Origin of the sequence: Acidovorax sp. SDU_ACID1, from assembly GCF_045291395.1 — a bacterium.
In the GTDB taxonomy this organism is placed as follows: Bacteria; Pseudomonadota; Gammaproteobacteria; order Burkholderiales; family Burkholderiaceae_C; genus MR-S7.
This window is the reverse complement of the sequence record NZ_CP152342.1, coordinates 4,202,273-4,256,266: the sequence shown is the minus strand read 5'-3', so window position 1 is coordinate 4,256,266 and position 53,994 is coordinate 4,202,273. Positions and strand designations below refer to the sequence as shown.

The following is a 53,994-nucleotide window of genomic DNA, read 5'->3' as shown; positions in this document are numbered from 1 at the left end:
CCTGTGGATCGAGCACCGCATCGAAGGCGACCGCAGCGCGCGCCTGCGCCTGGATGCGAGTGGCTGGACAGGGGAGAAACTCTGGAAGAAGACGGCCAAGCAGGGCGCGTGGATCGCCGTGTCGCTGTGGACGGGCTTCACCTTCGTGGGCTACTTCGTGCCCATCCGCGCGCTGGGCGGCGAGCTGCTCGCGCTGCAGGGTTCCTGGCAGATTTTCTGGGTGCTGTTCTACGGTCTGGCGACCTACGGCAATGCCGGTTTCCTGCGCGAGCAGGTGTGCCGCTACATGTGCCCCTATGCCCGCTTCCAGAGCGCGATGTTCGACAAGGACACGCTCATCGTCACCTACGACGCGCAGCGCGGCGAGCCGCGCGGTGCGCGCGGCAAGAACGCGGCAGAGCAGGGGCTGGGCGACTGCATCGACTGTACGCTGTGCGTGCAGGTCTGCCCGGCGGGCATCGACATCCGCGACGGCCTGCAGTACGAGTGCATCGGCTGCGGCCTGTGCATCGACGCGTGCAACGGCGTGATGAACAAGGTGGGGCTGCCGCGCGGCCTGATCCGCCTGGCGACGACCCACGGCCTGCAGGGCCGCTGGAGCTCCGCGCGCATGCTGCGCCGCGTGCTGCGCCCGCGCGTGCTGGGTTATGGTGCGGTGCTGCTGGGTCTGAGCGCCGCCATGGTCGCCAGCCTGTCGCTGCGCACGCCGCTCAAGGTGGACGTGGTGCGCGACCGCGCGGCGCTCTCGCGCATCGTGGCCGGCGGCCAGCTGGAGAACATCTACCGCCTGCAGATCATGAATGCCACCGAGGCGGTGCAAACCTACCGCATCGGCGCGCAGGGGATGGAGGGGATCGCGGTGGCGTCGGACACCTACGTCGAGGTGGGCCCGGCCGCATCGCGCTGGGTGGCCGTGCGCCTGCGCATTCCTTATGGGTCGGCAGGCGCGGGATCGCACCCCGTGCGGTTCGAGGTGGAGTCGCTCGGCGCGGCGCGCGCGCGGGTGGTCGAAAAATCTGTCTTTCTGGTGCCGCGATGACGACATGGCTGGATGAGGAACTGGGCGAGGTGGCCGATGCGCTGGACAGCGGGCCGCCCGCATTCGACCTGCTGGGCCGGCTGGCCGCCGAAGGGCTCACGCGCGTGGGCGTGCCCGCGGCGCTGGGCGGCGACGGCGGCGCGCCCTCCGACGTGGCCGCCGCCGTCGCGGCGGTGGCGCGGCATTCCGTGGCGGCGGCCTTCGTGCTCTGGAGCCAGCGCAGCTATGCCGAGCTCGTCGTGCAGAGCGACAACCCGGCGCTGCGCGCGCGGGAGCTGCCTGCGCTGCTGGAGGGCCGCTGGGCCGGCGGCGTGGGCCTGTCGAATGCGATGAAGTTCCTCGGCGGCATCGAGCCGCTGGAGCTGGCGGCGCGGCCCGATGGGGACCGCTGGCGCGTGGACGGCGTGCTGCCCTGGGTGACCAACCTGCGCGCGCAGGGCTTCAGCGTGGCCGCCGCCGTGCAGCCCGTGCCGGGCGGGCCGCTGCCGGTGGTTGCGCTGCGCTCGGACCAGCCGGGCGTGCGGCGCAGCCCCGACCTGCCCCTGATCGGGCTGCGCGGCTGCGACGTGGCCGCCGTGCGGCTGCAGGGCGCGCTGGCCGGCCCCGAGGACCGGCTGCATGCCGACCTGAACGCCTGGCTGCCGCAGGTGCGGCCGCTGTTCCTGGGCGCGCAGTGCGGCATGTCGATCGGCCTGGCGCGCGCCAGCCTGTTCGCCGCGCAAAAGCGCGTCGGCCGCCGCGAGGCGCTGCGCATGCGCCTGGCCGAGGCGGGCATGGGCCTGGAGGTAGACGTGGCGGAGCTGCTGCAGGGCCTGGACGACGGGCGCTTCGGCGCCGACCCGGCCGCGCTGTTCCGTCTGCGGCTGGCGCTAGCCCTGCACGTGCAGGAAGCGCTGGCGCAGGAGCTGCAGGCCTGGGGCGGCCAGGCCTATCTGGAGGGACAGGCGCCAGGGTTCGCACGGCGCTGGCGCGAGGCGGCCTTCATCCCCATCATCACGCCGAGCGTGGCGCAGCTGGAGATGCAGCTATTGAAAAAATAGCTGCTTGCGCTTGTCGTTTGCCGCTTTAAATATGAAATGGCATTGGAATGACCGATAGTAAAGCGCAGCCAGCTATTCTTTTGGAAGCAACGCTGCGTGCGCCAGCCGTCCCAGCGTGGCCAGTGCCGCTTCGCTGCGCGCGTTCCATTCGTGGCCGTAGTTCAGCCGCAGGCAGTGGGCGAAGCTGCGCGACGCCGAGAAGATCGGCCCCGGCGCGGTGCTGATGCCCTGCGCCAGCGCCTGCCGGTGCAGCCGCAGCGCGTCCACGCCCTCGGGCAGCTCCACCCACAGGAAATAGCCGCCCGCGGGCCGCGTGGCGCGCGTGCCGGGCGGGAAGTGCGCGCCCACGGCCTCGGCGAAGGCCGCCTGCCGTGACGCCAGGGTGTGGCGCAGCTTGCGCAGGTGCTTGTCGTAGCCGCCGCGCCGCAGGTAGTCGGCCAGCGCCATCTGCGCCGGCGCGCAGGTGCCCAGCGTGGTGGTGAGCTTCTGGCGCGCCACGGCCTGCGCGAAGCGGCCCGGCGCCGCCCAGCCCAGCCGGTAGCCGGGTGCGAGGCACTTGGAGAACGAGCCGCAGTGCAGCACCAGCCCCTCGCCGTCGAACGCCTTGGCGGGCAGGGGGCGCCGGTCGCCGAAGTACAGCTCGGCGTACACGTCGTCCTCGATCAGCGGCACACCGTGGCGCGCGAGCAGCGCCACCAGGGCCTGTTTCTTCGCCTCGGGCATCAGGCTGCCCAGCGGGTTCTGGAAGGTGGTCATGAGCCAGCAGGCCTTGGGGCCGTGGCGCGCGATGGCGTGCTCCAGCGCCGCCAGGTCGATGCCCTCGCCCGGGTGCGTGGGCACCTCGATGGCCTGCAGGCCCATGCGCTCCAGCGTCTGCAGGGCAGCGTAGAACGTGGGCGACTCGATCACCACGGCGTCGCCCGGCCGGGCGATGGCCGCCAGGCACAGGTTCAGCGCCTCCAGCGCGCCGTTGGTGACCACGATCTCGTCGGTGTGCACCTGCATGCCGTCGGCCAGGTAGCGCAGCGCGATCTGGCGGCGCAGCGCGGGATTGCCGGGCGAGAGGTCGTCCACCGTGCTCCATGGGTCCAGCGCCTGGGCGCTCGCGGCCATGGCCTGGCCCAGGCGCGCCAGCGGGAACAGCAGCGGGCTGGGGAAGGCCGAGCCGAAGGGCACCACGCCGCGCGCGGTGCCGGCCTGCAGCACCTCGAACACCAGCGCGCTCACGTCCACGGCGATCGAGGCGTCGCCCGGCTGCGACGCGCCGGTGGGCTCGGGCGGGCGCCGGGCCGCGCCCTCGCTCACGTAGTAGCCCGAGCGCTCGCGCGCACGCACCAGGCCGCGCGCCTCCAGCAGGTAGTAGGCCTGGAACACGGTGGAGGCGCTCACGCCGCGGCTCTCGCAGGTGTGGCGCACCGAGGGCAGGCGGTCGCCCGGGCGCAGCACGCCGGCGCGGATGGAGGCTTCGATGTCCGAGGCGAGGGCGGCGTAGCGTGTCATGGCGCAAGCATTGTCCCCTGCGGGGTACGGTACTTCCACATCGCGGGGCGGCGCGCTTCGGGGGACAATCCGCGCCCATGAACTGGCGCAAGATCCTCATTCCCATCGGCATCGTTTTCCTCGTCTTCGCGGCCTGGCGGGCCTACGGCCCGCAAGGCATCCTCACCGTGAGCGGCGGCCTCGTCATGTGGGCGCTGCTGCATTTCACACGCCTCATGAACGTGATGCAGAAGGCGCGCAACAGCCCGATCGGCTACGTGGGCAGCGCCGTGATGCTCAACGCCAAGCTCAAGCCCGGCGTGAACCTCATGCACGTGATCGCCATGACGCGCTCCCTGGGCGAGCAGCTGTCCGCCGAGGGCCAGGACCCCGAGCGCTACCGCTGGACGGACGGCACGCAGTCGCACGTCACCTGCGAGTTCGTGGGCGGGCGCCTGGCGCGCTGGGAGCTGGTGCGCCCCGCGCCGCAGGAGCCGCAAGCGGGGGTGCCGGCCGCCGAATCGTAAAATCGCCGGTTTATCCGAGTTTTCCTCCAAAGGACACCCCCATGAGCCCCGTTGTTCCCTCGATGGCCGACCGTGACGGCACGATCTGGATGGACGGCCAGATGGTGGACTGGCGCGACGCCAAGATCCACGTGCTGACCCACACGCTGCACTACGGCTGCGGCGCCTTCGAAGGCGTGCGCGCCTACAACACGGTGAACGGCACGGCCATCTTCCGCCTGCAGGAGCACACCGACCGCCTGTTCAACAGCGCCAAGATCCTGCGCATGGCCATCCCCTTCACCAAGGACGAGGTCAACGAGGCCCAGAAGGCCGTGGTGCGCGCCAACAACCTGGAATCGTGCTACCTGCGCCCGCTGACCTGGATCGGCTCGCAGAAGCTGGGCGTGTCTCCCAAGGGCAACCAGATCCACCTGATGGTAGCCGCCTGGGCCTGGGGCGCCTACCTGGGCGAGGAGGGCATGCAGCGCGGCATCCGCGTGAAGACCAGCAGCTACACGCGCCACCACGTCAACATCACGATGACGCAGGCCAAGGCGGTGAGCAACTACAGCAACTCCATCCTCGCCAACATGGAAGCGCTCGACGACGGCTACGACGAGGCCCTGCTGCTCGACGCCGCCGGCTTCGTGAGCGAGGGCGCGGGCGAGAACGTGTTCGTGGTGAAGGACGGCGTGGTCTACACGCCCGACCTGTCGGCCGGCGCGCTCAACGGCATCACGCGCAACACCGTGCTGCACATCTGCAAGGACCTCGGCATCGAACTCGTGCAAAAGCGCATCACGCGCGACGAGATCTACATCGCCGACGAGGCCTTCTTCAGCGGCACCGCCGCCGAGATCACGCCCATCCGCGAACTCGACCGCGTCGCCATCGGCGCGGGCAGCCGCGGCCCCGTCACCGAGAAGATCCAGAACGCGTTCTTCGACATCGTGAACGGCCGCAATCCCAAGTACGCCCACTGGCTCACCAAGGTCTGATGCATATGTCGCAAGCCGTCGTCGAACTGCTGGCCAAGGACCTCAACGCGCAGGGTGGTGTGTACTGCCCCAGCCCCAAGGCCGACATGAAGCTCTGGAACAGCCACCCCAAGGTGTACCTGGACGTGGCCCACACGGGCGAGGCCAAGTGCCCCTATTGCGGCACCGTGTACCGGCTCAAGGCGGGCGAAGTCGTCCGCGCAGGCCACTGATACGGGCTTGCCGTCACCTTCCCGCGCAGGCGCGTTGCCAGAGGCTGCCCGCCGCGGGGCCCCCATGCAGCTCGAAGAGTTCCGCGAAGTGCCGCCGCTCGCCGCCGCGCAGCTTGATGAGCGGCGCGGTGGGCTCCTGCGCGGCCGCCAGGCACAGGCGTGGGTAGAGCCAGTACCACTTCCAGCCCACGGCCTTCTGGTGGAAGAAGGCCGTGTCCTCGGCCTTGAAGAGGGCCAGCCGGAAGCCGTTGTCCCGGCGCAGCGCCTGCTGCGCCGCCACGTGGATCAGCAGGTACTGCGGATCGGCGATGCCCTGCAGCACCTGGGCCCCCTGGGGCGACGCCTGCAGGGCCTGCAGGTAGGTCGCGCTGCCCTGCTCGACCAGTGCGTGGTGGAACTCCTGCTGCCAGGCGCTGACGAAGGGCGTGTGCGCGGGCGCGCCGAAGATCCAGCTCTCCACCACCGGGTAGCGCGCGTCGTGCGTGAAGCCTTCCAGGAAGAAGCCCACGAACTCCGCGCCCTGCGCGCGCCGCGCGGTGTCCATCCAGTCCAGCGGCTGGGTGAGCAGCGTGGTCGCGTCCAGCCAGTAGCCGCCATGGTGGCGCACCAGGTACAGGCGCAGCCAGTCGGACTGCTTGGTGGGGTGCAGCTGCGCGAAGCCCTCGGGCAGGTGCTCCGGCGGCACGTGCGGGCCGAGGTCGGCGCCGTTCAGCACGTGGATCTCGTAGTCCGGGCATTGCGTGCGCCAGTTGGCGATGCACTGCGCCACCACCGCGTCGGGGGTCTGCGTGTTCCAGTAGCTCCAGATGCGGCGGGGAATGGCGCCCTGCCGGGCGGGCGGCTGCGTCGCGGCCTGCGGCCCCACGAAGGCCGTCGTCAGGGGCTGTCCCGGATAGGCCCGCGCGCTGCGGGGCTGCACGGCGGTCAGCAGCCGGTAGGCGGCGCGCAGGATGGGGGCGGGAATGCGTGAGGACATGGCAATAACAACAACGGCGGGCGTACTGCGCGTTCGCGCGACGGCCGGTATTCTGTCACCGGCGCACACGATTCCATGATGTTTGACTCTCTTGTCGGCCCTGCGCCCTGGCCCCGCCGGGTGGCGACCGCGGCGCTGTTCCTGGTGCCCGCGCTGGCCCTGGTGGTGCAGTCGGGCTACTCCTTCGGCGCGGCGCTGTTGCTGATCGGCGCCCTGTGTTCCATACACCGCTGGCCGCGTGGCACCCACAACCCCTGGACCTGGGCGCTGGCCGTGGTCCTGCTGGGCATGGGCGTGCTCTGGTACGTGCTGGCCGACCCGCAGGAGGCCTGGGGGCGGTGGGACCGGCCGGCCAAGTTCTTCCTCGGCACTGCCTGCCTGCTGTTCGTGAGCCGCGCCGCGCCCCGGCCCCGGGCGCAGTTCTGGGGCTTGCTCGCGGGCTGCCTGGGCGCGGGCGCCGTGGCGCTGTGGCAGGTGCACGTGGAAGGCGCGCCGCGCGCGTCGGGCTTCCCGTCGCGGCACACCAACGCCATCCAGTGGGGCAACATCGCGCTGCTCATGGGCACCATGCTCGCCATGCAGACGATCGCGCTGCGCCGGCAACTGGGTCGGGGCCGTGTGCTGGCTGCAGCCCTGGCCGTGCTGATGGCGCTCAACGCCTCGGTGCTCTCGCAGTCGCGCGGCGGGTGGCTGGCGCTGGCCATGGCCCTGCCCGTGGGGCTGTACCTGCTGTGGCGCTTCCACCGGCGCGACCTGTGGCGCGTGCTGGGCGGCCTGGCGGCGGTGCTGGCGGTGCTGGCGGCTGCGAACCATGACCTGCTCGACCAGCGCTGGGCGCTCATGGAAAAGGAGGTCCAGATCTACAGCAGCAGCCGCGAGGCCGACAACTCCGTGGGCCAGCGCCTGGAGCACTGGCGCTTCGCCTGGGAGGCCGGGCTGGAGCGTCCGCTGCTCGGCTGGGGCATGCGGGGCTACCTCGACGAAAAGGCCCGGCGCGTGGCGGCGGGGCAGTACGAGCCCTCCATCCTGGAATACATCTACACGCACAACGAGCCGCTGGACATGTTCGTCAAGGCGGGCCTCGTGGGCGTGCTCTGGCTGCTGCTGCTGTATGCCGTGCCGCTGGCCATGTTCTGGCCCACGCGCGCGCGCATGGCGGCCTATGCGCGGCAGCCCGAGGGTGTGCAGGCGCAGATGCTGGCGCTGCGCCTGGGCGGCGTGTGCATTCCGGTGCTGTACGCGGGCTTCGGCATGACGCAGGTGTTCTTCGCCCACAACAGCGGCATCATGTTCTACCTGTTCATGACCATGCTCACCTGGGCCGCGCTGCGCGGCATGGATGCCGAGCACGCCGACCATGGCCCTTCTTCCCGCTCTCCCCGCTGACCGCCGCCCGCGCGTACTGCACTTCGTGACCGGCGGCTTCTCCGGCGCCACGCAGGTCGCCGTGGACCTGGTGCGCGCGCACGCCGCATCGGGCCGCTGCGACGCGCTGCTGGCGCTGCGCCGCAAGCGCCATACGCCGCCGGAGCGCGTGCAGGCCCTGCGCGACGAGGGCCTGGCCGTGGAGCTGGTGCCCGGCTGGGCGCACGCGGCCACCGTCTGGCAGCTGGCCGCGCTGTGCCGTCGCTGGCGGCCCGACGTGCTGGTGGCCCACGGCTTCAGCGAGCACCTGTGGGGCCGCTACGCGGGCCTGATCGCTGGCGTGCCGCGCCTGGTGCACGTGGAGCACAACTCGCGCGAACGCTACAGCGCGTGGCGGCTGCGCCAGGCGCTGTGGCTGGCCGAACGCACCGAGGCCATCGTCGGCGTCTCCGAGGGAGTGCGCCAGAGCCTGCTGGCGCGCGGCTTTCCGCCCGAGAAAACCATCGCCATCCCCAACGGCATCCACCTCGCGCCCTACGAGCGCGCCGACGCGATGGCCTGGGCAGACCGCGTGCCTGGCATCGTCATGGCCGCGCGCTTCGCGCGCCAGAAGGACCACGCCACGCTGCTGCGCGCCGTGGCCTTGCTGCGCGATCGCGGCCTGGCGCCGCCCGTGAAGCTCGCAGGCGGCGGCAAGGCGAGTGCGCAGCGCGCGGCGCGCAAGCTCTGCGCCGAGTTGGGGCTGGACGGGCAGGTGGAATTCCTCGGCCACTGCGGCGACGTGCCCGGCCTGCTCATGCGCCACCGCATCTGCGTGCTCGCCACCCACTTCGAGGGCATGCCGCTCTCGCTCATCGAAGGCATGGCTGCGGGCTGCGCCGTGGCGGGCAGCCGCGTGGTGGGCGTTCAGGAGGTCATCGCCGACGGCCGCAACGGCCTGCTGGCGGCCCACGCCGACCCGGCCGCGCTGGCCGATGCGCTGCAGCGCCTGCTTACGCAGCACGAGGATGCCGAGCGCATGGCCCGCGCCGCGCGCGCCGACGCGCTGCGGCTCTACGGCATGGCCACCATGACGGCACGCTACGAAGACCTGCTGCTGCGCGGCCTGGAGGCGCCGCGATGACCGCGCCCTGGCTCAGCGTCCTCGTGCCCGTCTACAACGTGCAGGACTATCTGGAGGAGTGCCTGGCCTCGGTCATCGAACAAGCAGGCGAGGGCGTCGAGATCCTCGTGCTCGACGATGCCTCCACCGACGGCTCGCGCGCGCTCATGGATCGGCTCGCCGCGCGCTGGCCCGGACGCCTGCGCCTGCACCACCACGCGGCCAACCAGGGCCTGAGCGCGGCGCGCAACACGCTGATCGACGCCGCGCGCGGCGACTACCTCTGGTTTCTCGATTCCGACGACAAGCTGCTGCCCGGCGCCCTGGCGGGCCTGCAGGCCATCGTGCGCGAGCACGTGCCCGATGCGGTGCTGTGCGACTTCGCGGTCTGGCGCGAGAGGCCCCGTTGGAAGCACCGGCTGCGCGGCGAATCGCACCGCGCCACCTTCGCCGGCGCGGCGGGCGGCCCGTCCACCGACCGCGCGGCGCTGCTCGCCGGGCTGCTCATGACGGGGCAGCTGCACGCCTGGTCCAAGGTCACGCGGCGCGCGCTGTGGGGCGCGGACCTGCGCTTTCCGCCGGGCCGCTACTTCGAAGACATGGCCACCATGCCGCTGGCGCTGCTGCGCGCGCGCAGCCACTGCTACGCGCCGGTGCCCTGGGTGGCCTACCGCCAGCGCGGCAGCAGCATCCTGTCCACCATGACGCTGCCCAAGGCGCTGGACCAGTCGCGCGCGCTGACCGCCTTCGCCCAGGCGCTGGCGGCCGCCGAGGCGGCAGGGCGGCTGCCCGCCAGCCCTGGTCTGCATTTCGCATTGGCGCACCAGAGTGCGCGCTGCCTCGTGGGCGCCATGCGCTTCGTGCAGAACGCCGCGCTGCCCGAGGCCGAGCGCCGCGCCGCCGCCGAACAGGTGCGCGCCGACTTCGCCGCCCACTCTCCGCTGGGCGTGCACGCGCTGGCGCGCGCCTACGCACGGCGCGGCTGGTGGCTGCGCGCGGCCAAACTCCTGCGCGCCCACGGCGTGGCGGCCGCATGACCGCCACACGCCTGTCCTTCAAGAGCCGCAGCGAGCTGTGGCTGGCCCGCTGGCTGCGGCGCTGGTACGGCCTGTGTCCGCGCTGGCTGGAGGCCGCGCCCGCGCCCGCGCCCGCCTTCACGCCGTACGGCAGCGGCGCGCCCCTGGCCCGGGCCATCCCACCCATCGTCTGGGCCTACTGGCAGGGCGGCACGCCGCCGCTGGCCGTGCAGCGCTGCATCGACGGCTGGCGGCGCCTGCACCCGCATTTCGACATCCGCGTGCTCGACGACCGCAGCGTGCTCCAGCACCTGCCGGCCCTGCCCGCCGCGCTGCAGGATGCCTCGCCTGCCAAGCGGGCCGACTGGATCCGCCTGGAGCTGCTGCTGCGCCACGGCGGCATCTGGCTCGACGCCAGCACCATCCTCACCCAGCCGCTGGACTGGGTGCTGGCCGAGCAGGCGCGCACCGGCGCCGACTTCGTGGGCTACTACCTGGCGCTGTACACCAGCGTCCCCGAGCGCCCGGTGGTCGAGAACTGGTTCATGGCCGCGCCGCCCGCCAGCCCCTTCATCGCGGCGCTGCAGCGCGAGTTCACCGGCGAGGTCATCGCCCGCAGCGGCGAGGAATACATCGCCCACCTGCAGGCCCAGGGCCTCTACGAGCAGGCGCTGCAGCGCATCGACGCGCCCGCCTACCTCACCATGCACCTGGCCCTGCAGGCCGTGCTGCTGCGCGGCGGCGCCTACCGCCTCAGCCTGGCCCGGGCCGAGGACGGCCCCTACCTCTACCACGCGCTGGGCGGCTGGCGCCGCGCCCCGCTCAAGCTGCGCCTGCTGTTTTCGCGTATCCGCGGCCCGCTGCCGCCGCTCGTCAAGCTGCGCGCGCCCGACCGGCGGCGCCTCAGCGACTACCTGGCGCGCGGCCTGTACCTGCCGGACAGCGTGGCCGGCCGGTGGCTGGATCGCTCCTGATTCAGTAGCTGCTTGCGCTTTCTGGATAAGCGCTGGGGGCCAAAAACACCCTTATTCCTGAGCGCATGCCGTGGCGGCGCGCCATTCCTGTGCCAGCAGCGCCACCAGTTCGCCCGCAGGCATCACGCGCGCTGCGCCCACGCCCTGGCCGGCCCAGAGCGACAGGTAGTCCGCCCGGCCCTGCGCGCCGGCCGCGCGGCGCAGCGCGCCGGTGAGCGCGTTCTGGATGGGGTAGGGCGGGATGGCGGCCTCGTCGGGGGCCAGCCGCTCCATCATCGTGTTGACGATGCCGCGCGCCGGCCGGCCCGAATAGGCCCGCGTGATGCGCGTGTCGGTGCCCTGGGCGCGGGCCATGGCCGCACGCTGCGCGGGGGTGATGCCCGACTCGGGGCAGGCCAGGAAGGCCGTGCCCATCTGCACCGCCTGCGCGCCCAGCGCCTGGGCGGCGGCGATGCCGCGCCCGTCCATGATGCCGCCCGCGGCGATCACGGGAATGCGCAGCGCGTCCACGCACTGCGGGATCAGCGCCATGGTGCCAACCAGGCTCGCGTCGAAATCCCCGAGGAACGTTCCGCGATGGCCGCCCGCCTCCATGCCCGATGCACATACCGCATCCGCGCCCACCTCCTGCCAGGCCAGCGCCTCGGCCAGCGTGGTGGCGGTGCCGATGACCATGCAGCCCGCGCCGTGCAGCCGCTCGACCTGCGCGCCGTCGAGGATGCCGAAGGTGAAGCTCGCCACGGCCGGGCGCGCGGCGATGAGCGCCTCGAGCTGCGCCGCGAAGTCTTCGCACCAGCGCGCGGGCGCCTCGGGCGTCAGGCCGAACTCGGCATAGAGCGGGGCGAGGCGTGCCATCGCGGCCTGCACGGTGGCGGCGTCGGGCGCGGGCGTGTCCAGCACGAACAGGTTCATGCCGAAGGGCCTGTCCGTCGCGGCGCGCACGGCGGCGGCGGCCTGGGCCATGGCTTCGGGCGAGCGCATGCCGCAGCCCAGCATGCCCAGCCCACCGGCCTGGGACACGGCGGCGGCCAGCGGCGGGGTGTCGGAGCCCGTCATCGGGCCCTGGACGATGGGCAGGGGGATTCCCAGGCGTTGCAGCAGCGGGGTCATGGTGTGTCGTCTCCGTTGGAAAGAAGGGTGTCCTGCAGCGCCGCGAACGCCGGCGTGGCGTAGCCCGCGCGGTGCACGAGCACCGTGTCGCAGGTGCCCAGCGGCACCCATTGCAGCGCGGGTGGCGTGCGCAGCAGCTCCAGCACCGACTGCGGCACCACGCCCGCGCAGCGGCCGGCGGCCACGCAGGCCAGGATGGCGGGGTAGGAGGCCAGCTCCAGCACCCGCGGCGGCTCGCCGCCGGCCTGGCGCATCCAGTCCTCGCCCATGCGGCGGTAGGTGCAGCCGTGGGCGAAGGCGGCGAACTGGTCCAGGCGCAGGTCCGCAGGGCGGGCAACGGGCGGGTGGCTCGCCGGCAGGGCCAGCAGCAGGGTTTCGGTGAACACGGGAGTGCGCTCCACGGGCGCGTCCGGCTCCAGCCCCGGGGGCGGCCAGGCGACCAGGGCGCAGTCGAGCTGGTGGGCCAGCACCTGCTCGACCAGTTGGCGCGAGGGCGCGGTGCGCAGCTCCAGCACCAGCTGCGGCCACTGCGCATGCAGCCGCGCCAGCGGCCCGGGCAGGCGTGCGGCGGCGGTGCTTTCCATGGCGCCCAGGCGCAGCAGGCCCGTGGGCTGGCCGGGGCGCACGGCCTGGCGCGCTTCCTCGGCCAGGGCCAGCAGCCGGTCGGCATAGCCGCGCAGGATCTCGCCCGCGGGCGTGGGCTGCATGCGCTTGCCCTCGCGCAGGAAGAGCGGCACGCCCAGCTGTTCCTCGAGCTGCTGCACGCGCGTGGTCACGTTGGACTGGGCGCGCCCGAGCCGCTCGGCGGCGCGCGTCACGCTGCCTTCCGCTGCCACGGTGTGGAAGATTTCCAGCGCCACCAGGTCCATTTCATTCTGTTTGTGAGATGATTAATAAAGAAATTATCTCAAAACAGGATTGAAATGCAAGCCGATCCCGCCTGGACCGCGCAGCCGCGCGCCATCGCCTTCGCGGGCATGCTGGCGCTGGCCGTCGCCATGGGCGTGGGGCGCTTCGCATTCACGCCGCTGCTGCCCATGATGCTGGCGGACGGCGTGGTCACGCTGGCCGAGGGCAACTGGCTCGCCATGACCAACTACGTGGGCTACCTGGCCGGCGCGCTGGCCTGCATGGCGCTGCCGTGGGTGGCGCCCCGGCTCTACGAGCGCTGGCACCCGGCGGTGCTGGCGCGCGCGGGGCTGGTGGCGACGGTGCTGCTCACGCTGGCGATGGCGCTGCCGCTGCAGGGCGGCTGGCCGCTGCTGCGGTTCGCGGCGGGGGCGGCCAGCGCCGTGGTGCTGCTCAACGTGGCCGCGTGGTGCATGGTGCGCCTGGCGGCGCTGGGCCGGCCCGCGCTGGGCGGCCTGATCTTCTGCGGGCCTGGCCTGGGCATCGGGCTCACGGGCCTGGCGGCGGGCGCCATGGTGGCCGGCGGGTGGCGCGCGGCCGCGGGCTGGGTGGCGTTCGCGCTGCTGTCGGTGCTGCTGTGCGCGCTGGTCTGGCCCGTGGTGCAGGGGCGCGCGGCGCCGGGCGGCGGGGCGGCGCGCACCGCCCCGGCCGCGGTGCAGGGCGGCACGCCCGCCGCGCGCGCCGTGCATGCGCTGGCCTACGGGCTGGCGGGGCTGGGCTACATCGTCACGGCCACGTTCCTGCCGGTGATCGCGCGCGCGGCACTGCCGCAGGGCTCGCCCTGGCCCGACCTGTTCTGGCCGCTGTTCGGCGTGGGCGCGGTGGCGGGCACGGTGCTGGGCACGCGCGCGCCGGCGCGCTGGGACCGGCGCTGGCTGCTCGCGGCCTGCTACGCGCTGCAGGCGCTGGGCATCGCCCTGGGGTTGGCGTGGCCCACGCCCGCGGGCTTCGCGCTGGGCAGCGCGCTGCTGGGCCTGCCGTTCACGGCCATCACCTTCTTCGGCCTCCAGGAGGCGCGCCGCCTGTGGCCGCAGTCTGCCGACAGCTTCGCCAGCCTGGTGACGGCGCTCTATGCCCTGGGGCAGATCGCGGGGCCGCCCCTGGTGGCGTGGCTGCTCGTGCAGGGGGATGAGGCGCAGGGCTTCGCGCGCGCGCTGGCACTGGCGGCGCTGGCGCTGGCTGCGGGGGCGGCGATGTATGCGGCGTCGGCGCTGCGCTGGAAAAAGAGTTAAGCCCAATCGGCCTCCAGCGCTTGGCCATCAAGCGCCGGGAGCTCTCATTTCTGAAGCGGCAGAGCCAGCACGAAGCAGGCGCCGGGCGCGCCGTCCGGCCGTGCCTCGCAGTGCACGCTGCCGCCATGGCGCTGTGCGATGGAGCGCACCAGCGCCAGCCCCAGGCCCACGCCGCCCGCGCGTTCGCTGGCGCCGGGCAGGCGGTAGAAGGGCTCGAAGATGCGCTCGCGCTGCTCGGGCGGCACGCCGGGGCCGTGGTCGCACACGCGCAGCACGGCGTCGGCGCCTTCGCGGTCGATGTGCAGGGTGATTTCTCCCTGGCTGTAGCGGCGCGCGTTCTCCAGCAGGTTGCGCACGGCGCGGCGCAGCAGCTTGGAGACGCCGGGCACCTCGACCCCCCTCGGAGGTGACGGCGGTCTGCAGCTCGGCATCGACGCGTACGCATTCCTCCACGGCCAGGCCCACCAGGTCCACGGGTTCGATGGTGCCCACGTCGGCGGCGCCGGCGTCCAGGCGGCTGGCGAGCAGGATCTCGTCGACGAGCTGGTCCAGCTCGGCGATGTTGCGCTCGATCTCTGCGCGGAACGCGGGCGAGGGCGCGCCGTTGCCCATCAGCTCCAGCCCCATGCGGATGCGCGTGAGGGGCGAGCGCAGTTCATGCGAGGCGTTGGCCAGCAGCGACTTGTGCGACTGCACCAGCGTCTCGATGCGCTCGGCGGCGGCGTTGAACTGGCGCGCCAGGGCCGCCACCTCGTCGTGGCCCTGCTCGGCCACGCGCACGGACAGGTCGCCCTCGCCGAAGCGCTGCACGCTGCTCTGCAGCGTTTCCAGCCGCTGCAGCAGGCGGCGGATGATGGGGAACACGCCCACCGTGACCGCGATGCCCACGAGGCCCAGGATCCACAGGAAGCCGAAGGGCGGGCGGAACCACGCGGCCGGCCCGCGCTCGTCGGGGCGCACGTGCGGGGTGCGCGGCGACATGCGCATCTCGTAGACCTTGCCGTCGCTGGATTGGATGCGGTAGTGGATGCCCTCGCTCGGGTCCAGCCGCTGGCGCTCGCCCACGCCGTCCACCAGCGTGCGGCCCTGCGGGTCGGTGAGCACGATCTCGCGCGTGGGCGGCTGCTGCTGGGTCTGGTCGGCCGCCCAGCGCCAGGCGAAACCGACGGCGAACGCGAACACCAGCACGCCGCCGACCACCGCGAGCCAGATGCGCAGGTACAGGCGCCGGGAGAAGGGGCTGACCAGGGACATCAGTCTTGCTGCTTGGCGAACACGTAGCCCACGCCGCGCACGGTGAGGATGCGGCGCGGGTTCTTCGGGTCGGCCTCGATGGCCGCGCGGATGCGGCCCATGTGCACGTCGATGGAGCGGTCGAACGCCTCCAGCTCGCGGCCGCGCACGGCCTCCATGATCTGGTCGCGCGTGAGCACGCGGCCCGCGCGCTCGGCCATGGCGGCCAGCAGGTCGAACTGGTAGGAGGTGAGGTCCACCGCCTGGCCTGCCACGCTCACGGTGCGTGCGTCGCGGTCGATCTCCAGGCTGCCGAAGCGCAGCACGTTGGCCGTGGGCTGGGCGCCGGCCTCGCGCCGGCGCAGGATGGCACGGATGCGCGCGAGCAGCTCGCGCGGCTCGAAGGGCTTGGGCAGGTAGTCGTCGGCGCCGATCTCCAGGCCGATCACGCGGTCCATGGGGTCGCCCTTGGCGGTGAGCATCAGCACCGGCACCTTGGCGGCGGCGCCGGGCAGCGCGCGGATGCGGCGGCACACCTCCAGCCCGTCGGTGTCGGGCAGCATCAGGTCGAGGATCACCAGGTCGGGCAGCTGGCCGCCTTCGGGGTTCTGCAGGCGCGCCAGGCCGCTCGCGCCGTCGGCCATGTGCGTCACGTGCAGGCCGGACTGGCCCAGGTATTCGCCCACCATCTGCGCGAGGCGGTGGTCGTCTTCGATCATCAGGAGTTGCGCGCTCATGGGGGAATCCTGCGGGTTGGGTATCTCGGTACGTTGAAGTGTCTGTAAAGTTTTGGTAAACCGCTTCTGAATTAATAGCTGCTTGCGCTTGCCTGTCAAGCGCCAGGTGCCGATTTGACCCTTGAAGCCAGTGCCACCAGCACCAGCACCGGCAGCCCCAGCAGCGCCGTGCCGGTGAAGAACGCTGCGTAGCCGTGCGCATCGACGAACTGCCCGGAGAAGCCCGCGAGCCATTTGGGCAGCAGCAGCATCATCGAGCTGAACAGCGCGTACTGCGTGGCCGAGTACTGCACGTTCGTCAGGCTCGACAGGTAGGCGATGAATGCCGCCGAGGCGATGCCGCCCGCCAGGTTGTCGGCGCTGACCACCAGCACCAGCCCCGTCACGTCGTGCCCGCGCTGGCCTAGCCAGGCGAACAGCAGGTTGCTCAGGGCCGAGAGCACCGCGCCCAACATCAGCACGCGCATCACGCCCAGGCGCATCGAGAGCACGCCGCCCACGAAGGCGCCGGCCAGCGTCATCACCACGCCGAAGACCTTGGTCACGGCGGCCACCTCGTCCTTGGTGTAGCCCATGTCCACGTAGAACGGGTTGGCCATGATGCCCATGACCACGTCGCTGATGCGGTAGACGGCGATCAGCCCCAGGATCAGCGCCGCGTGCCAGCGGTGGCGGCGGATGAAGTCGGCGAACGGCTCCACCAGCGCGCCGCGCAGCCACTCGCCCAGGCCGCGCGTGGGCGGCAGCGGGCGGGGCGCGGGTTCGCGCGAGAGCAGCACGGTGAGAATGCCCGCGAGCATCGACGCGGCCATGGCCAGGTAGGCCGCGCGCCAGGCGCCGCTCTGGTAGCCCTCCACTCCCGGCACCTCGGCGCGCGCGGCCACCCAGAGCACGCCCGCGCCGGCCCAGATCATCGCCAGGCGGTAGCCCGTCTGGTAGGTGGCGGCCAGCGCGGCCTGGCGGTCGGCGTCGGCCGATTCGATGCGGAAAGCGTCCAGCGCGATGTCCTGCGTGGCCGAGCCGAAGGCCACCAGCAGCGCGCACCACACCAGGGTGCCCAACTGCGCGCGCGGGTCGATCAGCGCCATGCCGACCAGCCCGCCCATCACCACCGCCTGCGCCAGCAGCAGCCAGCCGCGCCGCCGCCCGAGCGCGCGCGTGAGCAGCGGCAGCGGCATGCGGTCCACCAGCGGCGCCCAGACCCACTTGAAGGCATACGCCAGGCCCACCCAGCTCAGGTAGCCGATGGTGGTGCGGTCGATGCCCGCCTCGCGCAGGCGAAACGAGAGCGTGCCCAGCACCAGCAGCAGCGGCAGGCCGGCGGAAAAGCCCAGCGCCAGCATGCGCAGGCTGGCGGGCTCCAGGTAGACGAGCCAGGCCTCGCGCCAGGAGCGGCGCGCGGGGAGGGGAGAGGAATCGGGCATGGGCGGGGATTATCCGCAGCTACCATCACGCCCATGCCACGCGCCGCGCTCGCCCACCCCGTCGCCTCGGTGCGCCGCTATGCCGGCGAGCACCAGTCGCACGCGCACGTGCACGCCCAGGTCCTCTACGCGCTCGAGGGCCGCATGGAGCTGGAGGTGGCGGGCCGCGCCGCGTTCGTGGACACGGCCTGCGGGCTGGTGGTGCCCGCGGGCACGGCGCACGGCTTCCTGGCGCGGCCGGGCACGCGCATCTTCGTGATCGACGCGCCGCCCCAGGCGGCGATCGACCGCGTGCGCCGCTTCGCCGTGCCGCCCGGCGCGCGCCACGCCTGCGATCCGGCCGCGCATCTGGCGCTGCTGCTGCAGGCGCCGCGCGTGCTGGCGCGCCGCGGGCTGGACCTGGCCGCGCTGCAGGCCGCCGTGGACGTCGCGCTGCACGAGGACTGGCCCACCGCGCGCATGGCCCGGCTGTTCCACCTGAGCGCGCCGCGCTTCCACGCCCGCCTGGCGGAGCTGACCGGCGCCACGCCCCAGGCCTGGCTGCGCGCGCGCCGGCTGGACGTGGCCGCGGCCGCACTGGCGCGCGGCCTGCCGCTGGAGGCCACCGCGCTGCGCACCGGCTACGCCAGCGCCAGCGCGCTGGCCTATGCGCTGCGGCGCGAACGCGGCACGGGTGCACGGGCGCTGCGTGGATTACAAGCCAAATAGCCCTCCAGCGCTTACCCAGAAAGCGCAAGCAGCTATCGATAGAGAAGCAAAAGCGCGCCGCACTTCGCGCGTCGCTCGACAGTCGCGGCGCCGCCCGCGCGCACCATGGGTGCATGAACACCGCATCCCTGCGCAGCATCGCCATGGTGCTGCTCGCCGCCATGCTCTGGGGCACCACCGGCACCGCGCAAAGCCTGGCGCCGCCCACGCTGTCGCCCTACTGGGTGGGCGCGCTGCGCCTGGGCGTGGCCAGCGCGTTCTTCGCCGTGCTGGCCTGGCCCGCGCTGCGGGCGCGGGGCTGGCGCGGCCTGCGCGGTGGCGTGCTGCCGCTGGCCGCGCTGTGCGTGGCGGCGTACAACCTGAGCTTCTTCGCGGGTGTGAAGGCCAGCGGCGTGGCGCTGGGCACGGCGCTGGCCATCGGCAGCGGGCCGGTCTGGGCCGGGCTGCTGCAGACCGTGGCGCAGCGGCGCTGGCCCGCCCCGGTGTGGTGGCTGGGCACGCTGCTGGGCGTGGCGGGCGGCGCGGCCATGGCGCTGGACGGGGGCGCCAGCGTGCGCGCGCCGCTCGGGGGCATCGCCCTGTGCCTGCTGGCCGGGCTGGCGTATGCGGGCTATGCGCTGCTGAACAAGCGCCTGGTGGCGCAGGCGGCGCCGGCCGTGGTGAACCTCGCGGTGTTCGGCGGCGCGGGCCTGCTGTCGCTGCCCGTGGCGCTGCTGCTCGGCGGGGTACCCGCGCCGTCGCCAGCCACCTGGGGCGTGGTGCTGTACCTGGGGCTGGCGGCCACGGGGCTGGCCTATCTGCTGTTCAGCGCGGCGCTGCGCCACATCAGCGGCGCCACCGGCGTGACGCTGGCCCTGGCCGAGCCGGTGACGGCCTTCGCGCTGGCCATCCTGGTCGTGGGCGAGCGGCCCTCGGCCATGGCCTTCTGGGGGCTGGGCGGCGTGCTGGCAGGCCTGCTGCTGGTGATCTGGGCGGAGTTGCGCGCGCAATCGTAGACTTCGCTCCATGACCCCTCCTGCCATCGACTTCCCTGGTCCGTCCGGCTGCCGCTGCTGCGCCGGCGGTGTCTGGAACGCGCGCCGCGCCTTCGTACTGGCCGCCGCCGGCGCGGCCGCGCTCCCCGCCGCCGCGCAGGTGGACGTGGGCAGCGCATCGGGCATGCGCAAGCTGGTGCCGGCCGAGCAGCTGGAAACCTCGGCCACCCAGCAGTACAGCCAGATGCTGGCGCAGGCCAAGGCCAAGGGCGCGCTGGCGCCCGATGGCCACCCGCAGCTGGTGAAGCTGCGCGCCATCGCGCAGCGCATCATCCCGTACGCCGCGCAGTGGAACAGCCGCGCGGGCTCCTGGCGCTGGGAGGTGAACCTGATCGGCAGCAAGCAGATCAACGCCTTCTGCATGCCCGGCGGCAAGATCGCGTTCTACACGGGCATCCTCGACCAGCTCAAGCTCACCGACGACGAGATCGCCATGGTCATGGGCCACGAGATGGCCCACGCGCTGCGTGAGCACGCGCGCTCGCGCATCGCCAAGAGCCAGGCCACCAGCATCGGCCTGTCGCTGGGCGCGCAGCTGCTGGGCCTGGGCGACCTGGGCAACGCGGCGGCCAACCTGGGCACGCAGCTGCTCACGCTCAAGTTCAGCCGCAGCGACGAGACCGAGGCCGACCTCGTCGGCCTGGAGCTGGCCGCCCGCGCGGGCTACGACCCGCAGGCCGCCGTGACCCTGTGGCGCAAGATGGGCGAGGCCACGGGCAGCAGCGGCATCGGGTTCCTGTCCACCCACCCCACGGGGCCGGACCGGATCCGCGAGCTGCAGGAGAACGTGCCGCGCGTGGAGGGGCTGTACCGGCAGGCGCGCTCCAGGTAGCCGTTCGCGGTGGTTCGCCGCCTTGTCGCCCGAAAGGGCGACAGACAGCGTGGCGCAGCGCCGATAGCCTCGCTGTTTTTCGGAGGCGAGGCATGTCCAAAATCTTCCCCTGCCTGGGCCTGGCGGCCCTGCTGTGGCAGCCCCCGGCGCCGCAGGCGTCTGGACTGCCGATACCCCCATGGCCACGGCGCGTGGGCAGCATGCCGGGGTGCTGCTGGACGATGGCTCGGTGGCTGTTTTCAACGGGGTCAATTCAGGCGGGTTCGTCGCCGGCGGCGAGCGCTACGCCGGCGGGGCCTGGGCGCCGATCGCCGCCAGCGGGTTGACGGGTAATGTGACCGAGGCGGTTACGCTGGGCACCGGGCAGGTGCTCGTGCGCTCTGACGGCAGCACGCAGGCGCGCTTGTTCGACCCGGTGGCCGACGCATGGCTTCCCGGTGGCACCCAGACCGCCGTGCGCACGTTGCCTTCGATGACGCTGCTGCCCGATGGCAAGGTGCTGGTGGCGGGCGGGATCGGAGGAGGAGGCGTCCGCTTGGTTTCGGCCGAGCTCTACGACCCGCAGACCCGCACGTGGGCGGCGACCGGCAGCATGGCCCAGGCCCGTAATGCGCACGCGGCGGTGCTGCTGGGCGATGGCCGGGTGCTGGTGGCCTCGGGATACTCTGGCAGTGGCGAGGTGCTTGGGGCGGAAATCTACAACCCGGCCACGGGAACGTGGAGCATCGTGGCGCCCCCGCTGGTGCCGCGCCACTATGCCAGCCTGAACCTGCTGCCCGACGGCCGGGCGCTGCTCGCGGGGGGCTGGACGGGCGCGGGCGTCACGGCGCACGCTGAAATCTACAGCCCCACGGACAACACCTGGACTGCCACAGGGGCGATGAACTTTCCGCGCAGCGGCGCCATGGGTTCGCCGCTGGCCCATGCCACGGTGCTGCCGTCTGGCCAGGTGCTGATGGTGGGCGGCTCCAATACTGCGCGAGTCGCCCACCCCGAAGCGGAGATCTACGACCACACGACGGGTGCGTGGACCCTTGACGGGTCGATGGGCGTGGGGCGTGAAAACGGTTCGGCCCACCTGCTTGCCGACGGCGACGTGCTGCTGACGGGGGGATTCCACTCATTGCCAGGGACGAGCTTCTACGCCTCGGTGGAGCGCTACACCCCCGACGTGCCCGCCGGGCCTGCGCCGGTGGTAAACCCCCTGCCCCTGCTGCAGCGCGCCGGGGTGCTGAACCTGACGGGAACGGGGTTCACGGGTGCGACGGGTGCCAGCACCCCGCAGCTTCATTTGCAGCACATGGTCAACGGTTTCATCCGGGTCTTGAGCCCGGTCAGCTTCACGGATACGGGATTGACCGCGAATTTTGGCGGTCTGCCGGCGGGGCTCTACATGGCGCGGGTGGTGGTGGACGGCGTTCCCTCGGCAGCGACGCTGGTCCGGTTCACCAACCCGGCAGGCACGCCGGGCGGCGCGCCGGGCAACGGCGAGGTGACGGTGAGCTGGACGCCCCCCGCCAGCACCGGCGGCAACCCGCCGGCAGGCTACGCCGTCACCGCCAGCCCCGGCGGCGCTGGCTGCACGGCCGTGGCGCCTGCCACCAGCTGCACGGTGACCGGGCTGGCGAACGGCACGCCGTATACCTTCACGGTGCGGGCGCAGCACCCCAACGGCGAGGGGCCGGTATCGGCGGTCTCCGCGCCGGTCACGCCGACGACGGTCGCCCCCGGCCCCGTGCCGGTGCCGGGGCTGTCGCAGGCCGCAGTGGCGTTGACGGCGCTGGCCGCCGCGGCATTGGCAGGCCTGGGCCGCAGGGGCGCCGGTCGCCGCCGCGGATGAAGCAGACCCGCATCAGCTATCCAATCGATAGCTGCCTGCGCTTGATACATAAGCGCTAGAGGTCGATTTGATTGTGAGCAATTCGCCGCCCACGCAGGGGCTGTGACTAGAGCGTGTTATGAACTTGATAGCGCGTGCGGTAGATTCGCCACATGGCAAGGCGCAAGCAGTACCCCACGGATGTCACGGATGAGGAGTGGGGCTTCGCGGCGCCGTACCTGGCACTGATCGACGAGAAGGCAGCGCAACGCCAGCACGAACTGCGCGAAGTGTTCAATGCCTTGCGCTGGATGGCCCGTGCGGGTGCGCCCTGGCGCATGCTGCCTGGGGACTTCCCGCTGTGGGAGGCGGTCTATCAGCAAACACGCCGCTGGTTGCAAGCAGGATGCTTTGAGGCAATGGCCAACGACCTTCGCTCGGTCATTCGCGTGGCGCAAGGACGCCAGGGCCAGCCCAGTGCGGCAGTCTTGGATGGACGCACCTTGCAATCGAGCTGTGAGAGTGGTCCGCGTGCTGGCTACGATGGTTACAAGCGGCGCAACGGCTCGAAAGTGCACATGGCCGTCGATACGCTGGGGCATTTGCTGGCCGTCCATATCACACCAGCCAATGAACAGGAGCGAGCGCAAGTGGCGCCGTTGTGCGAGGCGGTGCAGGAAGCGACAGGCGAGACGGTGAGACTGGCCTGGGCCGACCAGGGCTACACGGGCGAAGAGCCCAACCGGCAGGCCAGCGAGCACGGCATTGATCTGCAAATTGTCAAGCTGCCCGAGGCCAAGAAGGGCTTTGTGCTGCTGCCCAGGCGCTGGGTGGTCGAGCGCAGCTTTGGCTGGCTGGCGCGATTCAGAAGGCTCAGCCGCGACTATGAAAGATTGCCCGAAGTGCTCGCCGGATTGCATTTCCTGATCTTCGTGATCCTCATGCTGCCAAAGGCGTTGCCTGCCTTGGGCACGGGGGTGAGTTCATAACACGCTCTAGCTGGTTTTCAGCATGAGGAGCGGTTCCTGCTTCTCTTGTTCTAGTGCGTTGACATACTCTTTGCCGGTAATTCTTTGGGTACGCAAGTAGTCGATCAAATACGGCTTGCTTGCAGCGGAGTCGCTGATGTCCCGAAGCACTCGGACAGTATTCAGGCCGTTCTCGACGGAGCCATCAAAAGACATGGGCGTCAGCGGATTGAACAGGCCTTGGTATTCCGACGCCACCGCTTCAGCGATGCGCAGGGTGTGCCTGAGTTCATCGCTGCGTATTCCGCAATCGATGCGCACGTTATTGCAAAGCATCAGTGATTGCGCCAACTGCCAGAACAGGTCTGCGGGAATAGGGCCTTTGGCGGACAGGATGACAGAGATTTCGCCGTCGAAATAGGCGGCCTGATCTGCGAGCGCCGCAGCCACCTCTCGGTATTCGGACTGGGGGTTGGAGAACTCCTTGGCCTGCTCTGCGCGTCGAATCAGTCCCTTGATTCGAGACATCCGCGCGCGTAAATCATCCTTGCGCTGATTTTCAAATCCAGCATGGATGGCATTGATGACTTGGTCGAGTCGCTCGTCCAGGGCATTGAAGCGCTTGCGCATGTACACAAAACCCGCAACGCTGACGCCCACACCCACCAGGGATACGCCCAGCGTCGCCACCTGCAAGGTTTGCAGCGTCTCCATAAGGGCCTCGATCTGGCGTACCTGGACCGCTGTGTAGATGCCCGAGCCGGCGTTGATCACATTGGATACCAGAGAAAGCGGCGTGGGCACGCCGGAAACGATGGATGAGAGCATGGACTGCGCCATCCCGGTTTCCTGGAGGTGCGCAATGATCTGCCCAGTGCCTGCGCTTTTCAGGATGCCGCCATACCGCACCAACTCTCCCGTTGCCAACTGTGCCGCGAACTTGGCAGGAAGCTCGAAGGGGATGGTGCTCAGCATGCGTGCCTTTCTTGAATCATCTGGTTGGCTAGGTGCGTGGCTTGGTTGCAAAGGTCGGGGGCGATGCCATTGGTGCCCAGGAGCTTGGCGTGGAGTTTTTCGATCATCGCCTTGTGCGCCGATGGCTTGAAATCCAGCCCAGTCAGGCATGCGCAGCCAGTGGCCAACTCCACCGTCCGAAAGTGGACAAGGTTTTCTTGGCCGGAGGCCTCTTTCTCTGCAATGGCGTTCAATGCTGCTTCCTGGCGGCGCAGGCAGGCGCTCATGGGCGCTTGTATCTGTTGGGCAAATTCTGGTGCGAGGACTTCATCGGCCGGATCGGCAAACCATCCGCTGAATACGCCCATGTCGTCCAATTGGTAGTCGATGTAGCGTGTGAATTCCCGATGCAGCGCGACCATGGCGGACAGGATCTCGGCATGGGCGTTGTCGCGCCAGTCCAGCACTGTGCGCTGGAATGCCAGATAGGCTAGTCGCTCGGGTTTCAGTAGCGGTTCAACTGCAGGTTCGGCAGGGGCTGCACTGCGGGGCGTTTTCTCCTTCTCCGTTGAAGTTCCACCGTTGAAAAACGATGCCACGTCGCGGTTCAAAAAAGCGGCGATCCTGCTCAGAAAGCTGCTGGCTGGTGATGGATCGGGAGGGCGTTGATCGGTTGACACGTTACGGCCTACTCCCGAATTCTGGCTTTAGAAGCTGTTGAAAATTCGTGGTCTTCGGCATTGGCGGCCCTCGAAACATAGGCGCTCAACTCCCGCTCCAGATCAGTTTGCCACTGGGTCGGGCTGACGATACGGATATGCGGCAGCCAATAGCGAACGATGGGCAGGATTTGGTTGGGGTGCCCCACCAGCGTTGTCGCCAGCAAATCACCCTCTGCATTTTCCTGGGTGATCTGTTGGTGTGGCACCAAGGGCCTGCGCTTGAAATACGGCGCCACGGGTGCAGCAATGTGGAGCGTGACCGGGTGATCCGTATCGGAGTGCCAAGCGCCTTCCTGGCGCTCTATGTCCGCTTCGATTTCGGGAATCTTCTCGAAGGGTGTGTGGCTGGTGTTCACGCGCTGTAATTTTCCGATGCCAAAGGTTTTGTATCTGCCGTGGTGCATCGCTGCCAGGTACCAGATGCCCTTGATGTTCAGCAGGCGGTAGGGAGCCACGGCCTCATATCGCTTTGTCTTGCCTTCATGGTGGAGTTCAAGGCTGACCATCCAACTCTGGACAATGGCTTGCTCCAACTGTTGGAAGAGATGCTTGGCGTGGGACAGGTCTTCGTATGCATGGCTCTTGACCAGCCAGGCCGCCTGCATGCGGTCGTCAAAGATGTCCCTTAGAAAATCGTTGGACAGCGCGGGGAACAGTCCCTTGACTCCGGCAAGGGAGGCGAAGCGCTCAATGTCCTTGAAGCCGAGTTTGCCCAGAAATACCGACTCCAACTGGTACAAGCCATTGCGCCGCGTCAGGGGCAAGTAGGCCAGACGCACCTTCAGGTCGCGTTGGATGGTGCGCACATGGACCCCGAAATCTTCGGCCAGAGCGTCAGGCGCCAGCTTTTCGCCCTGGTTCAGCTTGATGAGAATTTGCGACAGTCGGTAGGCGATCGTGTCGTGTGTGCCTTGCGTCATTCCTCTCTTCTCAATTTCGTTGTTGGCGTCCACTTTCCTGGATTGTCGTCAGGGTTTGTGCCGAAACCATGCCCACACGCCAATCAAGCCCCCGATGACTGTCAAGACGAGCAGCAGTTTGAGCGCCAGCATCAGAAAACTCGCCGTGGCGGACATTGCTCCAAACTTGACCAGCATCCAGGACAAGCCCAGGCCCAAAACTGTGATCCAAAACATCGTCATTCCCCATTCACGTGTTGAGCCGTGAATGTGTGCGATTGCATGGACAGGTGGTGTCGTTTTCCCCTTCGGCATGACCGCATCGCTTGAAAGTAGCGAATCAGACCATGGAGCAGTTGTACCGCAAAGTAGTGGTGGGGATGGCGGTGTAGCTCAAAAACTATAGCTGTTAGAGAAGGCTGCATAAGCGCTACAAGCCATTCTTATCCCAAGATCTTGAAAGGCGTTCTAAGAATCCCGCTGCTCCGCCAACGGGTTCTTGTGCGAGAACAGCTTGATGTACTCGTCAATGCTGAAGTGCAGCGCGGCATTGTCGGCACGCATCCCGCAAGTTCCCCGCGGAAATTCGGTATGGCCTGTGCGTTCGTCGTAGCCTCGGGCGTGGATCATGGGGCGTCGTTGTCAAGGGAGATGGTTTCGTCGGCCAGCACCAGCGGATGGCCCAGCGAGCAGTGCTCGATGCGCGCGCGCACGCCGTAGGCGGTGTGCAGCAGCGCGGGCGTGAGCACGTCGGCGGGGCGGCCCGCCGCCAGCACGCGACCCTGGCCCAGGACCACGATGCGGTCGCAAAAGCGCAGCGCCAGGTTCAGGTCGTGCACGGCGATCAGGGCCAGCGTTTGGCCTTCGTCGACCAGCGCGCGCACGGCCTGCAGCACCTGCAGTTGCCAGCGCAGGTCGAGCGCGCTGGTGGGTTCGTCCAGCAGCAGCAGGCGCGGCGCGCGCACCAGCACCTGGGCCAGGCCGATCATCTGGCGCTGCCCGCCCGAGAGCTCGTTCAGGGGCCGCAGCGCCAGCGCGTCCAGCCCCAGCGTGGCGAAGGCGCGGGCGATGGCGGCCTCGGCCTGCGCGGTCCCCAGGTCGGGGCGGCTGGCGCGTAGCGCGCTCAGCATGGATTCATACGCCACCAGCGACGTTGCCTGGGGCAGCGCCTGCGGCAGGTAGCCCACGCGGCGCAGGCGCTCGCGCGGGGGCAGGGTGGCCAGGTCGGTGCCGTCCAGCAGCACCTGCCCGCGCACGGGGCGCAGCCCGGCGATGGCCTTGAGCAGCGTGGACTTGCCCACGGCGTTCGGCCCCACCAGCGCCACCAGCGTGCCGGGCGCGATGCGTTCCAAGTCCAGCCCTTGCAGCACGGGTCGGCGCGGGTAGCCGGCGCTCAGGCCGCGCAGCTCCAGTCCTTCGGTCATGCGCCACCCCTCCTGCGCGAGAGCACCAGGGCCATGAACATGGGCACACCCACCAGCGCGGTGATGATGCCGATGGGCAGCACCACGCCGGGCACCAGCGTCTTGCTGAGGATGGACGCGCCCGACAGCATGAGCGCGCCCGCGAGCGCGCTGCCCGGCAGGTAGTAGCGGTGGTCTTCGCCCAGCAGCAGCCGCGCGATGTGCGGCCCCACCAGGCCCACGAAGCCGATGGTGCCCACGAAGGCCAACGCCGTCGCCGCGAGCAGGCTCACGCGCAGCAGCGTGACGAGGCGCAGCCGCTCCACCGCGATGCCGAAGCTGCGTGCCTGGTCCTCGCCCGCGCGCAGGGCCGTGAGCGGCCAGGCGTTGCGGGCCGACCAGATGCCGCACAGCAGCAGCACGCAGCCCACCAGGCCGATCTTGTTCCAGGTGGCGCGCGAGAGGCTGCCCATGGTCCAGAACACGATCTGCTGCAGCGCGTTGCTGTCGGCGATGAACTGCATGAGCCACAGCAGCGCCTCGAAGGAGAACAGCAGCGCGATGCCGAAGAGCACCACGGTGTCCACCGTGGGGCCGTAGCGCCAGGCGAGCAGCTGGATCAGCAGCGTGGCCGCAGACGCGCAGACGAAGGCCGCGAGTGGCACCGCGAGGTTTTCACCAAAGGCCATCAGCGTGAAGCCGCTCACCACGGCGATGGAGGCGCCCACCGCCGCCGCCGCCGAAAGGCCCAGCGTGAAGGGGCTGGCCAGAGGGTTGTTCAGCGCCGTCTGCATCTCCGCGCCCGCGAGGCCCAGCGACGCGCCCACCAGCAGCGCCATTACCGCGTAGGGCAGGCGCACCTCCCAGAGGATCACGCGCTGTTCCAGCGGCATGCCGGAGGGCCGCAGCAGACCGGCCACCACGTCGGCGAACGGCAGGCCCGAGGGGCCGGTCGCCAGGTCGAGCACGAAGGTGGCGCAGAGCACCAGCGCCATCGCGGCCAGCAGCCACAGGCGCAGCGCGGCGAAGCGGCGGTAGCGCGCGGCCAGTGAGGTCATGTGCGGCCCCCGATGGCGAGGGCCAGCGCCTGCTGCGCGGCGGGCAGCATGGCGCCGCCGTGGTCGGCGCCGGGGAAGGTGGTGAAGCGCAGGTCCAGCGCGGGTGCGCCGCGCAGGCCGTCCAGCAGCGTGTGCAGGCGGTCGGTGCCGCGCCGCTCGCGTGCGATGGCGGCACGGGCGGGGTCGGCGGGCATTTGGGCCTCCAGTTCGCCTTGGGAGACCCACAGGCGCAGCGCGGGCGCATCGGCGCGCCGCTCTTCAAGAAAGCGTGCCTGCTCCTGCAGGATGAAGCCGTTACGCCACCAGACCGAGGGGCTCGCGGCCACATAGTTCTGGAAGGCGCCCGGCCGCGTGAACAGCGCGTGCAGCACGCACAGCCCGCCGTAGGAATGGCCGAACAGCGTCTGGCGCGCGGCGTCTACGCGCGCGGTGCGCTCCACCAGCGGGCGCACCGTGGCGTCGAGGAAGTCGAGGAAGGCATCGGCCCCGCCCTCGCGGCGGCCGCGCTCGTCCGTGGCGGGGCCGGGCGCGGGCGGCGTGTAGTCCCAGGTGCGCGCATCCAGGTTGAGCACTTGGGCGCCCGCGTAGCCCAGGCCCACCACCACCGCGCCTTGCGTGGGCACGCCCGGCCCGCGCGCGAAGCGGTTGCGCATGAGCTGCGCGGTGGGCGCGAACAGCAGGTTGCCGTCCAGCACGTAGAGCACGGGCCAGCCCTGCGCCGGCGGCGGCGCGGGCGGCACGGCGAGCATGATGCGATGGATGTGTCCGCCAGCGGCGATGTCGATCTGCCGCGTGTCCGGCAGGGCCACGGGGGGCGCGCCTTCCAGTGTGGGCCGCAGCGCGCAGCCGGGCAAGGCCAGTGCCGCGCCCAGGCCCAGCACGGCGCGGCGGGCCAACGTGCCCGTCATGGCTTGAGCGCCGTCCAGTAGACGCCTTCCAGCGCAATGGGCTGGAAGCGGTCGTACATCGTCTGCAGCGTGGCGCGCGGGTCGAGGTCGGCGAACAGCTCGGGATGAAGCCACTTCGCGAACACCTGCACGGCCACCACGTTGAATGGCGAGTTGTAGAAGTGGTGCCACATCGCATAGGCGCGCCCCTCTTTGACGGCCTGCAACTGCGCGATGCCCCGGCGCTGCACGGCGCGCGCCAGCGATGCCTGCGCGGCCTCGGGCGTGGCGTCGGCGCCGAGCACGACGCGCAGCGGCATCTGCTGCTGCGTCGCCAGCGCGCCGATGCCGGTGCCGATGTAGAAGCGCGGCTGGCGCGCGATCAGGAACTCGGGGTTCAGCGTGCCGAACTCGCCGGGGATCAGGTCCTTGGCCACGTTGCGCGAGCCCGCCGCGTCGAGCAGCTTGCCCACCAGGCCCACCATGGTGTCGCAGCAGCCGTCCGAGAGGCCCACGCGGTTTTCCAGGAACACCGTGGGCGCCTGGGGCCGGGCCTTGGCCAGCCGGTCGGTCACCACGGCGAGCTGCGCGCGCCAGTACGCGACGAACGCCTCGGCCTCGGCCTTTTTGCCCAGCACCTCGCCCAGCAGCAGCATGCTGCGCGGCGTGTTGACCAGCGGGTCGTGGCGCAGGTCGATGAACACCACGGCGGTGCCCGCGGCCTCCAGGCGCGCCAGGGTCTCGCGGTCGCGCTCGCTCGGGCCGTGGCCGCCCGCCAGGCCGAGGATGGCCAGCTGCGGCTTGAGCGTGATGGCCTGCTCGTCGCTGAAGCTGCCGCTGCTGGTGCGGCCCACGCGCGGCACCTTGTCGATCTGCGGAAAGCGGCGCGTCCACTGCGCATAGCCGGGCGCGTCGAGCTTTTCGAACTCGCCCATCATGGCGACGAGGCGGCGCGCGGGGTCGTCCTTGTCGAACACCGCGAGCAGCGGCAGCAGGCGGCCTTCGCCGAGCAGGATGCGCTCCACCTTGGCAGGCACGCGCACGGTGCGGCCCGCGAGGTCGGTGACGGTGGTCGTGGCGGCCGGCTGGGCCTGGGCCGTGGCGGCGAGGAGGAACAGCGCGCCGCTCAGCCAGCGGCGCACACGGTGCAGGAGAGGGGACATGGCGGGAGACGGTGTTGCAAATCGATCATTCTATTGAGAATGATTTTCATTGGCGCCATTCCTGGCCATTCAATACAAACCGAATTGGCTGCCAGCGCTTATGCAACAAGCGCGAGCAGCTATTTTTTTTGGTAGTGTGCGATCAGGTGCCGCCCACGTAGGGATTGCTGCGCCGCTCGCGTCCGAAGGTGCTCTCCGGCCCGTGGCCGGGGATGAACACCGTCTGGTCGCCCATGGGCCACAGGCGCTGGGTGATGCTGCCGATGAGCTGCTGGTGGTTGCCCTGCGGAAAGTCCGTGCGGCCAATGCTGCCGGCGAACAGCACGTCGCCCACGAAGGCGCGGTCGATCTGCGGCGCGTGGAACACCACGTGGCCCGGCGTGTGGCCCGGGCAATGGCGCACGTTCAAGGTCTCATGGCCGATGGTGACCGTGTCGCCGTCGTGCAGCCAGCGGGTGGGCGCGAACGGCAGCGCGGGCGGAAAGCCGAACATCGCGCTCTGTTGCGGCAGGCCGTCGATCCAGAACTGGTCGCCCTCCTGCGGGCCGACGATGGGCAACTGCAGGCGCTGCGCCAGCTCGCCTGCGCCGCCCGCGTGGTCGATGTGGGCGTGCGTGAGCCAGATGGCCTTCAGCTGCAGGCCCAGGCGCTTCGCTTCGGCCAGCAGCACGTCCAGGTCGCCGCCCGGGTCGATCACGGCGGCGTCCATGGTCTGGTCGCACCAGACGAGCGAGCAGTTCTGCTGGAACGCGGTGACGGGGATGGTGAGGTAGTGGAGCATGGGCGGCGATTGTCGCAGCCCCCTGCTGCTAGTTGATCACCGCTCCGGACTGCTGGACGATGCCTCGCCACTTGGCCGACTCGGCCCGCATGAAGGCGTCGAACTCGGCGGGCGTGTTGGAGACGACCTCGCCGCCGAGGTCGATCAGCCGCGCGCGCAGGTCGGGCTGGTCTACCACTGCGCGGATGTCCCGGCTGATGCGCTCGCGCAAGCCCTGCGGCAGCGCGGCGGGCGCGAGCACGCCGAACCACGTGGCGGCCTCGAAGTTTGGCAGCCCCGCTTCGGCGAAGGTGGGAATGGCAGGCACCTTCTCGATGCGGCTGCCGTTGGCCAGCGCGATGGCCTTGAGCTTGCCCGAGGCGATGTGCGGCAGCACCACGGTGAGCGTGGCGAACATCGCGTCCACCGAGCCGCCCAGCAGGTCGGTGATGGCGGGCGCGTCGCCCTTGTAGGGCACGTGCACCATGCGCGTTTTCATCGCGGCGTTGAACATCTCGCCCGTGAGGTGCTGGGCCGTGCCGTTGCCGGGCGAGGCGTAGGCGGCTTTGTCCGGGTTGGCGCGCGCGTAGCGGGTGAACTCGTCCAGCGTCGAGACCTCCAGGCTGGGCCGCACGACCAGCACCAGCGGCACCTTCGCGACCAGCGTGAGCGCGGCGAAGCTCGCCAGGGGGTCGTAGTCGAGCTTCTTGTACAGCGCGGCGCTGATGGTGTGCGCCGAGGTGGTCATGTAGAGCAGGTGGCCGTCGCCGGGCGCGCGCGCCACCTGCGCGGCGGCCAGCGTCGTGCCGGCGCCGGGCTTGTTGTCGATGACGACCGGCTTGCCCCAGCGCGGGCCCAGTTTGTCGGCCACCGCGCGGGCCACGATGTCGGTGGCGCCGCCCGCCGCGTAGGGCACGACGAGGTGGACGTTGCCGGAAGGGAAGGGCGCTTCCTGGGCGAAGGCCAGGCCGGGCGCGCATGCGGCGGCCAGGGCGCAGCGCAGCGCCCCGCGGCGGGTGATGGATGGCATGTGTTTCTCCTGCGCGCTTCAGCGCTGGCCGGCGATCAGCCGGCTGATGACGGGGTGGTACTTCTCGCCCAGGCCGCTGTCGATGGCCTGCTGGAACCATGCATCGACGACGGCCGCGCCGCGCGCATCCACGCCCGCGTCGCGCGCCAGTTGCAGCGCGTACTTCAGATCCTTGCGCGCGTAGAGCACGGAGAACGCGCGCTCGGGGAATTCGCCGGGCAGCACGGCCTTCATGCCGTGGTTGCGCAGCGCGAAGCTGTCGGCCGAGCCCTTCGAGAGCGTGTCGAACAGCACATTGGGATCGACCCCGGCCTTCTCGCCGATGGCCTTGGCCTCGCTCACGGCCACCACGGTCTCGAACAGCACCATGTTGTTGAGGATCTTGAGCACCTGGCCGCAGCCCACGGGCCCGCACAGCGCGATGTCGGAGGCGAAGGTGGCGATCAGCGGCTTGACGGCCTCGAACACCTCGGGCGCGGCGCCCACCATCACCGCGAGCGTGCCCGCTTCGGCGGCGGCGCGGGTGCGCGCCACGGGCGCGTCCACGAATTGCGTGCCCAGGGCCGCGAATTCACGGGCCAGTTCGCGGGTGGTGTCCACGGGCGACGTGCTCAGATCCACGATGGTCTGGCCCGCGCGTGCCGAGGCCAGCAGGCCGCCGTCCTGGCGGCACAACTGCGCGACGATTTCGCCCGAGGGCAGCGAGAGGAAGACGACGTCGGCCGCCTGCATCACGGCCGCGGCGCTGGGCGCGGCCTGCACGCCGTGCGCGGCCAGGCGCTGCAGCGGGGCCGCGTCGAGGTCGTGCGCGATCACGCGGGCGCCGGTCTTCACCGCGAGGTTGCGGCAGATGGGCTCGCCCATCACGCCCAGGCCGATGAAGCCGATCACTTGCTTGGTGGTGTTGTTCATGTGCTTTTCCTGTCGGCCGTTCATGCCATGCCGAAATAGATGCCCTTGGGCTGCTGGTACAGCCGCATGCCGGTGATGCCCTTCTCGCGCCCGATGCCGCTTTCCTTGAAGCCGCCGAAGGGCGTGGCGATGGACAGTTGCTTGTAGGTGTTGATCCAGACGGTGCCCGCTTCCAGCGCGCGCGCGACGCGCCAGGCGCGCTGGTAATCGGCCGTCCAGACGCCGGAGGCGAGGCCGAGGGTGCTGTCGTTGGCCTGGGCGATGAGGTCTTCCTCGTCGTCGAACGGCAGCACGCAGAGCACGGGGCCGAAGATTTCCTGCTGGGCGATGGCCGCGCGGTTGTCGATGCCGCCGATCACCGTGGGCAGGTAGTAGGCGCCGCGCGCCAGCGCTGCGGCGCCGGGCCGCGCGCCGCCCGCGAGGATCTGCGCGCCCGCGGCGCGCGCGTCCTCCACCATGCGCTCGACCTTGTCGCGGTGCGCGAAGGAGGCGAGCGGGCCCATCTCGGCGCCGGCCGCATCGGGCAGATCCACGCGCAGCGAGCGGGCGCGCTCCGTGAGCTTGCGCACCACTTCGGCCTGCACGGAGCGCTGCACGAACAGGCGCGAGCCGGCCACGCACGACTGGCCGCTGCCCTCGAAGATGCCGTCGGCCACGGCGGCCACGGCGGCGTCGATGTCGGCATCGGCAAAGACGATGTGGGGCGACTTGCCGCCCAGCTCCAGCGCCACGGGCATGAGCTTGCGCGCGGCCACCTCGGCAATGCGCCGGCCGCTCTCCGTGCCGCCCGTGAACGACACCATGCGCACCAGCGGGTGCGCGACCAGCGCCGCGCCCACGTCGTGCCCGGTGCCCGGCAGCACGTTCAGCAGCCCGGGCGGCAGGCCCGCCTCCAGCGCGATGCGGCCCACGGCCAGGCCGGTCGAGGGCGTGACCTCCGAGGGCTTGAGCACGACCGCGTTGCCCGCCGCCAGCGCCGGGGCGATCTTCTGCGCCTCCATCGTCAGCGGCGAATTCCACGGCGTGATGGCCGCCACCACGCCATAGGGCTCGTAGGCCGTCATGGACAGGTAGTTGCCACGCGCCGGCGTCACCTCCGAGCCCGTCGTCTCGCAGACCGCGCCGTAGTAGCGGAAGGTGGCGGCGGCGCTCTTGACCTGCTTGACGCACTCGCTCCACACCTTGCCGTTCTCGAGCATCTGCAGGCGCGCGAGCTGGTCGCTGTCGCGCTCCATGCGATCGGCGATGCCGAACAGGATGCGCGCGCGCTGCATCGGCAGCATCTGCGTCCAGGTACCGGCCTTGCTGGCCTGCGCAGCGTTGCGCACGGCCTCGTCCACGGTGCGCGGCCCCGCGGCGGCCACCTCGTGGTTGGTTTCGCCCGTTGCCGGGTTGACGGAGACCAGCGGGGCAATGCCTTGCTCGCCCGGTGCATCCTGTCCCGCGATCAGCATGGGCTTGTGTTCAAGCATCTGGAACCTTTCACGATTTTCAGAACAAAAATTCTATTTTTCGAATTTTCGTGGACAAGCCGAGTGCGTCTGCCTAGTGTTTCTACTGATGGAACAAAAGTTCTGAAAATTGAGGTGTGCCGCCCATGCACGCTGGTGCGCCCAGCGGCGCGGCGGTCAGCGGTACAGCAAGAAACGGAGGGGTCAGGTCAGGATGCGCTCGGCCATTTCCCGCCGAGGCTGTGCGTGGCGCGCTCGGCTGCGGCCAGGACGAGGGCCTTCATGCGCTGCACTGCGAGCTCGGAAAACCGCTCCAGCGGCCCCGATACCGAAATCGCGCCGAGCAGCGAGGCCGAGGGGCCGAACACCGGCGCCGCGATGGCGCCGCAGAGAGGATCGCGCTCGCCGAACGATGTGAAGACGAGATCGCCGGCGGCCGCGGCTTGCGCATGCGAGCCCTGCTCCAGGGTGGTGATCACCTTGCCCGCGGCGCCTTTGTGCAGGGGCAGCAGGTCTCCCGTGCGCACGCGATCCAGCGTCGAGTGGTTGGAGTCGATGCGCATGAGGCACAGCCGGTGGCTCTGGTCGTGGCGCACGTGGAACGACGGGCTCTCCGTGCCCTGTTCCACCAGCCACTGCAGGATGGGCTGGATGGCGCCCTGCAGGCCGTGCACCTGCTCGAAGGAGCGGCCGAACACGAAGGCCAGCGGCCCCAGCGCATACCGCTTGTCCGCGCGGTGCGTCACCAGCCCGGCACGCTCCAGAGAGGCGAGCAGGCGCAGCAGCGTGCTCTTGTACATGCCCGTGGCCTGCGAGAGCTCCGTGAGCGTGAGCGCCTGGGCCGAGTTCGCCAGCGAGGTGGCGATGTGCAGCGCGCGATCGACCGCGGCGACACCGTCGCTCTTTTCCGAAGGCTCCGTGGACGTCAGGGGGGGCATGCGCGCGTTGCGTGGTGGCTCGATGGCGAATTCTATCTTGGGCAACAGGGTATCCATTTTCAGGAGCGAAAGGGCGGGGAGGCGGGAGGTTTTTCAGGGGTTAACCCCTATCGGCAACGGGTTGACGGAAGGACGACTTTCTTGAAAACTGAAAAAAAGAGAACTTAAATTCTTTTCTATAGAACACTTTAAGTCAAGACAGGAGACCTCATGAACGCAAAACGCACCTTTCTGGCAGCCGCCGTGGCGGCGCTGGCAACTGGCATGGTCGCCATGCCTGCCACGGCCCAGGGCTACCCCAACAAGCCCATCCGCTTCGTGGTGGGCTTCAGCGCGGGCAACTCCATCGACTCGGTGGCCCGCATCATTGCGCAGCACCTGACCACCAAGCTCGGACAGCCCGTGGTGGTGGACAACAAGACGGGCGCCAACGGCATGCTCGCCGCCACCGAGGTTGCACGCTCGCAGCCCGATGGGTACACGGTGCTGATCAGCAACTCGAGCACGATCACCGTCAATCCGCTGCTCTACAAGAAGATGAGCTACGACCCGAAGAAGGACTTCGCGCCGGTGTCGCTCGTGGTGTCGGTGCCGTTCATCCTGACGGTCAATCCGCAGAAGGGCCCGCTCGGCACAGCCCCCACGCTGCAGGACATGCTGCACGCGGCCAAGGCCAAGCCGGGCGCCTACTCCTATGGATCGGCAGGCGTGGGCAACCTCACGCAGCTGAGCTTCGAGCTGCTCAACGGCATGGCCGGCGTGAACATGACGCACGTGGCCTACCGGGGCTCCGCCCCTGCCCAGGTGGCGCTGATGGGCGGCGAGGTGGACGCGGCGTTCGACAACCCCTCGGCAGTGCCGAAGATCAAGGCCGGGCAACTGCGCGCGCTGGCCGTCACGTCGGCCCAGCGCTGGCACGAGCTGCCCGACGTGCCGGCCATCGCGGAGGCCGGCTATCCAGGCTTCGATATCTCGTTCTGGGTCGGCGCCCTCGTGCCGGCGCAGACGCCCGCGCCCGTCGTGAACGCGCTGTCCGAGGCGATCGCATCTGCGCTCCAAGACCCGGCCGTGAAGGCGCGGCTGGAGCAGCAGGGGAACATCCGCATGTACGGCCCCCAGCGCTTCGCCGAGCAGATCGACAAGGAAACCGCGCAGTACGCGGAAATCATCCGCAAGGCGGACATCAAGCTGGACTGAACGGGAGCTCATCACGATGGCCTGGGACAAGGAACTCGCCGAGCTCGCGCAGCGCAAGGAGCTGGCGCAGCGCATGGGCGGTGCTGAGAAGGTGCAGCGGCACAGGGACAACGGGAAGATCCCCGTGCGCGAGCGCATCGCGCTGCTCGTGGACGAGGACTCGCTCGTCGAGGTGGGCGGCCTGGCCGGCTCGGGCCAGTACGACGACGAAGGCCGGCTGGCCGACTTCACGCCCGCGAACCTGGTGATGGGGCGTGCGCGCATCGGCGGGCGGCCCGCCGTGGTGATGGGCGACGACTTCACCGTGCGCGGCGGTGCCAACGACGGTGCCGTGGGCGACAAGATGATCGTGGCGGAGCAGATGGCGCACGACCTGCGCCTGCCGCTGGTGCGCCTAGTGGATGGCACGGGCGGCGGCGGCTCGGTGAAGAACATCGAACTCAAGGGGCACACGCTGCTGCCCAAGCTCAAGTCCTGGCCCTACATCGCGCGCAACCTGGCCACCGTTCCGGTCGTGGGGCTGGCGCTGGGGTCGGTAGCGGGGCTGGGCGCGGCGCGCGTGTCCGCCAGCCACTACTCGGTCATGGTGCGCGATACCGCGCAGCTCTTCGTGGCGGGCCCGCCCGTGGTGGCGCGCACGGGCCAGGTGCTGGGCAAGAACGAGCTGGGCGGCGCCCAGATCCACGCGCGCAACGGCGTGGTGGACGACGAGGTCGCCTCCGAGGCCGAAGCCTTCGCGCGCGCGCGCCGCTTCCTCTCGTACCTGCCTGCGTCCGTGCACGAGCTGCCCCCGCGCGCTGAAGGCGGGCGTGAAGCCTCGGCGAACCAGGCGGCGCTGCGCAGCGCCATTCCGGAGAACACGCGCTCGGTCTACAAGATCCGCACCATCGTGGAGACCCTGGTGGACAGCGGCTCGTTCATGGAGATCGGCCGCCATTGGGGCAAGGCCATCGCGGCGGGCCTGGCGCGCATCGACGGCTGGCCGGTCGTCGTCGTCGCGAGCGACCCCTACCACTACGGCGGCGCCTGGGATCGCCAGACGACCGAGAAGTACATGCGCATGGTCGATCTGGCCGAGCAGTTCCACCTGCCCGTGCTCAACCTCGTGGACGTGCCGGGCTTCCGCATCGGCCTGGAGGCCGAGAAGGAAGGCGTGATGCGCGCCGGCGTGCGCGCGCTCACCGCCGTGGCGCAGAGCACGGTGCCCTGGTGCACGGTGATCCTGCGCAAGGCCTTCGGCGTGGCCGGGGGCGGGCACCAGAACGCTGACCGCTTCAACTTCCGCTATGCATGGCCTTCGGCCCAATGGGGATCGCTGCCCATCGAAGGCGGGCTGGAGGTGGCCTACAAGGCCGAGATCGAGGCCGCCGGCGACCCCGAGGCGGCCCGTGCGCGCATCGAGGCCCGCGTGCGCAGCCTGACCTCGCCCTTCCGCAGCGCCGAGGCGTTCGTGGTGGAGGACATCATCGACCCGCAGGACACGCGCACCCTGCTGGTCGAGTTCGCCAACCTCGCCGCGCCGCTGCGCCAAGCCGGCCCGGTGCGCTTCGGGTTCCGTCCATGAGCCGCCCGGCCGTTCCGAAGGCTCATAGCACCGCAGCCCGTCAGGGCGAAGGTACGTCAGTGAGCGAGGCCAGGCCCGTGCGGGCGCCCCGTTCCATCCGCCGCATCCTGGTCGCCAACCGCGGCGCGGTGGCGGCCCGCGTGATCCGCGCGGCGAAGGCCCTGGGGATCGAGTCCGTCGCGGTGCATTCCACCGCCGACGAGCGGATGCCCTATGTGAAAGAGGCCGATGCCGCGGTCTGTATCGGCGACGCACCCGCCGCCGCGAGCTACCTGAACCAGGACGCCGTGCTGCGCGCGGCCCGGGAGAGCGGCGCTGATGCGGTGCATCCGGGCTACGGCTTCCTGTCCGAAAACGCGGCCTTCGCCGAGCGCGTGGAGGCCGAAGGACTGTGCTTCATCGGCCCCAGCCCGCGCTGGATCAAGACCCTGGGCCACAAGACGGCGGCGCGCGAATTGATGCAGGCGCACGGCATGCCCATGACGCGCAGCAGCGCGCTCCTGCCGGACGACCTCGACGAGGTGACCCGGGTCGCCTGCGGCATGGGTTTCCCCCTCATGCTCAAGCCCGCGAACGGCGGTGGCGGCATCGGCATGCTGCCGGTGCGTGGGGCACAGGAGATCGCCGCGGCCTGGCGGCAGGCGCAGTCCACCTCGGCCAAGGCGTTCGGCGCGTCGGAGCTGTACTTCGAGACGCTGATCGACATGCCACGGCACGTGGAATTCCAGTTCCTCGCGGATCGCCACGGGCAGGTGCGCTGCCTGTACGAGCGCGACTGCTCCGTACAGCGGCGCAACCAGAAGGTCGTCGAAGAGGCGCCCGCGCCGGGCATTCCCCGCGACGCCGTGCAGGCCATGGCCCGGCGGCTGGAGGCGATCCTGGCCGGCATCGGCTACGACGTCATCGGCACCGTGGAGATGCTCTACACACCCGCGACGGGCTTCACGTTCCTGGAGGTGAACACGCGGCTGCAGGTGGAGCACGCGGTGACGGAAGAAGTCACGGGCGTGGACATCGTCGCGGCGCAGATCCGGCTGGCCGCGGGCGAGCCGCTCGCTGCCGTGCTGCCCGCGCCCATCGCATGCAACGGCCACGCGGTGGAGGCGCGCATCTACGCGGAAGACCCCGTGCGCTTCTTCCCGTCCCCCGGCGAACTCGCCGTGTTCACGCCGCCGGCGGGCGAGGGCATTCGCGTGGAGACGGGCTATGCCGCCGGCACCCGTGTGTCGAGCCACTACGACCCGATGCTCGCCAAGGTCATCGCGCATGGTGCCGACAGGGCCGAAGCGGTCGCCCGGCTGGCCGGCGCGCTGGAGCACTTTCGCGTCGAAGGCGTGAAAACCAACATTCCCTACGTGCTGCGCGTCCTGCGTGACCCGGCGTTCGCGGCCAGCCAGCTGCACACCCAACTGGGCGCCGCGATCGCATCGCGCCCTCTTTGAAACAACGTCCATCCAGGAGATTTCCCATGCCCACTCTCTGCTCCCCGCTGGCGGGCCGCGTCGTCACCCACTGCACCGCTCCCGACGACAGCGTGTCGGCCGGTGATCCGCTCTTGATCGTCGAGTCCATGAAGATGGAGATCCCTGTGGAGGCGGAGGCCGGCGGCACCGTGGTGCGCTACCTGGTCGAGGTCGGTGCGGAAGTGGCCGAAGGCCAGCCCCTGGTGGAACTGCGATGAACAGCGGCTTCGAGCGCCACGGCCGGGTGGCCCTGATCCGATGGGCCAACCCGCCCGTCAACGGCCTGTCGTTCGCGTTGCGCCAGCACCTGTCAGCGGCGCTGGACGCGGCCGTGGCGGATGCGGCCATCGACGCCATCGTGCTCGCGGGCGAGGGCCGCATGTTCTCGGGTGGCGCGGACATCCGTGAGTTCAACACGCCGCGCGGCGTGGCCGAGCCGACCACGCCCCAGTTGATCCAGCGCATCGAGAACCTGGGCAAGCCCGTGGTGGCAGCTATCCACGGCTCTGCGCTCGGCGGCGGCCTGGAGCTGGCCCTGGGCTGCCACTGGCGCGTGGCCGATGCCCAGGCGTCGGTGGCCCTGCCCGAGGTGAAGCTGGGCCTGCTGCCCGGCGGCGGCGGCACGCAGCGCCTGCCCCGGCTCGTGGGCGTCGAGACGGCGCTGGACTGGATCGTCTCCGGGAGGACGGTGGGCGCGGCCAAGGCCCTGGAGGCGGGCCTGCTGGACGCGGTGTTCGAAGGCGACTGGCTGTCGCAGGCGATCGCGTTCGCGGCCGGGCTCGATCCCGCGCAGGCGCTGCGGCCCACGGGCGCGCGTGCCGTCACGCCGCCCGCCGACGCGGCCGCGCTGTTCGGCGCCGCGCGAGAGAAGGCGCGCAAGACGGCGCGCGGCCTGGAAGCGCCGCTGCAATGCATCGCCTGCGTGGAGAAGTCGCAGGGCGGCTCGCTGCAGGAAGGGCTGGCGTTCGAGCGGCAGCGCTTCGTCGAGCTCGTGAACGGCACGCAGTCCAAGGCGCTGCGCCACCTGTTCTTCGGCGAGCGCGAAGCCGCCAAGCCGCCGGCGGATGCGCAGGGCATGGCGTTGCGCTCCGTGCAGCGCGTGGGTGTGATCGGCGCGGGCACGATGGGCGGCGGCATCGCCATGGCCTTCGCCAACGCGGGCTACGCCGTGACGCTGGTCGAGGCCACCGACGCGGCCCTCGCCAAGGGCCTGGAGACGATCCGCCGCAACTACGCGGCCACGGTGGCCAAGGGCAAGCTGGACGAGGCGCAGATGCAGGCCCGCCTGGCGCGCATCCACGGCTCCACGGCCATGCAGGAACTCGCAGAGGCGGATCTGGTCATCGAGGCGGCCTTCGAGGACATCGCCGTCAAGCACGGCCTGTTCCAGCAACTGGACGCGATCGCCAAGCCTGGCGCCATCCTTGCGACCAACACCTCGCGGCTCGACATCAACGACATCGCCGCCGTGACGCGCCGCCCGCAGGACGTGATGGGACTGCACTTCTTCAGCCCCGCCCACGTCATGAAGCTGCTGGAAATCGTGCGCGGCCGGGCCACGGCGCCCGACGTGATCGCCACGGTGCTCGATGTGGCCAAGCGCATCGGCAAGGTGCCCGCCGTGGTGGGCGTGTGCGACGGCTTCGTGGGCAACCGCATGGTGAGCCCGTATACGCGCGAGGCGCACTTCCTGCTGGAGGAGGGCGCGAGCCCCGCGCAGGTGGATCAGGCCGTGGAGCGCTTCGGCATGGCCATGGGCCCGCTGCGCATGGGCGACATGGCCGGCCTGGACATCAGCTGGGCCGCGCGCAAGCGCCAGGCCCCCACGCGCCCCAGGCACCTGCGCTACTGCCACATCGCCGACCGGCTCTGCGAGTCGGGCCGCCTGGGGCAGAAGACGGGCGCGGGCTTCTACCGCTACGAGCCGGGCAGCCGCGCGCCCGTGCCCGATCCGGCCGTGGAGGCGATCATCGACACCTGCGCACGCGAATCGGGCATCACGCGCCGGGCGATCACCGACGAGGAGATCGTGGAGCGCACGATGTATGCGCTGGTCAATGAGGCCGCGCGCATCCTGCAGGATGGCGTGGCGCGCCGCGGCAGCGACATCGACGTGATCTACGTGAACGGCTACGGCTTTCCCGCCGCGCGCGGCGGCCCGCTGTTCTATGCCGACACCGTGGGCCTGCCCCAGGTGCTCGCGCGCATCGAGGAATTCCACCGCCTCCACGGCCCGTTGTGGGAGCCCGCGCCGCTGCTCGCGCAGCTCGTGGCGCAGGGCCAGTCCCTCTCCGGCTACGTGGTGCCCACCGAACCCACCTGAACGACCATGACCGCCATCGCCCCATCCCCGGGCGGCCCCGACGCCGCCTATCTCCACCACCTGGCCCAGGGCCGGTTCCGCATCCAGCAATGCGGCGCGTGCGCGCGGCACGTGTTCTATCCACGGGTCGCTTGCCCGCACTGCGGCGGCGCCGACCTGCGCTGGATGGACGCCAGCGGCCAGGGCACCGTCCATGCGTGCAGCGTGGTCATGGGCAAGCCCGGCACGGGCACCGACTACGCCATCGTGCTCGTCGACCTGGACGAGGGCGTGCGCATGATGGGCCGCGTGCGGGAGCATCCGCAGGACCAGGTGCGTATCGGCATGCGCGTGCAGGCCCGCATCGTGGAGCAGGACGGCAAGCCGCTCGTGGTCTTCGTTCCCCAAGGCGCGGGAGGTGCGCAATGAGCCTGCAACAACTTCGCGGCAAGGCCGCCATCGTGGGCGTGGGCCATGCCGGCATCGGCGAGGCGACCGGCTTCAGCGCCATGGAAATCCTGGGCCAGGCCGCGCTCGCGGCCGTGGACGATGCGGGGCTCACGCTGCGCGACATCGACGGCCTGGCCACCTGCAGCTCGGCGGCCAGCATGTGGGCGCTGCCGGTGGCCGAATACCTGGGCCTGCGGCCGCAGTTCATCGACAGCACCATGCTGGGCGGCTCCAGCTTCATCGCCCACCTGATGCCCGCGATGCTGGCGCTGGAGAGCGGCCAGTGCAACGCGGTGCTCGTGTGCTACGGCAGCACCCAGAAGACGGGCACGTTCTCGCGCAAGGCCATGTCGGATACGTTCCGCCTGATCGACCCGCTGCCCTACGAGCACCCCTACGCGCCCATCCAGCCGCTCACGTCCTACGCGCTGGCCGCTTCGCGCCACATGCACGAGTTCGGCACCACGCGCGAGCAGCTCGCCGAGGTGGCCGTGGCCGCGCGCCGCTGGGCGCAGCTCAACCCCGAGGCGGTGATGCGCGATCCGCTCAGCATCGACGACGTGCTGTCCGCGCGCATGGTCTCCACGCCGCTCACGGTGCGCGACTGCTGCCTCGTCACCGACGGCGCGGGCGCCTTCGTGCTCATGCGCGCCGACCGCGCCAAGGCCCAGGTGCCCAAGCCCGTGTACGTGCTCGGCAACGCCACGGCGGTGTGGAACCGGCAGATCTCGTCCATGGAGAACCTCACCGTCACCGCCGCGTCGGAGTCGGGGCGGCGTGCCTTCGAGATGGCGGGCCTCGCGCCCTCGGACGTGGACGTGGTGGGCCTCTACGACGCCTTCACGATCAACACGCTGCTGTTCCTCGAAGACCTGGGCTTCTGCAAGAAGGGCGAGGCCGGCGCGTTCGTGGAGAACGGCGGCATCGCGCCGGGCGGTCGGCTGCCGGTCAATACCAACGGCGGCGGGCTCTCGTGCGTGCACCCGGGCATGTACGGCATCTTCCTCGTGATCGAGGCGGTGCGTCAGTTGCGCGGCGAATGCGGCGCGCGGCAGGTCAAGGATGCGCGCATCGCCCTGGCGCACGGCAACGGCGGCACGCTGTCGAGCCAGTCCACGGCGATCTTCGGCGTGGAGGAAACGCTGTGAACGCGCGAGGCAGGGAGCCGGCATGCTCAACAAAGTGACCGCCTCGGTGCACGAGGCCGTGCGCGACGTGCGCGACGGCGCGACCATCCTCATCGGCGGCTTCGGCATCTCCGGCGTGCCCACCGAACTCGTCTGTGCGCTGCTGGACCAGGGCGCGCGCGAACTCACCATCGTCAACAACAATGCGGGCAACGGCAAGATCGGCCTGAGCCAGCTGGTGGAGGCCGGACGCGTGCGGCGCATGGTGTGCTCGTTCGCGCGCTCCTCCAACCCGGTGGAGCCCAACGCCGCCGCGTTCGCCGCGTGGTACCGCGCCGGCAGGATCGAACTCGAATGCGTGCCCCAGGGCACGATGGCCGAGCGCATGCGCGCGGCGGGCTCGGGCCTGGGGCCGTTCTTCACGCCCACCTCGTACGGCACGCGCCTGGCCGAGGGCAAGGAAACCCGCGTCATCGACGGCGTGGGCTATGTGCTGGAGCAGCCGCTGCACGGCGACTTCGCCTTCGTGAAGGCGCAGACGGCGGACCCCTGGGGCAACCTCATGTACCGCAACGCGGAGCGCAACTTCGGCCCCGTCATGTGCATGGCTGCCAAGGTGGCCGTGGCGCAGGTGGACGAGATCGTGCCGCTGGGCATGCTCGTGCCCGAGCACGTGGCAACGCCGGGCATCTTCGTGCAGCGCGTGGTACAGGTGGAAGGACGGGCATGACGATGAACATCCAACGGCTCAGCCGCGCCGCGATGGCGGCCAAGGTGGCCAACGACATTCCCGACGGCAGCTACGTCAACCTGGGGATCGGCATTCCCACGCTGATCTCCAAGTGCCTGCCGCCGGGCCGCGACGTGATCCTGCACAGCGAGAACGGCATCCTGGGCATGGGCCCCGCGCCCGCGGGCGGTGCCGTGGACCTGAGCCTCATCAACGCGAGCAAGGAGCCGGTCACGCTGCTGCCGGGGGCGTCCATCACCGACCACGTGACCTCGTTCGCCATGATGCGCGGCGGGCACATCGACCTCACCGTGCTCGGCGCGTTCCAGGTCTCCAGCCAGGGCGACCTGGCCAACTGGGACACCGGCGCGCCCGACGCGATCCCCGCCGTGGGCGGTGCCATGGACCTCGTGGTCGGCGCGCGACAGGTCTTCGTGGTCATGGAGCACGTGAGCAAGGCGGGCGAGCCCAAGATCGTCACCGAGTGCACCTACCCGCTCACGGGTGCGCGCGTGGTGGACCGCATCTACACGGATTGCGCGGTCATCGACGTCACGGCGCAAGGGCTGGCAGTCCGCTGGATGTGCGAAGGGATGAGCTTCGAGCGCCTGCAGTCCATGACCGCGGCGCCCCTTCTGCCGGGGATCGGCTGAACCACCCGGGCGCAACGGCATGAGCTCACACACCACGCACACCTCCCTGGCCGAGCGGTTCGCGTCCCTCGCGCCGCATGTCAACGCGAACGCCTGCCTCGTGCACCGGGGCCGGGCGTTGACGGCCGACCTCGTCGTCGTCGTCGGCACGGCGCGGTTTCTGCTGCGCATCCACCAGGGCGAAGTCGCCGAAGTCACGCAGCGGTTCGCGCTGTTCCATCCGTGCGCGCTCTTCGTGCAGGGAACGGCCGAGGCCTGGGAGCGGCTCTGGGACCAGGTGCCTCTTCCCGGCTGGCACGACATCTTCGCCCTGCACAAGCGGGGCGAGATGGTGATCGAGGGGGACACCCGGCTGCTGTTCTCGCATCTCCAGTACCTCAAGGATGTGCTGGAAATGCCGCGCCACGTGCCCGCGGACGCCTGAACCAGCGAGGAGACACCAGATGAAAGACCGCATCGAGCCCATCGTCGGCCGCTACATCCACGTGGATGTCCTGGGCGAGACGTGCCGCATCTATTTCGAGGAATGCGGCCAGGGCATTCCCTTGCTGTGCCTGCACACGGCCGGCTCCGATGGCCGGCAGTTCCGCCATCTGCTCAACGACGGCGCCCTCACCGGAAAATTCCGCGTCATCGCATTCGACATGCCCTGGCACGGAAAGTCCTATCCGCCCGTCGGCTTCCACGAGCGGGACTACGAACTCACCACCGAGCGCTACGTGGCCACGATCCGCGCGTTCAGCGCCGCGCTGGGGCTGGACAGGCCGGTGGTCATGGGCTGCTCGATCGGCGGACGGATCGTGTTGCAGCTGGCGCATGCCCACGGCGCCGAGTTCCGGGCGCTCATCGGCCTGGAGAGCGCCGACTACCAGCAGCCCTGGTACGACACGGGCTGGCTCAACCGCCCCGACGTGCATGGCGGCGAGGTCTGCGCCGCGCTGGTGTCCGGCCTGATCGCGCCGCAAAGCCCGAGCGAATACCGCCATGAAACCCTGTGGCAATACAAGCAGAGCGGCCCCGGGATCTTCAAGGGCGACCTGTACTTCTACCGCGTGGATTCCGACCTGCGCGGCAAGCTGGGCGGCATCGATACGGCCGCCACGCCGCTCTACCTGCTGACGGGCGAATACGACTTTTCCTGCAGTCCCGAGGACTCGATCCGCACCGCAGAGACCATTCCCGGCGCGAAGGTGACCGTCATGAAGGAACTGGGGCATTTCCCCATGAGCGAGAACCCCGGGCAATTCAGGAAATACATCCTGCCCGTGCTGGACGAGATCGCGGCCCGCTGAGCCTTGCCGGCACTCCATTCCAACCCCAACCATCCTCCAGGAGACAACCATGAAAAAGATCCTTGCCGCCTCGCTGCTGTGCGTGGGCTGCGGCGCATTCGCCCAGGAAGAACTCAAGATCGGCGCCATCGTGACGCTGTCCGGAGCGGGCGCCGCCTGGGGCCAGGCCATGCTGTACGCGACCGAGCTGGCCGCCGACGACGTGAACGCCAAGGGCGGCCTCGACGTGGGCGGCAAGAAGTACAAGGTCAAGGTCGTCGCCTACGACGACAAGTACCAGGCCGGCGAGGCCGTCACCGCCGCCAACCGCCTGGTGTTCGAGGACAAGGTCCAGTACGTGATCGGCCCCGTGGGCTCGGCCGCCGCGCTGGCCGTGGGCCCGATCATGGAGAAGAACAAGGTCGTCATGCTGACCCTGGGCTTCACCGACAAGGCCCTGGCGGCCGACAAGCCGTTCAGCTTCCGCCCCAACCTGACGACGATGGAGACATCGCAGCCCCAGATCGACTGGATCGTCAAGGCCAAGGGCATCAAGAAGGTGGGCGCGCTGTTCCCCAACGACGAGACCGGCCAGCAGATCGCCCAGGATCTGGAGAAGGCCTACGCCAAGGCCGGCGCGAAGATGGACGCCAAGGAGTTCTTCGAGCGCGAGCGCGTGGACATGATGCCGCTGCTCACCCGCATCATGGCCAAGGGCGTGGACGCCATCGAGCTCGACGGCAATGCGCCGGGTACCGCCGGCCTCATCGTCAAGCAGGCGCGCGAGCTGGGCTTCAAGGGGCACATCATCCGCAGTGGCGGCCCGGCCACCACCGAGATCGTCAACGTGGCGGGCGCGGGCGCGACCAACGGCATGCTGGTCAACACGCCGATCGACCCCGCCAATGCGGAGGTCAAGGCCTATGCAGAGCGCTATTTCGGCAAGTACAAGAAGCGCATGAACGGTTTCAGCCCGGCGTTCTACGACGGCACGCGCATGCTGTTCCAGGCCATGGGCCAGGCGGGCAGCACCACTGACACGGACAAGGTGCGCGTGGCGCTCGAAGGCATCAAGGACTTCAAGGGCATTCTGGGCACCCTCAACTGGACGGGCAAGGAAGTCTACGGCTCCAACCACCAGATCAGCGCGCCGTTCTACATCGCGCGCGTGCAGGACGGGCAGGAAGTGGTCGAGAGCACCTGCTCCCTCACTGCCTGCAAGTAAGCACAGAACCTGCTGGGTACCGCCGTGGATTTCACTTTCCTCATTGGTCAGGCATTGACCAATGGCCTCATCATTGGGCTGCTCTACCTGCTGATGGCCATTGGCTTCACACTGGTCTTCGGCGTCATGCGCGTGGTCAATTTCGCGCATGGCGAGTTCTACATGCTGGGCGCGTTCGTCGCCTATGTCTGTGTCACCCGGTTCCAGTTGCCTTTCCTGGTGGCGGTGCTTGCCACCTTCGCCGTGACCCTGGTCGCGGGCTGGCTCATCGAGGTGGTCGTGCTCAAGGGCTTCCGCGGCAACGAGCTCAACGGGATGATCAGCACGATCGGGCTGGGGATGATCCTGCAGAACAGCGCCCTGCTGCTCTTCGGGCCGGATCCTCAGTCCATGCCGCCGGTGGCCGAAGGCGTGGTGTCCCTCGGCCCCATCATGCTGCCCATGTCGCGGCTGTACGTGGTGGCGTTTTCCATCGCCGTGCTGGCGCTGCTCTACCTGTTCCTCATGCACAGCAAGGGCGGGCGCGCGCTGCGCGCCGTGGTGCAGGACACCGAGATCGCCAGCGCCCAGGGCATCCGCTCGCACCTCATGTATCCGTTGGGCTTCGGCATCGGCGTGGCGCTGGCTGCCGTGGCGGGTGCGCTGATGGCGCCGGTGTTCTCGGTCTCGCCGAGCATCGGCTCGACCCCTCTGCTCAAGGCATTCATCGTGGTGATCCTCGGCGGGCTGGGGAGCATTCCCGGCGCCGCGCTCGCCAGCCTGCTGCTGGGCGTGGTGGAGAGCGGGGCCAACACCTTCATGTCCAGCGCCATGTCCGACATGCTGCTCTTCGGCTTCGTGATCCTGATGCTGATCTTCCGCCCCTCGGGCCTGCTCGGAAAGTCTGGACGCTGACGCCATGCATGCCTCTTCCACTGCCCCGACCATGAAGCCTCGCGCCCCCGACCCCGGCGCCGGAAACCCGCAGGCGCACTGGCGCCGCTGGCTGCCCGGCCTGCTGGTTCTGTTCGCCCTGCCGCTGTTCACCAGCAGCCCGTTCTACATGCACCTGGCGGTATTGGTCTGCCTGAACATCATCTTCGTCAACGGGCTGTCGCTGCTCAGCCGCACCGGGCAGCTCTCGTTTTGCCACGCCGCGTTCATGGGGATGGGCGCCTATGCCTCGGTGATGGCCACCACCCAGTGGCATGCGCCGTTCCTGTTGTCGGTCGCGCTCGGCGTGGCCGTCGCCGCTGCGGTGGCCTACCTGCTCGGTTCGGTGATCCTGCGCCTGCAGGGCGTGTACTTCGTGCTGGTGACTTTCTGCTTCGGCGAGCTGTTCCGGCTGATCCTGCTGGAGGGCGGCGGCCATACAGGCGGGGCGAACGGCATCGCCAACATTCCGCCTGCATCCATGCTCGGCTTCGCATTCGACACCAAGACCTCGTTCTACGTGCTGGCGGCGGTCTGCGCCTTCGCCTCCATCATGCTGCTGATCGCGCTGTTCCGCACGCCCCAGGGCACGGCGCTGGACTCCGTGGGCGACAACCAGGAGCTGGCCGAGGCCAGCGGCATCGGCATCCAGCGCACGCAGATGTTCGCGTTCGTGCTGGGCTCGGCCATGGCCGGGTTCGCGGGCGCGCTGCTGGCGCACTACCTGGGTTTCGTTTCGCCCGAGTCGTTCAACCAGCACATTTCCGTGGCGGCCATCGTCATGCTGGTGATCGGCGGCCGCGCGTCGGTGCTGGGGCCGATCCTGGGCGCGCTCATCATGACGCCGCTGCCCGAGCTGTTCCGCAGCGCGATCGAGACGCAGAACATCCTCTACGGCATCACGCTGATCCTGGTGCTCAAGTTCCTGCCGGGCGGCCTCGTGGGGATCGCCGCGAAGCTCCGAGGGAAGGGGGGCAAGGCATGACCGCACTGCTCAAGGTGGATGGCCTGTCCCGCTATTTCGGCGGCCTGGCCGCCGTCAAGGATCTGAGCTTCGAGCTCAACGCGGGCGAGATCGTCGGCCTGATCGGCCCCAACGGCGCGGGCAAGAGCACGGCCTTCAACGTCATCAGCGGCTCGCTGCCGCCCTCGGCCGGCAGCATCCGGTTCGCGGGCCAGCAGATCGAGGGCATGAAGCCGAGCCAGGTCGTGCGCCACGGGCTGGCGCGCACCTTCCAGTCGGCCACGGTGTACCCCACCGCCACGGTGCAGGAGAACCTCTACCGGGGTGCCCTGGCGCGCTTCGACGTGCCCGTCTGGGCGCAGATCGCGCAGACGGCCCGCTACCGCGGCGCGCTGCGCAAGGTGCAGGAGGAAGTGGACGAGGTGCTGGAGATCACGGGCCTTGCGCCTTACCGCGACGACGTGGCCGGAGCGCTGGCCTACGGCCACCAGAAGCGCATCGGCGTGGCGATCGGCCTGGCGACGAGGCCGAAGCTGTTGTTGCTCGACGAGCCCGCCGCGGGCCTCAACCCCGAGGAGTGCGCCGAGTTCGGCGGCCTGCTGAAGACGCTGCGCGACCGGCACGACATCTCGCTGCTCTTCGTGGAACACCACATGGCGCTGGTGATGAACACCTGCGAGAAGATCATCGTGCTCGTGCAGGGCCAGAAGATCGCGCAGGGCACGCCCGACGAGGTGCGCAACAACCCTGCGGTGATCGAAGCCTATCTGGGAGTGGACGAAGATGCCCACGGTTGAAGTCAAGGATGTGGTGGTTCACTACGGGCTGGTGGAGGCGCTGCATGGCGTCAGCTTCACGGTGCCGGCCGGCCGGATCGTGGCGCTCGTCGGCTCCAATGGCGCGGGCAAGAGCACCACGCTCAAGGCGCTGATGGGCCTGAAGAAAGTCTCGTCCGGCAGCATCCTGATGGACGGGCGGCGCATCGATGGCACCGGCTCGGCCCAGCGGGTCTCGATGGGCCTGGCGCTCTCGCCCGAGGGGCGCAGGCTGTTCCCGCGCATGACCGTCTGGGAGAACCTCATGGTCGGCGCGCACACCGTCGGCTCGGCGGCCGTGCGCAACCGCTCGCTGGAGCAGGTCTATGCGCTGTTCCCGCGCGTGCAGGAGCGCCGCAGCCAGCTCGCGGGCTCGCTCTCGGGCGGCGAGCAGCAGATGGTGGCTATCGGCCGCGCCCTGATGTCGCACCCGCAAATCCTGATGCTCGACGAACCCTCGCTGGGCATCGCGCCCAAGATCGTCTCCGAGATCGCCCAGGCCATCGTGCAACTGAACCGGGAAACCGGCATCTCGGTGATCCTGGTGGAGCAGAACGCGCGGCTCGCGCTCAAGATGGCGCACCACGCCTACGTGTTCGAGCAGGGCACGGTGGTCCGCTCGGGCTCCGGCCAGGAACTGCTGCAGGACGCATTCGTGCAAAAAGCCTTCCTCGGAGTCTGACCATGGGCACCCTCCCCATCATCCCCCGCGCGGAAGTCCGTCCGCAGTGGCTTGCCCTGCACCACGAGGCGCCGCTGGAGCCGGAGCTGCCCATCATCGACCCGCACCACCACCTGTCCGACAGCCTGTGGGGCGGCTACCTGAAGGACGACCTGCTGGCGGATCTGGGCTCGGGACACCGCATCGAGTCCACGGCCTTCATCCAGGTGGGCTTCAGCTACCGCGCGGACGGGCCGGAGCACCTGCGCCCCGTGGGCGAGACGGAGCGTGTCGTGGCCATCGCAGGGCAGACCGATGCCGCGCAGGCGGGCACGCGGGTCTGCGAAGGCATCGTGGGCTTTGCGGATCTCGCGCTGGGCGCACGCGTCGAGGAAACCCTGACCGCGCACCTGCAGGCCGCAGCGGGGCGCTTTCGCGGCATCCGCTGCCACGCGGCCGCACATGCGCAGTTCCAGTACGGCGTGATGCACTCTCCGCCGCTGCACCTCTACATGGATCCGAAGTTCCGCGAGGGCTATGCCACGCTCGCGCGCTTCGGGCTCACGTTCGACTCCTGGGCCTATCACACCCAGCTCGACGAACTCCATGACCTGGCGTGCGCCTTTCCCGACATCCCCGTGGTGATCGACCACATTGGCGTGCCCCTGGGCGTGGGCCCCTATGCGGGGCAGCGGGATGCCGTCTTTGCCGAATGGAAACGGTTGCTGCAGGAGTTCGCCCCGTTGCCCAACGTCTGCATCAAGCTCGGCGGCCTGGGCATGAGCGTGTTCGGCTTTGGATTCCACCAGGCGGACAGGCCGCCCACTTCCGCGGAGCTGGCGCAGGCCTGGGGCCCCTACATCCTCACCTGCATCGAAATCTTCGGACCGTCGCGCTGCATGTTCGAGAGCAACTTCCCCGTGGACAAGGGCACGTGCAGCTACCAGGTGCTGTGGAACACCTTCAAGCGGATCACCGCGGGCATGTCGGAGGACGAGAAGCGGCAGCTCTACCGCGATACCGCGGCGCGGTTCTATCGCCTCGCCTGAGCCCGGTCGGGGGAGAGGGCCGCCTCGATCGCCTCGCGCACGTTGCGCACGTGCGCCATGCCCGCAGCGTCCGCAGCGTCCTCGTCGCCCTGGATGACGGCCTCGCCCATCGCCCGGTAGTCGCGCATGCGGATGCGCTGCAGCGCCGCCGGCCGGTGCTGGGCGTAGACGATGGGCATGTGGATGGTCGGCAGCAGGCGGCGCAACTCGCGGCTGGCGCTGGTGTCCAGCAGGGCGCGGTAGAAGGCGCGCCGGGCGTGGGCGAAGGCGTCGGGATCCTGCGCGCCGTCGGCGGCATGGAGCTGGGCCAGCGCCTGCTCGACGGCCGCGCCGGAGGCGCCGGCTGCGATGCGGCGTGCGGCGCTGCGCGCGAGCAGGCCGGTCATGCGCTCGGCCACGTCGAGCACTTCCAGGGTTTCCTGCGGCGACAGCGCGCGGATGGCCGCGCCCTTGTTGCGGTGCAGATCCGCCAGCCCCTGGGCGGCCAGGCGCTGCAGCGCCTCGCGCACGGAGTTGCGGCTCACGCCGAACTGCGCGGCCAGGTCCACCTCCACGAGCCGCTGGCCGGGCACGAACTTCTGCAGCGCCAATCCCTGCACGATGCCGTGGAACACCGCGTCGGCGGCGGAGGTGGGGGTATCGGTTTCGTCGGCCATGGGTATTGCCATCAATGTTGTTCAACAATATGATGGAGCAATTATCGCCGATCAGGAGATCTTTTCCATGGACTTTTCCCTTTCGCCCGAGTTGGTCGCGTTGCGCGACAAAGTGCGCCGGTTCATCGCCGAGCAAGTCGTTCCGCTCGAGAACGACCCGCGCCAGTCCCACCATGGCCCCGACGAGCCGCTGCGCCGCGAGCTGGTGGCGCGCGCCAGGGCGGCCGGCCTGCTCACGCCCCACGCCTCGCGCGCCATGGGCGGCATGGGCCTCTCGCACGTGGAGAAGGCCGTGGTGTTCGAGGAGGCGGGCTATTCGCGGCTGGGCCCCACGGCCCTCAACATCCACGCGCCCGACGAGGGCAACATCCACCTGATGGAGGAGGTGGCCACGCCCGCGCAGAAGGAGCGCTGGCTGCGCCCGCAGGTGGCGGGCGAACTGCGCTCGTGCTTCGCGATGACCGAGCCCTCGCCCGGCGCGGGGGCTGATCCTTCGATGCTGCAGACCACGGCCGTGCGCGACGGCGACGACTACGTCATCAACGGCCGCAAGTGGTTCATCACCGGCGCCGACGGTGCCGACTACGCCATCATCATGGCGCGCATGGAGGACGGCTCGGCCACCATGTTTCTCTCGGACATGGACCGCCCAGGCATCGTGCTGGAGCGCAACATGGACGCGATGGATGCCTGCTTCACCGGCGGCCACGGCGTGCTGCGCTTCGACAATCTGCGCGTACCTGCCGCCGACGTGCTGGGCGAAATTGGCAAGGGCTTCCGCTACGCCCAGGTGCGCCTGGCGCCCGCGCGGCTCACGCACTGCATGCGCTGGCTGGGCCAGGCGCGCCGCGCGCACGACACGGCACTGAACTACGTGCGCAAGCGCCACGCCTTCGGCAAGCCGCTGGTGGAGCACGAGGGCGTGGGCTTCATGGTGGCCGACAGCGACATGGACCTGCACACCGCGCGCCTGCACATCTGGCACACGGCCTGGCTGCTGGACCAGGGTGAGAAGTGCAACTTCGAGTCGAGCCGCGCCAAGGTCGTGTGCTCCGAGGCCGAGTGGCGCGTGGTCGACCGTAGCGTGCAGATGCTCGGCGGCCAGGGCGTGACGGGCGAGACGCCGGTGATGCGCATCTTCACCGACATGCGTGCCTTCCGCATTTACGACGGCCCGAGCGAGGTGCACCGCTGGAGCATGGCGCGCAAGCTCGCCCACATGGCCGAAAAGGCCGAGGCCGAACTGCTGCGCGAAGGGGGTGCCGCATGACGGGCGCGATCGACCGATTCGGCCTGCAAGGCAAGCTGGCCCTGGTGACCGGCGCTTCCAGCGGCCTGGGAACGCACTTCGCCCAGGTGCTGGCCGGCGCCGGTGCCCGCGTGGCCCTGGCCGCGCGCCGCGTGGACAAGCTGCAGGGCGTGGTGGAGGCCATCGCCGCGCAGGGCGGCGAAGCCCGCGCGTTTGCCCTCGACGTGACCGACAACGCCAGCGTGTGCGCCTGCCTCGACGCCGTGGGCGCCTGGGGTGTGCCCGACGTGGTGGTCAACAACGCGGGCGTGACGGTGACGCGCCCCGTGCTGGAGCAGACCGAGGAAGACTTCGACCATGTGCTCGGCACCAACCTCAAGGGCAACTGGCTCGTGGCCACCGAGGCCGCGCGCCGCATGGTGGCGGCGGGCAAGGGCGGCGCGATCGTCAACGTGGCCTCCATCCTGGGCGAGCGCGTGGCGGGCGGCGTGGCGCCATACGCCATCTCCAAGGCCGGCGTGGTGCAGGCCACCAAGGCCCTGGCGCTGGAGCTGGCGCGCCACGGCATCCGCGTGAACGCGCTGCTGCCCGGCTACGTGGTGACCGACCTGAACCGCGACTTCCTCACCAGCCCGGCGGGCGACAAGCTGCGCGCGCGCATCCCCAGCCGCCGCTTCGGCGAAGTGACCGACCTGGACGGCCCGCTGCTGCTGCTGGCCTCCGACGCGGGCGCGGCCATGTCGGGCGCCACGCTGGCCGTCGACGGTGCGCACCTGGTGAGTTCGCTATGAGCGGCCCCGCGAATCCCCTGCC

56 protein-coding genes and 1 pseudogene (2 of these 57 only partly in view) are annotated in these 53,994 nt (G+C 70.0%); 35 read left to right on the top strand and 22 right to left on the bottom strand.

The genetic code is table 11. The features are described 5' to 3' along the window. Window positions 1-1,039, top strand: the 3' portion of a protein-coding gene (ccoG, locus tag AAG689_RS20920) for a cytochrome c oxidase accessory protein CcoG (RefSeq protein WP_406623593.1). 389 nt of this gene lie to the left of the window's left edge; 1,039 of the gene's 1,428 nt are visible here — the last part of the coding sequence; its start codon lies beyond the left edge, outside the window; the stop codon is at window positions 1,037-1,039. Further along, on the top strand, window positions 1,036-2,079 hold the full coding sequence (locus AAG689_RS20915; protein WP_406623592.1) for an acyl-CoA dehydrogenase family protein: 1,044 nt from the start codon (window positions 1,036-1,038) through the stop codon (window positions 2,077-2,079). The genes ccoG and AAG689_RS20915 overlap by 4 nt, the downstream gene beginning before the upstream one ends. 72 nt (window positions 2,080-2,151) lie before the next feature. Here AAG689_RS20915 and AAG689_RS20910 read toward each other — a convergent pair whose 3' ends face one another. Continuing rightward, on the bottom strand, window positions 2,152-3,579 hold the full coding sequence (locus tag AAG689_RS20910; protein WP_406623591.1) for a PLP-dependent aminotransferase family protein: 1,428 nt from the start codon (window positions 3,577-3,579) through the stop codon (window positions 2,152-2,154). 77 nt (window positions 3,580-3,656) lie between these two features. Here AAG689_RS20910 and AAG689_RS20905 point away from each other — a divergent pair, with 77 nt between their 5' ends. The 3 genes from AAG689_RS20905 to AAG689_RS20895 are packed head-to-tail and all read left to right on the top strand — an operon-like array spanning window position 3,657 to window position 5,277. Then, complete coding sequence (locus AAG689_RS20905; RefSeq protein ID WP_406623590.1) at window positions 3,657-4,085, top strand: glycerate kinase; 429 nt, start codon at window positions 3,657-3,659, stop codon at window positions 4,083-4,085. A gap of 41 nt (window positions 4,086-4,126) precedes the next feature. Continuing rightward, window positions 4,127-5,065, top strand: a complete 939-nt coding sequence (locus tag AAG689_RS20900) for a branched-chain amino acid transaminase (RefSeq protein WP_406623589.1) — start codon at window positions 4,127-4,129, stop codon at window positions 5,063-5,065. 5 nt (window positions 5,066-5,070) lie between these two features. Next, the gene (locus AAG689_RS20895) at window positions 5,071-5,277 is read left to right on the top strand and encodes a zinc-finger domain-containing protein (RefSeq protein ID WP_020226675.1); all 207 of its coding nucleotides are present in this window, start codon (window positions 5,071-5,073) and stop codon (window positions 5,275-5,277) included. Window positions 5,278-5,290: 13 nt separating this feature from the next. On the opposite strand, the gene AAG689_RS20890 is transcribed toward AAG689_RS20895, so the two are convergent. Then, complete coding sequence (locus AAG689_RS20890) at window positions 5,291-6,253, bottom strand: glycosyltransferase family 32 protein (protein WP_406623588.1); 963 nt, start codon at window positions 6,251-6,253, stop codon at window positions 5,291-5,293. A gap of 75 nt (window positions 6,254-6,328) precedes the next feature. Here AAG689_RS20890 and AAG689_RS20885 point away from each other — a divergent pair, with 75 nt between their 5' ends. Genes AAG689_RS20885 through AAG689_RS20870 form a run of 4 tightly spaced genes read left to right on the top strand, consistent with a single transcriptional unit; the run spans window position 6,329 to window position 10,710 of the window. Continuing rightward, window positions 6,329-7,639: an O-antigen ligase family protein gene (locus AAG689_RS20885; RefSeq protein WP_406623587.1), complete on the top strand. Its 1,311-nt coding sequence runs from the start codon at window positions 6,329-6,331 to the stop codon at window positions 7,637-7,639. After that, complete coding sequence (locus tag AAG689_RS20880) at window positions 7,611-8,741, top strand: glycosyltransferase (RefSeq protein ID WP_406623586.1); 1,131 nt, start codon at window positions 7,611-7,613, stop codon at window positions 8,739-8,741. Before AAG689_RS20885 ends, AAG689_RS20880 begins: the two co-directional genes overlap by 29 nt. Continuing rightward, window positions 8,738-9,757, top strand: a complete 1,020-nt coding sequence (locus AAG689_RS20875; RefSeq protein ID WP_406623585.1) for a glycosyltransferase family 2 protein — start codon at window positions 8,738-8,740, stop codon at window positions 9,755-9,757. Before AAG689_RS20880 ends, AAG689_RS20875 begins: the two co-directional genes overlap by 4 nt. After that, window positions 9,754-10,710: a glycosyltransferase family 32 protein gene (locus tag AAG689_RS20870; protein WP_406623584.1), complete on the top strand. Its 957-nt coding sequence runs from the start codon at window positions 9,754-9,756 to the stop codon at window positions 10,708-10,710. The genes AAG689_RS20875 and AAG689_RS20870 overlap by 4 nt, the downstream gene beginning before the upstream one ends. Window positions 10,711-10,761: 51 nt before the next feature. On the opposite strand, the gene AAG689_RS20865 is transcribed toward AAG689_RS20870, so the two are convergent. After that, window positions 10,762-11,820, bottom strand: coding sequence for a nitronate monooxygenase family protein (locus tag AAG689_RS20865; protein WP_020226669.1), 1,059 nt, complete (start codon window positions 11,818-11,820; stop codon window positions 10,762-10,764). After that, on the bottom strand, window positions 11,817-12,689 hold the full coding sequence (locus tag AAG689_RS20860) for a LysR family transcriptional regulator (protein WP_406623583.1): 873 nt from the start codon (window positions 12,687-12,689) through the stop codon (window positions 11,817-11,819). Before AAG689_RS20860 ends, AAG689_RS20865 begins: the two co-directional genes overlap by 4 nt. 54 nt (window positions 12,690-12,743) lie before the next feature. Between AAG689_RS20860 and AAG689_RS20855 the strand changes: the two genes are divergently transcribed. Further along, a complete protein-coding gene (locus tag AAG689_RS20855) occupies window positions 12,744-13,961 on the top strand; it encodes a YbfB/YjiJ family MFS transporter (protein ID WP_406623582.1) in 1,218 nt (405 codons plus the stop codon). 44 nt (window positions 13,962-14,005) lie between these two features. Here the strand turns inward: AAG689_RS20855 and AAG689_RS20850 are convergent. From AAG689_RS20850 to AAG689_RS20840, 3 genes and pseudogenes are all read right to left on the bottom strand, one after another. Further along, window positions 14,006-15,215 (bottom strand): annotated as a pseudogene (locus AAG689_RS20850) (ATP-binding protein). Continuing rightward, window positions 15,215-15,931 carry a response regulator transcription factor gene (locus tag AAG689_RS20845; protein WP_024001979.1) on the bottom strand — a complete coding sequence of 239 codons (717 nt, stop codon included), beginning with the start codon at window positions 15,929-15,931 and terminating at the stop codon, window positions 15,215-15,217. The pseudogene AAG689_RS20850 and the gene AAG689_RS20845 overlap by 1 nt, the downstream one beginning before the upstream one ends. Window positions 15,932-16,026: 95 nt before the next feature. Continuing rightward, window positions 16,027-17,355 carry an AmpG family muropeptide MFS transporter gene (locus tag AAG689_RS20840; protein ID WP_406623581.1) on the bottom strand — a complete coding sequence of 443 codons (1,329 nt, stop codon included), beginning with the start codon at window positions 17,353-17,355 and terminating at the stop codon, window positions 16,027-16,029. Between the two features lie 33 nt (window positions 17,356-17,388). Between AAG689_RS20840 and AAG689_RS20835 the strand changes: the two genes are divergently transcribed. From AAG689_RS20835 to AAG689_RS20815, 5 genes are all read left to right on the top strand, one after another. Next, window positions 17,389-18,063 (top strand): helix-turn-helix domain-containing protein, encoded by a 675-nt coding sequence (locus AAG689_RS20835; protein ID WP_406623580.1) that lies wholly within the window; start codon window positions 17,389-17,391, stop codon window positions 18,061-18,063. A gap of 113 nt (window positions 18,064-18,176) precedes the next feature. After that, window positions 18,177-19,058: a DMT family transporter gene (locus AAG689_RS20830; RefSeq protein ID WP_406623579.1), complete on the top strand. Its 882-nt coding sequence runs from the start codon at window positions 18,177-18,179 to the stop codon at window positions 19,056-19,058. Window positions 19,059-19,068: 10 nt separating this feature from the next. After that, window positions 19,069-19,929, top strand: coding sequence for a M48 family metallopeptidase (locus AAG689_RS20825; RefSeq protein ID WP_406623578.1), 861 nt, complete (start codon window positions 19,069-19,071; stop codon window positions 19,927-19,929). Between the two features lie 178 nt (window positions 19,930-20,107). Continuing rightward, entirely contained in the window at window positions 20,108-21,769 is a 1,662-nt protein-coding gene (locus AAG689_RS20820; protein ID WP_406623577.1) for a kelch repeat-containing protein, read from the top strand. Between the two features lie 152 nt (window positions 21,770-21,921). After that, window positions 21,922-22,737 (top strand): IS5 family transposase, encoded by an 816-nt coding sequence (locus AAG689_RS20815; RefSeq protein WP_406623576.1) that lies wholly within the window; start codon window positions 21,922-21,924, stop codon window positions 22,735-22,737. A gap of 6 nt (window positions 22,738-22,743) precedes the next feature. Here AAG689_RS20815 and AAG689_RS20810 read toward each other — a convergent pair whose 3' ends face one another. The 14 genes from AAG689_RS20810 to AAG689_RS20745 all read right to left on the bottom strand — a co-directional run bounded on the left by AAG689_RS20810 (window position 22,744) and on the right by AAG689_RS20745 (window position 34,893). Next, the gene (locus AAG689_RS20810) at window positions 22,744-23,691 is read right to left on the bottom strand and encodes a hypothetical protein (protein WP_406623575.1); all 948 of its coding nucleotides are present in this window, start codon (window positions 23,689-23,691) and stop codon (window positions 22,744-22,746) included. Beyond that, window positions 23,685-24,281 carry a hypothetical protein gene (locus tag AAG689_RS20805; RefSeq protein ID WP_406623574.1) on the bottom strand — a complete coding sequence of 199 codons (597 nt, stop codon included), beginning with the start codon at window positions 24,279-24,281 and terminating at the stop codon, window positions 23,685-23,687. The genes AAG689_RS20810 and AAG689_RS20805 overlap by 7 nt, the downstream gene beginning before the upstream one ends. Window positions 24,282-24,358: 77 nt before the next feature. After that, entirely contained in the window at window positions 24,359-25,345 is a 987-nt protein-coding gene (locus tag AAG689_RS20800) for a helix-turn-helix transcriptional regulator (protein ID WP_406623573.1), read from the bottom strand. A 15-nt stretch (window positions 25,346-25,360) separates the two neighbouring features. Further along, window positions 25,361-25,606: a hypothetical protein gene (locus AAG689_RS20795; RefSeq protein ID WP_406623572.1), complete on the bottom strand. Its 246-nt coding sequence runs from the start codon at window positions 25,604-25,606 to the stop codon at window positions 25,361-25,363. A gap of 153 nt (window positions 25,607-25,759) precedes the next feature. Continuing rightward, complete coding sequence (locus tag AAG689_RS20790) at window positions 25,760-25,921, bottom strand: hypothetical protein (protein ID WP_406623571.1); 162 nt, start codon at window positions 25,919-25,921, stop codon at window positions 25,760-25,762. Then, window positions 25,918-26,715, bottom strand: a complete 798-nt coding sequence (locus tag AAG689_RS20785) for an ABC transporter ATP-binding protein (RefSeq protein ID WP_406623570.1) — start codon at window positions 26,713-26,715, stop codon at window positions 25,918-25,920. The genes AAG689_RS20790 and AAG689_RS20785 overlap by 4 nt, the downstream gene beginning before the upstream one ends. After that, window positions 26,712-27,752, bottom strand: a complete 1,041-nt coding sequence (locus tag AAG689_RS20780) for a FecCD family ABC transporter permease (RefSeq protein WP_406623569.1) — start codon at window positions 27,750-27,752, stop codon at window positions 26,712-26,714. The genes AAG689_RS20785 and AAG689_RS20780 overlap by 4 nt, the downstream gene beginning before the upstream one ends. After that, a complete protein-coding gene (locus tag AAG689_RS20775; RefSeq protein ID WP_406623568.1) occupies window positions 27,749-28,660 on the bottom strand; it encodes an alpha/beta hydrolase in 912 nt (303 codons plus the stop codon). Before AAG689_RS20775 ends, AAG689_RS20780 begins: the two co-directional genes overlap by 4 nt. Then, the gene (locus AAG689_RS20770; RefSeq protein WP_406623567.1) at window positions 28,657-29,802 is read right to left on the bottom strand and encodes an ABC transporter substrate-binding protein; all 1,146 of its coding nucleotides are present in this window, start codon (window positions 29,800-29,802) and stop codon (window positions 28,657-28,659) included. Before AAG689_RS20770 ends, AAG689_RS20775 begins: the two co-directional genes overlap by 4 nt. 142 nt (window positions 29,803-29,944) lie before the next feature. Next, window positions 29,945-30,583: an MBL fold metallo-hydrolase gene (locus AAG689_RS20765; protein WP_406623566.1), complete on the bottom strand. Its 639-nt coding sequence runs from the start codon at window positions 30,581-30,583 to the stop codon at window positions 29,945-29,947. A gap of 28 nt (window positions 30,584-30,611) precedes the next feature. Continuing rightward, window positions 30,612-31,592, bottom strand: coding sequence for a tripartite tricarboxylate transporter substrate binding protein (locus AAG689_RS20760; protein WP_406623565.1), 981 nt, complete (start codon window positions 31,590-31,592; stop codon window positions 30,612-30,614). 18 nt (window positions 31,593-31,610) lie between these two features. Beyond that, window positions 31,611-32,504 carry an NAD(P)-dependent oxidoreductase gene (locus tag AAG689_RS20755; protein ID WP_020230956.1) on the bottom strand — a complete coding sequence of 298 codons (894 nt, stop codon included), beginning with the start codon at window positions 32,502-32,504 and terminating at the stop codon, window positions 31,611-31,613. Between the two features lie 20 nt (window positions 32,505-32,524). Continuing rightward, window positions 32,525-33,976, bottom strand: coding sequence for an aldehyde dehydrogenase (locus AAG689_RS20750; RefSeq protein ID WP_406623564.1), 1,452 nt, complete (start codon window positions 33,974-33,976; stop codon window positions 32,525-32,527). 188 nt (window positions 33,977-34,164) lie between these two features. Then, complete coding sequence (locus tag AAG689_RS20745; RefSeq protein ID WP_406623563.1) at window positions 34,165-34,893, bottom strand: IclR family transcriptional regulator; 729 nt, start codon at window positions 34,891-34,893, stop codon at window positions 34,165-34,167. A 210-nt stretch (window positions 34,894-35,103) separates the two neighbouring features. On the opposite strand from AAG689_RS20745, the gene AAG689_RS20740 reads away from it, so the two are divergent. The 17 genes from AAG689_RS20740 (at window position 35,104) to AAG689_RS20660 (ending at window position 51,276) form a co-directional block, all read left to right on the top strand. Further along, the gene (locus AAG689_RS20740) at window positions 35,104-36,090 is read left to right on the top strand and encodes a Bug family tripartite tricarboxylate transporter substrate binding protein (protein ID WP_406623562.1); all 987 of its coding nucleotides are present in this window, start codon (window positions 35,104-35,106) and stop codon (window positions 36,088-36,090) included. A gap of 16 nt (window positions 36,091-36,106) precedes the next feature. Next, entirely contained in the window at window positions 36,107-37,654 is a 1,548-nt protein-coding gene (locus AAG689_RS20735) for an acyl-CoA carboxylase subunit beta (protein WP_406623561.1), read from the top strand. A gap of 77 nt (window positions 37,655-37,731) precedes the next feature. After that, the gene (locus AAG689_RS20730; protein WP_406623559.1) at window positions 37,732-39,096 is read left to right on the top strand and encodes an acetyl/propionyl/methylcrotonyl-CoA carboxylase subunit alpha; all 1,365 of its coding nucleotides are present in this window, start codon (window positions 37,732-37,734) and stop codon (window positions 39,094-39,096) included. Window positions 39,097-39,122: 26 nt separating this feature from the next. Further along, window positions 39,123-39,335, top strand: coding sequence for an acetyl-CoA carboxylase biotin carboxyl carrier protein subunit (locus tag AAG689_RS20725; RefSeq protein ID WP_020229977.1), 213 nt, complete (start codon window positions 39,123-39,125; stop codon window positions 39,333-39,335). Continuing rightward, window positions 39,332-41,440, top strand: coding sequence for a 3-hydroxyacyl-CoA dehydrogenase NAD-binding domain-containing protein (locus AAG689_RS20720; protein WP_406623558.1), 2,109 nt, complete (start codon window positions 39,332-39,334; stop codon window positions 41,438-41,440). Before AAG689_RS20725 ends, AAG689_RS20720 begins: the two co-directional genes overlap by 4 nt. Before the next feature lie 6 nt (window positions 41,441-41,446). After that, window positions 41,447-41,848 (top strand): Zn-ribbon domain-containing OB-fold protein, encoded by a 402-nt coding sequence (locus AAG689_RS20715; RefSeq protein ID WP_406623557.1) that lies wholly within the window; start codon window positions 41,447-41,449, stop codon window positions 41,846-41,848. After that, window positions 41,845-43,017: a thiolase gene (locus tag AAG689_RS20710; RefSeq protein ID WP_406623556.1), complete on the top strand. Its 1,173-nt coding sequence runs from the start codon at window positions 41,845-41,847 to the stop codon at window positions 43,015-43,017. Before AAG689_RS20715 ends, AAG689_RS20710 begins: the two co-directional genes overlap by 4 nt. 22 nt (window positions 43,018-43,039) lie before the next feature. Further along, window positions 43,040-43,726: a 3-oxoacid CoA-transferase subunit A gene (locus AAG689_RS20705; RefSeq protein ID WP_406623555.1), complete on the top strand. Its 687-nt coding sequence runs from the start codon at window positions 43,040-43,042 to the stop codon at window positions 43,724-43,726. Window positions 43,727-43,734: 8 nt separating this feature from the next. Further along, entirely contained in the window at window positions 43,735-44,379 is a 645-nt protein-coding gene (locus AAG689_RS20700) for a 3-oxoacid CoA-transferase subunit B (protein WP_406626382.1), read from the top strand. Window positions 44,380-44,398: 19 nt separating this feature from the next. Further along, on the top strand, window positions 44,399-44,803 hold the full coding sequence (locus AAG689_RS20695) for a hypothetical protein (RefSeq protein ID WP_406623554.1): 405 nt from the start codon (window positions 44,399-44,401) through the stop codon (window positions 44,801-44,803). Window positions 44,804-44,822: 19 nt separating this feature from the next. Next, window positions 44,823-45,671, top strand: coding sequence for an alpha/beta fold hydrolase (locus AAG689_RS20690; protein WP_406623553.1), 849 nt, complete (start codon window positions 44,823-44,825; stop codon window positions 45,669-45,671). Between the two features lie 49 nt (window positions 45,672-45,720). Further along, window positions 45,721-46,875: an ABC transporter substrate-binding protein gene (locus AAG689_RS20685; protein WP_406623552.1), complete on the top strand. Its 1,155-nt coding sequence runs from the start codon at window positions 45,721-45,723 to the stop codon at window positions 46,873-46,875. A gap of 24 nt (window positions 46,876-46,899) precedes the next feature. Continuing rightward, the gene (locus tag AAG689_RS20680) at window positions 46,900-47,769 is read left to right on the top strand and encodes a branched-chain amino acid ABC transporter permease (RefSeq protein WP_406623551.1); all 870 of its coding nucleotides are present in this window, start codon (window positions 46,900-46,902) and stop codon (window positions 47,767-47,769) included. Window positions 47,770-47,800: 31 nt separating this feature from the next. Beyond that, window positions 47,801-48,772, top strand: a complete 972-nt coding sequence (locus AAG689_RS20675; protein ID WP_406623550.1) for a branched-chain amino acid ABC transporter permease — start codon at window positions 47,801-47,803, stop codon at window positions 48,770-48,772. Continuing rightward, window positions 48,769-49,548 (top strand): ABC transporter ATP-binding protein, encoded by a 780-nt coding sequence (locus tag AAG689_RS20670; protein ID WP_406623549.1) that lies wholly within the window; start codon window positions 48,769-48,771, stop codon window positions 49,546-49,548. Before AAG689_RS20675 ends, AAG689_RS20670 begins: the two co-directional genes overlap by 4 nt. After that, window positions 49,535-50,248 carry an ABC transporter ATP-binding protein gene (locus AAG689_RS20665; protein ID WP_406623548.1) on the top strand — a complete coding sequence of 238 codons (714 nt, stop codon included), beginning with the start codon at window positions 49,535-49,537 and terminating at the stop codon, window positions 50,246-50,248. Before AAG689_RS20670 ends, AAG689_RS20665 begins: the two co-directional genes overlap by 14 nt. A 2-nt stretch (window positions 50,249-50,250) precedes the next feature. Beyond that, window positions 50,251-51,276, top strand: a complete 1,026-nt coding sequence (locus AAG689_RS20660; protein WP_406623547.1) for an amidohydrolase family protein — start codon at window positions 50,251-50,253, stop codon at window positions 51,274-51,276. Here the strand turns inward: AAG689_RS20660 and AAG689_RS20655 are convergent. Then, window positions 51,261-51,932, bottom strand: coding sequence for a GntR family transcriptional regulator (locus tag AAG689_RS20655; RefSeq protein WP_406623546.1), 672 nt, complete (start codon window positions 51,930-51,932; stop codon window positions 51,261-51,263). The genes AAG689_RS20660 and AAG689_RS20655 overlap by 16 nt on opposite strands. 67 nt (window positions 51,933-51,999) lie before the next feature. On the opposite strand from AAG689_RS20655, the gene AAG689_RS20650 reads away from it, so the two are divergent. The 3 genes in view from AAG689_RS20650 to AAG689_RS20640 are tightly spaced (each overlapping or abutting the next) and all read left to right on the top strand, a layout consistent with a single transcriptional unit that may run on beyond the window. Next, a complete protein-coding gene (locus tag AAG689_RS20650; RefSeq protein WP_406623545.1) occupies window positions 52,000-53,202 on the top strand; it encodes an acyl-CoA dehydrogenase family protein in 1,203 nt (400 codons plus the stop codon). Beyond that, window positions 53,199-53,972 carry an SDR family NAD(P)-dependent oxidoreductase gene (locus AAG689_RS20645; protein WP_406623544.1) on the top strand — a complete coding sequence of 258 codons (774 nt, stop codon included), beginning with the start codon at window positions 53,199-53,201 and terminating at the stop codon, window positions 53,970-53,972. The genes AAG689_RS20650 and AAG689_RS20645 overlap by 4 nt, the downstream gene beginning before the upstream one ends. Next, window positions 53,969-53,994, top strand: partial view of a phosphotransferase gene (locus AAG689_RS20640; RefSeq protein ID WP_406623543.1) — the beginning only. Its footprint extends 1,015 nt past the window's final position; only the first 26 of its 1,041 coding nucleotides appear in the window; it begins with the start codon at window positions 53,969-53,971; its stop codon lies off the right edge, out of view. Before AAG689_RS20645 ends, AAG689_RS20640 begins: the two co-directional genes overlap by 4 nt.

Coding starts and splice junctions, on each gene's coding strand:
- AAG689_RS20735 (WP_406623561.1), top strand. CDS start 36,107: ATGGCCTGGGACAAGGAACTCGCCGAGCTCGCGCAGCGCAAGGAGCTG.
- AAG689_RS20840 (WP_406623581.1), bottom strand. CDS start 17,355: ATGCCCGATTCCTCTCCCCTCCCCGCGCGCCGCTCCTGGCGCGAGGCC.
- AAG689_RS20810 (WP_406623575.1), bottom strand. CDS start 23,691: ATGCTGAGCACCATCCCCTTCGAGCTTCCTGCCAAGTTCGCGGCACAG.
- AAG689_RS20915 (WP_406623592.1), top strand. CDS start 1,036: ATGACGACATGGCTGGATGAGGAACTGGGCGAGGTGGCCGATGCGCTG.
- AAG689_RS20685 (WP_406623552.1), top strand. CDS start 45,721: ATGAAAAAGATCCTTGCCGCCTCGCTGCTGTGCGTGGGCTGCGGCGCA.
- AAG689_RS20710 (WP_406623556.1), top strand. CDS start 41,845: ATGAGCCTGCAACAACTTCGCGGCAAGGCCGCCATCGTGGGCGTGGGC.
- AAG689_RS20690 (WP_406623553.1), top strand. CDS start 44,823: ATGAAAGACCGCATCGAGCCCATCGTCGGCCGCTACATCCACGTGGAT.
- AAG689_RS20870 (WP_406623584.1), top strand. CDS start 9,754: ATGACCGCCACACGCCTGTCCTTCAAGAGCCGCAGCGAGCTGTGGCTG.
- AAG689_RS20885 (WP_406623587.1), top strand. CDS start 6,329: ATGATGTTTGACTCTCTTGTCGGCCCTGCGCCCTGGCCCCGCCGGGTG.
- AAG689_RS20880 (WP_406623586.1), top strand. CDS start 7,611: ATGGCCCTTCTTCCCGCTCTCCCCGCTGACCGCCGCCCGCGCGTACTG.
- AAG689_RS20720 (WP_406623558.1), top strand. CDS start 39,332: ATGAACAGCGGCTTCGAGCGCCACGGCCGGGTGGCCCTGATCCGATGG.
- AAG689_RS20865 (WP_020226669.1), bottom strand. CDS start 11,820: ATGACCCCGCTGCTGCAACGCCTGGGAATCCCCCTGCCCATCGTCCAG.
- AAG689_RS20910 (WP_406623591.1), bottom strand. CDS start 3,579: ATGACACGCTACGCCGCCCTCGCCTCGGACATCGAAGCCTCCATCCGC.
- AAG689_RS20835 (WP_406623580.1), top strand. CDS start 17,389: ATGCCACGCGCCGCGCTCGCCCACCCCGTCGCCTCGGTGCGCCGCTAT.
- AAG689_RS20750 (WP_406623564.1), bottom strand. CDS start 33,976: ATGCTTGAACACAAGCCCATGCTGATCGCGGGACAGGATGCACCGGGC.
- AAG689_RS20765 (WP_406623566.1), bottom strand. CDS start 30,583: ATGCTCCACTACCTCACCATCCCCGTCACCGCGTTCCAGCAGAACTGC.
- AAG689_RS20795 (WP_406623572.1), bottom strand. CDS start 25,606: ATGCCGAAGGGGAAAACGACACCACCTGTCCATGCAATCGCACACATT.
- AAG689_RS20760 (WP_406623565.1), bottom strand. CDS start 31,592: ATGCCATCCATCACCCGCCGCGGGGCGCTGCGCTGCGCCCTGGCCGCC.
- AAG689_RS20825 (WP_406623578.1), top strand. CDS start 19,069: ATGACCCCTCCTGCCATCGACTTCCCTGGTCCGTCCGGCTGCCGCTGC.
- AAG689_RS20845 (WP_024001979.1), bottom strand. CDS start 15,931: ATGAGCGCGCAACTCCTGATGATCGAAGACGACCACCGCCTCGCGCAG.
- AAG689_RS20725 (WP_020229977.1), top strand. CDS start 39,123: ATGCCCACTCTCTGCTCCCCGCTGGCGGGCCGCGTCGTCACCCACTGC.
- AAG689_RS20695 (WP_406623554.1), top strand. CDS start 44,399: ATGAGCTCACACACCACGCACACCTCCCTGGCCGAGCGGTTCGCGTCC.
- AAG689_RS20815 (WP_406623576.1), top strand. CDS start 21,922: ATGGCAAGGCGCAAGCAGTACCCCACGGATGTCACGGATGAGGAGTGG.
- AAG689_RS20675 (WP_406623550.1), top strand. CDS start 47,801: ATGAAGCCTCGCGCCCCCGACCCCGGCGCCGGAAACCCGCAGGCGCAC.
- AAG689_RS20780 (WP_406623569.1), bottom strand. CDS start 27,752: ATGACCTCACTGGCCGCGCGCTACCGCCGCTTCGCCGCGCTGCGCCTG.
- AAG689_RS20895 (WP_020226675.1), top strand. CDS start 5,071: ATGTCGCAAGCCGTCGTCGAACTGCTGGCCAAGGACCTCAACGCGCAG.
- AAG689_RS20905 (WP_406623590.1), top strand. CDS start 3,657: ATGAACTGGCGCAAGATCCTCATTCCCATCGGCATCGTTTTCCTCGTC.
- AAG689_RS20890 (WP_406623588.1), bottom strand. CDS start 6,253: ATGTCCTCACGCATTCCCGCCCCCATCCTGCGCGCCGCCTACCGGCTG.
- AAG689_RS20665 (WP_406623548.1), top strand. CDS start 49,535: ATGCCCACGGTTGAAGTCAAGGATGTGGTGGTTCACTACGGGCTGGTG.
- AAG689_RS20670 (WP_406623549.1), top strand. CDS start 48,769: ATGACCGCACTGCTCAAGGTGGATGGCCTGTCCCGCTATTTCGGCGGC.
- AAG689_RS20790 (WP_406623571.1), bottom strand. CDS start 25,921: ATGATCCACGCCCGAGGCTACGACGAACGCACAGGCCATACCGAATTT.
- AAG689_RS20785 (WP_406623570.1), bottom strand. CDS start 26,715: ATGACCGAAGGACTGGAGCTGCGCGGCCTGAGCGCCGGCTACCCGCGC.
- AAG689_RS20900 (WP_406623589.1), top strand. CDS start 4,127: ATGAGCCCCGTTGTTCCCTCGATGGCCGACCGTGACGGCACGATCTGG.
- AAG689_RS20860 (WP_406623583.1), bottom strand. CDS start 12,689: ATGGACCTGGTGGCGCTGGAAATCTTCCACACCGTGGCAGCGGAAGGC.
- AAG689_RS20770 (WP_406623567.1), bottom strand. CDS start 29,802: ATGTCCCCTCTCCTGCACCGTGTGCGCCGCTGGCTGAGCGGCGCGCTG.
- AAG689_RS20650 (WP_406623545.1), top strand. CDS start 52,000: ATGGACTTTTCCCTTTCGCCCGAGTTGGTCGCGTTGCGCGACAAAGTG.
- AAG689_RS20705 (WP_406623555.1), top strand. CDS start 43,040: ATGCTCAACAAAGTGACCGCCTCGGTGCACGAGGCCGTGCGCGACGTG.
- AAG689_RS20645 (WP_406623544.1), top strand. CDS start 53,199: ATGACGGGCGCGATCGACCGATTCGGCCTGCAAGGCAAGCTGGCCCTG.
- AAG689_RS20740 (WP_406623562.1), top strand. CDS start 35,104: ATGAACGCAAAACGCACCTTTCTGGCAGCCGCCGTGGCGGCGCTGGCA.
- AAG689_RS20660 (WP_406623547.1), top strand. CDS start 50,251: ATGGGCACCCTCCCCATCATCCCCCGCGCGGAAGTCCGTCCGCAGTGG.
- AAG689_RS20820 (WP_406623577.1), top strand. CDS start 20,108: ATGGCCACGGCGCGTGGGCAGCATGCCGGGGTGCTGCTGGACGATGGC.
- AAG689_RS20655 (WP_406623546.1), bottom strand. CDS start 51,932: ATGGCCGACGAAACCGATACCCCCACCTCCGCCGCCGACGCGGTGTTC.
- AAG689_RS20875 (WP_406623585.1), top strand. CDS start 8,738: ATGACCGCGCCCTGGCTCAGCGTCCTCGTGCCCGTCTACAACGTGCAG.
- AAG689_RS20775 (WP_406623568.1), bottom strand. CDS start 28,660: ATGACGGGCACGTTGGCCCGCCGCGCCGTGCTGGGCCTGGGCGCGGCA.
- AAG689_RS20745 (WP_406623563.1), bottom strand. CDS start 34,893: ATGCCCCCCCTGACGTCCACGGAGCCTTCGGAAAAGAGCGACGGTGTC.
- AAG689_RS20715 (WP_406623557.1), top strand. CDS start 41,447: ATGACCGCCATCGCCCCATCCCCGGGCGGCCCCGACGCCGCCTATCTC.
- AAG689_RS20755 (WP_020230956.1), bottom strand. CDS start 32,504: ATGAACAACACCACCAAGCAAGTGATCGGCTTCATCGGCCTGGGCGTG.
- AAG689_RS20855 (WP_406623582.1), top strand. CDS start 12,744: ATGCAAGCCGATCCCGCCTGGACCGCGCAGCCGCGCGCCATCGCCTTC.
- AAG689_RS20830 (WP_406623579.1), top strand. CDS start 18,177: ATGAACACCGCATCCCTGCGCAGCATCGCCATGGTGCTGCTCGCCGCC.